51 protein-coding genes and 2 pseudogenes (1 of these 53 cut by a window edge) are annotated in these 56,917 nt (G+C 72.7%); 38 read left to right on the top strand and 15 right to left on the bottom strand.

Features of this window, described 5'->3' with window-relative positions; all coding sequences use genetic code 11:
- Positions 1–310: 310 nt before the first annotated feature.
- Together AB0917_RS07200 and AB0917_RS07205 are read right to left on the bottom strand one after the other, a co-directional pair.
- Positions 311–1,294, bottom strand: coding sequence for an oxidoreductase (locus tag AB0917_RS07200; RefSeq protein WP_366818487.1), 984 nt, complete (start codon positions 1,292–1,294; stop codon positions 311–313).
- 304 nt (positions 1,295–1,598) lie between these two features.
- The gene (locus AB0917_RS07205) at positions 1,599–2,801 is read right to left on the bottom strand and encodes an MFS transporter (RefSeq protein WP_366818488.1); all 1,203 of its coding nucleotides are present in this window, start codon (positions 2,799–2,801) and stop codon (positions 1,599–1,601) included.
- A 120-nt stretch (positions 2,802–2,921) separates the two neighbouring features.
- Between AB0917_RS07205 and AB0917_RS07210 the strand changes: the two genes are divergently transcribed.
- From AB0917_RS07210 to AB0917_RS07240, 7 genes are all read left to right on the top strand, one after another.
- Positions 2,922–3,821: a LysR family transcriptional regulator gene (locus tag AB0917_RS07210; RefSeq protein WP_366818489.1), complete on the top strand. Its 900-nt coding sequence runs from the start codon at positions 2,922–2,924 to the stop codon at positions 3,819–3,821.
- A 692-nt stretch (positions 3,822–4,513) separates the two neighbouring features.
- Positions 4,514–5,761, top strand: coding sequence for an ATP-binding protein (locus tag AB0917_RS07215; protein WP_366818490.1), 1,248 nt, complete (start codon positions 4,514–4,516; stop codon positions 5,759–5,761).
- Positions 5,758–6,162 (top strand): roadblock/LC7 domain-containing protein, encoded by a 405-nt coding sequence (locus tag AB0917_RS07220; protein ID WP_366818491.1) that lies wholly within the window; start codon positions 5,758–5,760, stop codon positions 6,160–6,162. The genes AB0917_RS07215 and AB0917_RS07220 overlap by 4 nt, the downstream gene beginning before the upstream one ends.
- Positions 6,159–6,533 (top strand): DUF742 domain-containing protein, encoded by a 375-nt coding sequence (locus tag AB0917_RS07225; protein ID WP_366818492.1) that lies wholly within the window; start codon positions 6,159–6,161, stop codon positions 6,531–6,533. The genes AB0917_RS07220 and AB0917_RS07225 overlap by 4 nt, the downstream gene beginning before the upstream one ends.
- The gene (locus AB0917_RS07230; protein ID WP_151513521.1) at positions 6,508–7,098 is read left to right on the top strand and encodes an ATP/GTP-binding protein; all 591 of its coding nucleotides are present in this window, start codon (positions 6,508–6,510) and stop codon (positions 7,096–7,098) included. The genes AB0917_RS07225 and AB0917_RS07230 overlap by 26 nt, the downstream gene beginning before the upstream one ends.
- Before the next feature lie 206 nt (positions 7,099–7,304).
- Entirely contained in the window at positions 7,305–8,714 is a 1,410-nt protein-coding gene (locus AB0917_RS07235) for a cytochrome P450 (protein ID WP_366818493.1), read from the top strand.
- Positions 8,715–9,004: 290 nt separating this feature from the next.
- Positions 9,005–10,135 carry a cytochrome P450 gene (locus AB0917_RS07240; RefSeq protein WP_366818540.1) on the top strand — a complete coding sequence of 377 codons (1,131 nt, stop codon included), beginning with the start codon at positions 9,005–9,007 and terminating at the stop codon, positions 10,133–10,135.
- On the opposite strand, the gene AB0917_RS07245 is transcribed toward AB0917_RS07240, so the two are convergent.
- Complete coding sequence (locus AB0917_RS07245) at positions 10,110–10,310, bottom strand: hypothetical protein (protein WP_366818545.1); 201 nt, start codon at positions 10,308–10,310, stop codon at positions 10,110–10,112. The two genes, AB0917_RS07240 and AB0917_RS07245, sit on opposite strands and share 26 nt — an antisense overlap.
- Before the next feature lie 19 nt (positions 10,311–10,329).
- On the opposite strand from AB0917_RS07245, the gene AB0917_RS07250 reads away from it, so the two are divergent.
- The 3 genes and pseudogenes from AB0917_RS07250 to AB0917_RS07260 all read left to right on the top strand — a co-directional run bounded on the left by AB0917_RS07250 (position 10,330) and on the right by AB0917_RS07260 (position 12,388).
- Positions 10,330–11,067 carry an enoyl-CoA hydratase/isomerase family protein gene (locus tag AB0917_RS07250; protein ID WP_366818541.1) on the top strand — a complete coding sequence of 246 codons (738 nt, stop codon included), beginning with the start codon at positions 10,330–10,332 and terminating at the stop codon, positions 11,065–11,067.
- A gap of 24 nt (positions 11,068–11,091) precedes the next feature.
- A pseudogene (locus AB0917_RS07255) lies at positions 11,092–12,114 on the top strand (TerC family protein); the annotation flags it as partial.
- Between the two features lie 73 nt (positions 12,115–12,187).
- Entirely contained in the window at positions 12,188–12,388 is a 201-nt protein-coding gene (locus AB0917_RS07260; RefSeq protein ID WP_366818494.1) for a hypothetical protein, read from the top strand.
- Between the two features lie 136 nt (positions 12,389–12,524).
- Here AB0917_RS07260 and AB0917_RS07265 read toward each other — a convergent pair whose 3' ends face one another.
- Positions 12,525–13,127 (bottom strand): GNAT family N-acetyltransferase, encoded by a 603-nt coding sequence (locus tag AB0917_RS07265; protein ID WP_366818495.1) that lies wholly within the window; start codon positions 13,125–13,127, stop codon positions 12,525–12,527.
- Between the two features lie 170 nt (positions 13,128–13,297).
- On the opposite strand from AB0917_RS07265, the gene AB0917_RS07270 reads away from it, so the two are divergent.
- The 4 genes from AB0917_RS07270 (at position 13,298) to AB0917_RS07285 (ending at position 17,958) form a co-directional block, all read left to right on the top strand.
- The gene (locus AB0917_RS07270) at positions 13,298–14,107 is read left to right on the top strand and encodes a VOC family protein (protein ID WP_366818496.1); all 810 of its coding nucleotides are present in this window, start codon (positions 13,298–13,300) and stop codon (positions 14,105–14,107) included.
- A 274-nt stretch (positions 14,108–14,381) separates the two neighbouring features.
- Positions 14,382–14,777 (top strand): helix-turn-helix transcriptional regulator, encoded by a 396-nt coding sequence (locus tag AB0917_RS07275; protein ID WP_366818497.1) that lies wholly within the window; start codon positions 14,382–14,384, stop codon positions 14,775–14,777.
- A gap of 232 nt (positions 14,778–15,009) precedes the next feature.
- The gene (gene modA / locus AB0917_RS07280; RefSeq protein ID WP_366818499.1) at positions 15,010–15,828 is read left to right on the top strand and encodes a molybdate ABC transporter substrate-binding protein; all 819 of its coding nucleotides are present in this window, start codon (positions 15,010–15,012) and stop codon (positions 15,826–15,828) included.
- A 165-nt stretch (positions 15,829–15,993) separates the two neighbouring features.
- On the top strand, positions 15,994–17,958 hold the full coding sequence (locus AB0917_RS07285; protein ID WP_366818500.1) for an ABC transporter permease: 1,965 nt from the start codon (positions 15,994–15,996) through the stop codon (positions 17,956–17,958).
- A gap of 211 nt (positions 17,959–18,169) precedes the next feature.
- Here AB0917_RS07285 and AB0917_RS07290 read toward each other — a convergent pair whose 3' ends face one another.
- The 5 genes from AB0917_RS07290 to AB0917_RS07310 form a co-directional block, all read right to left on the bottom strand.
- Positions 18,170–18,940: a peptidoglycan recognition protein gene (locus AB0917_RS07290; protein WP_366818501.1), complete on the bottom strand. Its 771-nt coding sequence runs from the start codon at positions 18,938–18,940 to the stop codon at positions 18,170–18,172.
- A gap of 208 nt (positions 18,941–19,148) precedes the next feature.
- The gene (locus AB0917_RS07295) at positions 19,149–19,568 is read right to left on the bottom strand and encodes an SCO5918 family protein (protein WP_366818502.1); all 420 of its coding nucleotides are present in this window, start codon (positions 19,566–19,568) and stop codon (positions 19,149–19,151) included.
- Between the two features lie 87 nt (positions 19,569–19,655).
- Positions 19,656–21,224 (bottom strand): DEAD/DEAH box helicase, encoded by a 1,569-nt coding sequence (locus AB0917_RS07300; protein WP_366818503.1) that lies wholly within the window; start codon positions 21,222–21,224, stop codon positions 19,656–19,658.
- 257 nt (positions 21,225–21,481) lie between these two features.
- A complete protein-coding gene (locus AB0917_RS07305) occupies positions 21,482–21,685 on the bottom strand; it encodes a cold-shock protein (RefSeq protein WP_015609674.1) in 204 nt (67 codons plus the stop codon).
- Between the two features lie 480 nt (positions 21,686–22,165).
- Complete coding sequence (locus tag AB0917_RS07310; RefSeq protein ID WP_366818504.1) at positions 22,166–22,492, bottom strand: MerR family transcriptional regulator; 327 nt, start codon at positions 22,490–22,492, stop codon at positions 22,166–22,168.
- 492 nt (positions 22,493–22,984) lie between these two features.
- Here AB0917_RS07310 and AB0917_RS07315 point away from each other — a divergent pair, with 492 nt between their 5' ends.
- From AB0917_RS07315 to AB0917_RS07335, 5 genes and pseudogenes are all read left to right on the top strand, one after another.
- Positions 22,985–23,575: a hypothetical protein gene (locus AB0917_RS07315; RefSeq protein WP_366818505.1), complete on the top strand. Its 591-nt coding sequence runs from the start codon at positions 22,985–22,987 to the stop codon at positions 23,573–23,575.
- 10 nt (positions 23,576–23,585) lie between these two features.
- Positions 23,586–24,173: a toxin gene (locus AB0917_RS07320; protein ID WP_366818506.1), complete on the top strand. Its 588-nt coding sequence runs from the start codon at positions 23,586–23,588 to the stop codon at positions 24,171–24,173.
- Between the two features lie 124 nt (positions 24,174–24,297).
- A complete protein-coding gene (locus AB0917_RS07325) occupies positions 24,298–25,611 on the top strand; it encodes an MAB_1171c family putative transporter (protein WP_366818507.1) in 1,314 nt (437 codons plus the stop codon).
- Positions 25,608–26,228, top strand: a complete 621-nt coding sequence (locus tag AB0917_RS07330; RefSeq protein ID WP_366818508.1) for a hypothetical protein — start codon at positions 25,608–25,610, stop codon at positions 26,226–26,228. The genes AB0917_RS07325 and AB0917_RS07330 overlap by 4 nt, the downstream gene beginning before the upstream one ends.
- Before the next feature lie 195 nt (positions 26,229–26,423).
- Positions 26,424–27,491: pseudogene (locus AB0917_RS07335) on the top strand (NAD-dependent epimerase/dehydratase family protein); the annotation flags it as partial.
- 233 nt (positions 27,492–27,724) lie between these two features.
- Here AB0917_RS07335 and AB0917_RS07340 read toward each other — a convergent pair.
- Positions 27,725–29,248, bottom strand: coding sequence for a ParB/Srx family N-terminal domain-containing protein (locus AB0917_RS07340; RefSeq protein ID WP_366818509.1), 1,524 nt, complete (start codon positions 29,246–29,248; stop codon positions 27,725–27,727).
- Positions 29,249–29,617: 369 nt separating this feature from the next.
- Between AB0917_RS07340 and AB0917_RS07345 the strand changes: the two genes are divergently transcribed.
- The 3 genes from AB0917_RS07345 (at position 29,618) to AB0917_RS07355 (ending at position 32,252) form a co-directional block, all read left to right on the top strand.
- Positions 29,618–30,400, top strand: a complete 783-nt coding sequence (locus tag AB0917_RS07345; protein WP_366818510.1) for a glycosyltransferase family 2 protein — start codon at positions 29,618–29,620, stop codon at positions 30,398–30,400.
- A gap of 146 nt (positions 30,401–30,546) precedes the next feature.
- Complete coding sequence (locus AB0917_RS07350; RefSeq protein WP_366818511.1) at positions 30,547–31,176, top strand: DUF2064 domain-containing protein; 630 nt, start codon at positions 30,547–30,549, stop codon at positions 31,174–31,176.
- Positions 31,177–31,460: 284 nt separating this feature from the next.
- A complete protein-coding gene (locus AB0917_RS07355) occupies positions 31,461–32,252 on the top strand; it encodes a class I SAM-dependent methyltransferase (protein ID WP_366818542.1) in 792 nt (263 codons plus the stop codon).
- A 448-nt stretch (positions 32,253–32,700) separates the two neighbouring features.
- On the opposite strand, the gene AB0917_RS07360 is transcribed toward AB0917_RS07355, so the two are convergent.
- Positions 32,701–34,023 (bottom strand): molybdopterin-dependent oxidoreductase, encoded by a 1,323-nt coding sequence (locus AB0917_RS07360; protein WP_366818512.1) that lies wholly within the window; start codon positions 34,021–34,023, stop codon positions 32,701–32,703.
- 141 nt (positions 34,024–34,164) lie between these two features.
- On the opposite strand from AB0917_RS07360, the gene AB0917_RS07365 reads away from it, so the two are divergent.
- The 4 genes from AB0917_RS07365 to AB0917_RS07380 all read left to right on the top strand — a co-directional run bounded on the left by AB0917_RS07365 (position 34,165) and on the right by AB0917_RS07380 (position 37,246).
- Complete coding sequence (locus tag AB0917_RS07365) at positions 34,165–35,814, top strand: hypothetical protein (RefSeq protein ID WP_366818513.1); 1,650 nt, start codon at positions 34,165–34,167, stop codon at positions 35,812–35,814.
- A gap of 103 nt (positions 35,815–35,917) precedes the next feature.
- Positions 35,918–36,166: a hypothetical protein gene (locus AB0917_RS07370; protein WP_366818514.1), complete on the top strand. Its 249-nt coding sequence runs from the start codon at positions 35,918–35,920 to the stop codon at positions 36,164–36,166.
- Positions 36,163–36,342 carry a hypothetical protein gene (locus AB0917_RS07375; protein ID WP_366818515.1) on the top strand — a complete coding sequence of 60 codons (180 nt, stop codon included), beginning with the start codon at positions 36,163–36,165 and terminating at the stop codon, positions 36,340–36,342. The genes AB0917_RS07370 and AB0917_RS07375 overlap by 4 nt, the downstream gene beginning before the upstream one ends.
- A gap of 43 nt (positions 36,343–36,385) precedes the next feature.
- Complete coding sequence (locus AB0917_RS07380; RefSeq protein ID WP_366818516.1) at positions 36,386–37,246, top strand: GNAT family N-acetyltransferase; 861 nt, start codon at positions 36,386–36,388, stop codon at positions 37,244–37,246.
- A gap of 86 nt (positions 37,247–37,332) precedes the next feature.
- Here the strand turns inward: AB0917_RS07380 and AB0917_RS07385 are convergent, their stop codons facing one another.
- Both AB0917_RS07385 and AB0917_RS07390 read right to left on the bottom strand, forming a co-directional pair.
- Positions 37,333–39,036, bottom strand: a complete 1,704-nt coding sequence (locus tag AB0917_RS07385) for a SpoIIE family protein phosphatase (RefSeq protein ID WP_366818543.1) — start codon at positions 39,034–39,036, stop codon at positions 37,333–37,335.
- 202 nt (positions 39,037–39,238) lie between these two features.
- A complete protein-coding gene (locus tag AB0917_RS07390; protein ID WP_366818517.1) occupies positions 39,239–39,973 on the bottom strand; it encodes an alpha/beta hydrolase in 735 nt (244 codons plus the stop codon).
- A 265-nt stretch (positions 39,974–40,238) separates the two neighbouring features.
- Between AB0917_RS07390 and AB0917_RS07395 the strand changes: the two genes are divergently transcribed.
- The 4 genes from AB0917_RS07395 to AB0917_RS07410 all read left to right on the top strand — a co-directional run bounded on the left by AB0917_RS07395 (position 40,239) and on the right by AB0917_RS07410 (position 43,721).
- On the top strand, positions 40,239–40,724 hold the full coding sequence (locus AB0917_RS07395) for a peroxiredoxin (protein WP_366818518.1): 486 nt from the start codon (positions 40,239–40,241) through the stop codon (positions 40,722–40,724).
- A 105-nt stretch (positions 40,725–40,829) separates the two neighbouring features.
- Positions 40,830–41,339, top strand: a complete 510-nt coding sequence (locus AB0917_RS07400; protein WP_366818519.1) for a hypothetical protein — start codon at positions 40,830–40,832, stop codon at positions 41,337–41,339.
- A gap of 215 nt (positions 41,340–41,554) precedes the next feature.
- Complete coding sequence (locus AB0917_RS07405) at positions 41,555–43,012, top strand: SPFH domain-containing protein (RefSeq protein ID WP_366818520.1); 1,458 nt, start codon at positions 41,555–41,557, stop codon at positions 43,010–43,012.
- 202 nt (positions 43,013–43,214) lie between these two features.
- A complete protein-coding gene (locus tag AB0917_RS07410; RefSeq protein ID WP_366818544.1) occupies positions 43,215–43,721 on the top strand; it encodes a DinB family protein in 507 nt (168 codons plus the stop codon).
- Between the two features lie 19 nt (positions 43,722–43,740).
- On the opposite strand, the gene AB0917_RS07415 is transcribed toward AB0917_RS07410, so the two are convergent.
- Positions 43,741–44,871, bottom strand: a complete 1,131-nt coding sequence (locus AB0917_RS07415; protein ID WP_366818521.1) for a hypothetical protein — start codon at positions 44,869–44,871, stop codon at positions 43,741–43,743.
- Between the two features lie 280 nt (positions 44,872–45,151).
- Between AB0917_RS07415 and AB0917_RS07420 the strand changes: the two genes are divergently transcribed.
- The 5 genes from AB0917_RS07420 (at position 45,152) to AB0917_RS07440 (ending at position 49,540) form a co-directional block, all read left to right on the top strand.
- The gene (locus AB0917_RS07420) at positions 45,152–45,586 is read left to right on the top strand and encodes a pentapeptide repeat-containing protein (protein ID WP_366818522.1); all 435 of its coding nucleotides are present in this window, start codon (positions 45,152–45,154) and stop codon (positions 45,584–45,586) included.
- Positions 45,587–46,337: 751 nt separating this feature from the next.
- Complete coding sequence (locus AB0917_RS07425) at positions 46,338–46,958, top strand: hypothetical protein (protein ID WP_366818523.1); 621 nt, start codon at positions 46,338–46,340, stop codon at positions 46,956–46,958.
- A gap of 145 nt (positions 46,959–47,103) precedes the next feature.
- The gene (locus AB0917_RS07430; RefSeq protein ID WP_366818524.1) at positions 47,104–47,574 is read left to right on the top strand and encodes a TrkA C-terminal domain-containing protein; all 471 of its coding nucleotides are present in this window, start codon (positions 47,104–47,106) and stop codon (positions 47,572–47,574) included.
- Positions 47,575–47,576: 2 nt separating this feature from the next.
- Positions 47,577–48,851 (top strand): cation:proton antiporter, encoded by a 1,275-nt coding sequence (locus AB0917_RS07435; protein WP_366818525.1) that lies wholly within the window; start codon positions 47,577–47,579, stop codon positions 48,849–48,851.
- Between the two features lie 233 nt (positions 48,852–49,084).
- Positions 49,085–49,540, top strand: a complete 456-nt coding sequence (locus AB0917_RS07440) for a TerB family tellurite resistance protein (protein ID WP_366818526.1) — start codon at positions 49,085–49,087, stop codon at positions 49,538–49,540.
- A gap of 33 nt (positions 49,541–49,573) precedes the next feature.
- Here the strand turns inward: AB0917_RS07440 and AB0917_RS07445 are convergent, their stop codons facing one another.
- Positions 49,574–50,647 carry a helix-turn-helix domain-containing protein gene (locus AB0917_RS07445; protein WP_366818527.1) on the bottom strand — a complete coding sequence of 358 codons (1,074 nt, stop codon included), beginning with the start codon at positions 50,645–50,647 and terminating at the stop codon, positions 49,574–49,576.
- A 494-nt stretch (positions 50,648–51,141) separates the two neighbouring features.
- On the opposite strand from AB0917_RS07445, the gene AB0917_RS07450 reads away from it, so the two are divergent.
- The 3 genes from AB0917_RS07450 to AB0917_RS07460 form a co-directional block, all read left to right on the top strand.
- Positions 51,142–51,816, top strand: a complete 675-nt coding sequence (locus AB0917_RS07450; RefSeq protein ID WP_366818528.1) for a hypothetical protein — start codon at positions 51,142–51,144, stop codon at positions 51,814–51,816.
- 377 nt (positions 51,817–52,193) lie between these two features.
- Complete coding sequence (locus AB0917_RS07455; protein ID WP_366818529.1) at positions 52,194–54,317, top strand: flotillin family protein; 2,124 nt, start codon at positions 52,194–52,196, stop codon at positions 54,315–54,317.
- 232 nt (positions 54,318–54,549) lie between these two features.
- A protein-coding gene (locus AB0917_RS07460; RefSeq protein ID WP_366818530.1) for a DNA repair ATPase crosses the window boundary here: on the top strand, positions 54,550–56,917 show its beginning. It continues 2,627 nt past the right edge of the window; 2,368 of the gene's 4,995 nt are visible here — the first part of the coding sequence; it begins with the start codon at positions 54,550–54,552; its stop codon lies beyond the right edge, outside the window.

Raw genomic sequence — 56,917 nt, forward strand, 5'->3', positions numbered from 1 at the left:
CGGGGGGGCGCGGGTGGGGCGGGGGGGGGGGGGGGCGGGGGCCCGGGGCCGGCTGGGGCCCCCCCCCCCGCCCCCCGGGGGGGGGCCCCCCCTCGGCCACTCCGGTCGCCGCGCACCGGTCTCGGCCGCTCCGGCCGTCCCGCCCCGGTCTCGGTCGCTCCGGTCACCGCGCACCGGTCTTGGTCGCTCCGGCCGTCCCGCGCTGCCTCGGCGGCTCCGGTCACCGCGCACTGGTCTCGGTCGCTCCAGTCGCCCCGCCCCGGTCTCGGTCGCTCCGGTCACCCCACCCCGGTCTCCGCGTCCGCCCCGGTCAGACGGCCGCCCCGCCCCGGTGCAGCCCCTCCAGAAGCTTCAGCTCGTCCTCGGACAGCCGCAGGGCTCCGGCCGCGACGTTGGCGGCGAGGTGGCCCAGGTCGCCGGTGCCGGGTATGGCCAGCACGTGCGGCCCCTGGTGCAGGGTCCACGCCAGCCGGACCTGCGCCGCGCTCGCCCCGTGCGCCTGCGCGACGGCGAGCACCTCGGCGGGCTCGGCCCCGGTCGCGCCGCGCTCCCCGCCGGCCGCGGCTATCGCGTAGAACGGCACGAACGCGATCCCCCGCTCCCCGCAGTCCCGCACGAACGCGTCGTCCTCGGGCCGCACCCCGATCCCGTACCGGTTCTGGACGCAGACCACCGGGGCGATGGCCTGGGCCTCGGCGAGGTGGGCGGGGGTGACGTTGGAGAGACCCAGGTGGCGGATGAGGCCGGCCTCGCGCAGCTCGGCCAGAGCGCCGAAACGCTCGGCGATCGAATCCGTACCGACGATCCGGAGGTTCACCACGTCGAGGTGGTCGCGGCCGAGCTGGCGCAGGTTCTCCTCGACCTGGCCGCGCAGCGCCTCGGGGGTGCGGGCGTGGGCCGCCCATTCCCCCGTCTCGTCCCGGGCCGGACCGACCTTGGTGGTGATCACCAGGTCGTCCGCGTAGGGCGCGAGGGCGCTGTTGATCAGCTCGTTGGCGGAGCGCAGCGGGGAGAAGTAGAACGCGGCGGTGTCTATGTGGTTCACGCCGAGATCCACGGCCCTGCGCAGCACGGCCATGGCGGCCTCACGGTCGCGCGGGACGGCGTCCGGCACGAGCGCCGCGCCGGTCTGCGGCAACCGCATCGTGCCGAAGCCGATGCGGTTGACCGGCAGATCGCCGAGGGTCCAACGTCCGGACGCGGCTGCGGTGATCGTGCCCGTGCCCGTGCCTGTGCCCGTGTCCGTGGCGCTCGTGGTTGTCTCTGGGCTGCTCGTGGGGGTCGCGGAAGTCATGCCTGAATGATCTCCGCTCGGCGGGCTCCCGGGCCATGGGGCTACCCCGCCGATCCGCCCGGAGGCCTGTCGGATACGTACCCGGAGGCCCACCCGACCCAGTCCCGGAGGCCTGCCCGACCCAGTCCCGGAGGTCGGACCGAGCTGGCCCCTGAGGCCTCCCCGAGCCGGACCCGGAAACCTGCCCGCCCCGGGCCCGGGAAACCTGCCCGACCCCGCCCCGGAAACCTGCCCACTCCCCACCGCCCCGCCCCCGCCCGACCGCACCTCGCCACTCCCCCGCTGCCCCGAGGCCCCACCTCACTCACGGACGGGCAGGAGCCGGCGCCCGCCCCACCACCGCGGTCACCAACGCCCCCGCCGCAAGCACGCCGCCCACCCCCATCACGGCGGTGGTGCCGACCCCGTCCGCCGCGACCCCTCCGAGCAACGCCCCCAGCGCGATGGCCCCGTTGAACACCCCCACGAAGAGCGAGGACGCGGCCTCCCGGGCCTGCGGGGCGGCGAGCAGGACCCAGGTCTGGGTGCTCACCGAGACACCGCCGTACGTGAGCCCCCAGACGGCCATCAGCACGGCCGCGACGGCCACGGAGCCGCCGAGCAGCGGGAGGACCGCCAGGGTGGCGGTCAGGGTCGCCGTGATGACCACCAGTGTCCGGCGCAGCGAGCGGGCCGCACCGGCGCCGGCCAGGAAGTTCCCGGCCACGCCCGCGACGCCGTACACCAGCAGCAGCGTGCCGATCAGGCCCGCGCCGACGCCCGAGACCTCCTCCAGCACCGGCCGGACGTAGGTGTACGCGGCGAAGTGGCCGGTCACCAGGCAGCCCACCAGGATCAGCCCCGTACGCACGCGGGGGTCGGCCGGCAGCCGCAGCACCCCGCCCAGCGGAACGGCCCGCTCGGCGGGCAGCCGGGGCAGGAGCACCGCGAGGGCGAGGAGCACCGCGCCCCCGAGCCCGGCCGCCGCCCAGAACGCGGCGCGCCACCCGGCGAGCGCACCGAGGTACGCCCCCGCCGGTACGCCGAGCACCGAGGCGACGGCGACGCCGCTGAAGACCAGCGAGGTGGCGGCGGGCACCGAGGCCGGGGGCACCAGCCGCACCGCGAGCCCCGCCGCGACGGCCCAGACCCCGCCCATGCCGATGCCGACGAGCACCCGGGCCACGACCATGGCCCCGAAGCCGGGGGCCCAGGCGGCGCCCAGGTTGCCGAGCACCAGCACGGCGATGAGCACGCAGAGGACCGAGCGGCGGTCGAACCGGCCCAGCAACGGGATCAGCAGGGGCGCCGAGACCGCGGCGACGAGCCCGGTGACGGTCAGTGTGAGGCCGGCGACGCCCTCGGAGACGTTCAGGGAACCGCCCATGGGGCTGAGGAGACCGACGGGCAGCATCTCGGAGGTGACGACGGTGAAGATCGCGAGGGCGAGGGTCACCACCCCCAACCACCCTTTTCTGCCTGCCAGTTGTACGTCGTTCGTCCGTGCCGGACCATCGGTCTGTGTCATGGGCCCAGCCAACCCACCACGGTCCACGGGAACAACGCCCGATCACTCATCCTTCTATGAGCCAGGCTCATGGAAGGCCGCAGCAGAACGTCACAGCAGCCGCAGCAGGAGGTCGGACCCGTGAGCAGCCTCGAAGTCCGGGAGCTGGAGGCGTTCCTCGCACTGGCCGACGAACTCCACTTCGGCCGGGCCGGGGAGCGGCTGTTCCTCTCCCAGAGCCGGATCAGCCAGCTGCTGCGGTCGCTGGAGAGCCGGGTCGGCGCCCGCCTGTTCGAACGGACCAGCCGCCGGGTCCGCCTGACCCCGCTGGGCGAGCAGCTGCTCACGGGGCTACGGCCCGCCTACGACGCGCTGCGCGGGGCGCTGGACGAGGTGCGGGAGGCGGCCAGGGGGATGGGCGGCCTGCTCCGCGTCGGCTTCCAGGGCACGGCCGACGAGCGGGTCGTGGACGCCGTGGCGCTCTTCCGGGACCGGTACCCGGACACGTCGACGGAGATCGTGGAGATCCCGTTCTCCGACCCGTTCGGGCCGGTGCACCGGCGGGAGGTGGACGCGGCGGTGGTCCTGATGCCGGTGGCGGAGCCGGGGCTGGTGGTCGGCCACGTCTTCTCCCGCCACCCGCAGACCCTGGCGGTCCCGGCCCGCCACCCGCTCGCCCGGCGGGCCGCCCTGGACGCGGAGGAGCTGACGTCCTGCCCGCTCATCGGCGTACGGGGCCCGGCCCCCGACTACTGGCGCCACGCCCAGGCCCCGCCCCGCACCCCCGGGGGCCGCACGATCCCCGCCGGCCCCACGGTGAGCACGCTCCAGGAGGGGCTGGCCCTGGTCCAGGCGGAGCGCGGGGCGCTGCTCGTGTGCCACCCCACGGCGGACTACTACGGCCGCCGGGCGCTGGCCTTCGTCCCGGTCACCGGCCTGCCGGACTCGGTCCTGGCCCTCGTCTGGCACCGCGACCAGGAGAACGCCCGGGTCCGCGCCTTCTCCCAGACGCTGGCGACGACCGCAGTACGCACCGAGTGACCGCCCCGGCCACAACGCAACGCCCGCACGCCTCCGAGCCACGACCTCGGTCACCGCCCTCAGCCGCCGCCCTCAATCACCGCCCTCAACCCCCTTGGCCCCGCCCGGCGATCCGGCCCGACCGGAACAGCGCACGCGCCTACCGCCACGGCCGTTCCCGTACCGCTGCCCGGCGACCGCCTGGAGGTGGCCCTCGTACCCACCGGGGCGCGCGCCCCTCCCCGTACGGGCCGACTCGCACGCGCACAGGCCTCCGCACAGGCCTCCGCACAGGCCTCCGTACAGGCCTACTCGCACGCGCACCGACCCCCGTACAAACCGGACTCGCGCCGCGCCGCACGCACCCGTGCCGATCCCCGTACGTACCCGCGCCGAACAGCCCGAACAGCCCATCCCCTGAAGGGAATCGGGCCGGAACGGCCTCCTCCACGTCACCGTAATGTGAACGTTCTGCGTCGAGTGGCAACTGGCGTGGCGAGCTTGACATTTCGTCGTGCGGCCGGTGATAAGATCATCTTACTTCCAGTGGGCTGATGGCGTATGGGGGCATTCCGGGAGGGATGAGTTCCTCGGCCCCACCTTCGGAGGGGCACCTCCCGAAGCGGCGCACGGTCGTGGCGAACAAGCCCTGGTCGCGTGCCGCATGACGGGGTGTCAAGCCGTTTCCAGCCATGGCACTTGAAGTGAGTCTCATGACATTTCCACAGGGCCCCGTCACGTGGGCGCTGGTTGTCGTAGCACTGGTCGCCGTGGGTGCCGTTCTGCGGGCTCGCGCGACCAACATCAGACTGCGCAGAAGCAACGCCGAGCTGAGCGCTGAGCGTGACACGCTCCTGCACCAGCGGGACGAGCTGCACGTCGTGCACAACGGGCTCCTCCAGCGGCAGGCCTCCGAGCTCGCCGAGGTCCGCAAGGACGCCGAGGAGGAGACCAAAGCGGTCCTCAAGGCGGCCGTCCGCACCCTCCAGGGCCTCGCCGACGAGCAGCAGGTCGTGATCGAGAAGGCCCAGCGCAAGTACGGCGACGATCCCGGGATCCTCGCCGACCTGATGGCCATGGACCATGCCAACAGCCAGTTCGGGCGGCGCGCCCAGGGCATCGCGGTGCTCTGCGGCGGCTGGCTCGGCCGGCGCGAGACCGTGGCCTCCGTCTTCGACGTGGCCCGCAGCGCCCAGGGCCGTATCCGCCACTTCGACCGGGTCCGGGTCAACGGCCAGGTGAACTTCTCGGTCGTCAGCCGGGCCGTCGAACCGGTCGCGGTGGTCCTCGCCGAGCTGCTCGCCAACGCCACCAACTACTCCGCCCCCGGCACCCCGGTGGAGATCAACATCCAGGCCGTACCGACAGGCGTCTGTCTCATCGTCGACGACGCCGGCCTCGGTATGGGCCAGGAGGAGAAGGACCGCGCGGCGGCCCTCCTCTCCCCCCAGGCGGCGATCAGCGTCTCCAGCCTGGGCATCCCGCCGCAGTTCGGGTTCGCCGTCTCCGGGATGCTCGCCGCCCGCTACGGGTTCCGGGTCTCGGTGGACTCCGTTTCCCCCTATGGAGGCGTACGCGCGGTGGTGCTGATCCCCGACGAACTGCTCACCACGGAGGTTCCGCAGCCCGCTCCGGCCGCCGAGACGCCCGAGGCGTTCGGGGACCGGCAGCAGCCGCAGGCCGCCCCGCAGCCGGAGCAGTGGCAGCAGGCCCCCGCTCCCACCCCGCTCTTCCCGCCGGCCCAGCGCCCGGACACCGCCACGCAGCAGCTCGCGCAGATCACCACCACCTCCGGCGGGCTGCCCAAGCGTCGTCGCAAGAGCCCGGTCTCCGCAGTGCCCCCGGCCGCACCTGAGCCGGTCCGCAGCAACGAGGAGACCGCCTCCCGCCTGGGTGCGTTCCAGCGCGGCACCCGCTCCGGGCGGTCAACGACGACCACGGAAGGATCCGAGATCCAGTGAACCCCGATCTGACCTGGGTACTCAACGATGTGCTCCAGGTACCCGGAGCCCGGCACGCGATCCTCGTGTCCGCCGACGGGCTGCTGCTCGCCAACTCCAGCGAGATCGGCCGGGACGACGCGGAGACCGTCGCCGCGGCCATGAGCTCCATGCAGTCCCTCAGCCGGGCCGTCGCCCCCTTCATCGGCACCCGCAACCCGGGCCGCTGGCGGCAGACGCTCCTGGAGTACGAGGACGGCTGGATCTTCCTCATCGCCGCGGGCACCGGCGCCTACCTCGCCGCCACCGCCGCCGCCGATGTGGACATGGAGGCGATGTCCTTCCGTATGCAGCAGCAGGTCACCGCGCTGGGGAAGGCGATGACCACCCCGCCCCGCCGACACGCGGACAGCGAGATATGAGCGCTCAGGGCGAGGAAGGCCGCGTCAGCAGCGGGTTCATCCGGTCCTACGTCATCACCGGGGGGCGGGGGCTGCCCGACGCGGACGAGCTCTCGCTCGTCACGCTGGTCACCCTCGCCCCCGACCGGCAGCCGCCGCCCAACCCGAGCCCCGAGATCAAGGCGATCTGGGAGCTGTGTTCCGGCGGCTACCTCTCGGTGGCCGAGGTCGCCGGCCACCTCGGCCTGCCGGTCGGGGTGGCCCGGCTGCTGCTCCAGGACTTAAACCAGCAGGGACATCTGCTGCGCCGCAAGGCGCCGCCGCCCGCCCAGCTCGTCGACAGAAAGATCCTCGAAGAGGTGTTGCATGGACTCCAAGTCCGGTTCGGCTGAGAGCATCTATGTGCCGGACGCGGTCCAGCGCGCGGCGAAGATCCTCGTCGTCGGGCACTTCGCCGTGGGCAAGACGACGCTGATCGGCACGCTCTCCGAGATCACCCCGCTGCGCACCGAGGAGCGGATGACCCAGGCGGCGGCCCAGGTCGACGATCTGCGCGGGGCGCCCGACAAGAAGACGACCACGGTCGCTCTGGACTTCGGGCGCCTGACCCTCAGCGACGAGCTGGTGCTGTACCTGTTCGGTACGCCGGGGCAGCAGCGGTTCGTGGAGCTGTGGGAGGACATGGCGCGCGGTTCGCTCGGCGCGCTGCTCCTGGTCGACCCGGCGCGGCTGGCCGACACCTTCCCGGTGATCGACCTGGTCGAGACGTACGGGCTGGAGTACGCGGTCGCCGTCAACAGCTTCGACCCGTACTCCCGGCACGCCGAGGACGAACTGCGCGAGGCGCTCGACCTGCTGCCGGACACCCCGGTCGTCTACTGCGACGCCCGGGACCAGAAGTCGTCCGCGCAGGCCCTGATCACGCTGGTCCGGCACCTCCTGAGCCACGCGGCCTGAGCCACGCGGCCCAAGGCCACCACGGCCCGAGCCACGCGGTCCAGGGCCACACGGAGCGGCCCGCGCGGCTGAAGCACATGGTCCGACGCACACGGCCCGCGGCAAGCGGCCTGACGCGTACCGGCCGGCGCACACGGGCCGGCGCACCCCACGTATCCCGAAGCCGGGGCCGACCGGGCCCCGCGATCACACCGAGGAAGCCGAACATGGACCCGTCGCCGGGAGCCACCCCGTACAGCGCCCCCGCCGGGTGCCCCATGCACCAGCCGCAGACGTCGCTGTACGGACCGGAGTTCGCCGCCGACCCGCACCGCGTGTACGACGCGTTCCGGGCGCACGGCCCCGCCGCGCCGATCGAGCTGGCGCCCGGGGTGGACGCCACGCTGATCGTGCAGCACGAGGCGGCGCTGCGGGTGCTCCAGAACCCGGCGCTGTTCGCCCGGGACTCGCGGCGCTGGGCGGCGCTGCGCGAGGGCGCCGTACCGATGGACAGCCCGGTGCTGCCGATGATGGTGTACCGGCCCAACTGCCTGTTCACCGACGGCGCCGAGCACCTGCGGCTGCGCAAGGCGGTCACCGAGTCGCTGGCGCGGCTCAACAGCAGCCGGCTCAGCAGGGACGTCGAGCGGATCGCGGACTACCTGATCGACCAGTTCATCGAGCGCGGCACCGCCGACCTGCTCAACGAGTACGCCAAGCTGCTGCCGCTGCTGCTGTTCAACCAGCTCTTCGGCTGCCCCGGCGACATCGGCGACCGGCTGACCCGCTCGATGTCCGCCATCTTCGACGGCGAGGACGTGCTGCGCGCCAACGCGGAGCTGACGGAGTGCCTGATGGAGCTGGTGGCCCTCAAGCGCCGCCAGCCCGGCGAGGACATCACCTCCTGGCTGATCCAGCACCCGGCGGGGCTGCGGGACGAGGAGCTGAAGGACCAGCTGGTGATGCTGATGGGCGCCGGCGTGGAGCCGGAGCGCAACCTCATCGGCAACGCGCTGCTGCTGATGCTCGCCGGCGACCAGCCGGGCGGGGCGGAGCGGCGCGGTTCGGGGATGCTCGTCGAGGACGCGCTCGACGACGTCCTGTGGAACAACCCGCCGATCGCCAACTACGCGACGCACTACCCGGTACGGGACATCGAGCTGGACGGGGTGGTGCTGAAGGCGGAGACGCCGGTCCTGATCAGCTTCGCCGCGGCCAACAGCGACCCGTCCCTCACCGACGCCCGCCAGACCCTGAGCAAGGGCGCCCACCTGGCCTGGGGCGCGGGCCCGCACGTCTGCCCGGCCAAGTCGCCCGCGACGCTCATCGCCCTGACCGCGATCGAGAAGATCCTCAACACCGTGCCCGACCTCTCGCTGGCCGTTCCGGCCTCGGGCGTCGGCTGGCGCCCCGGCCCCTTCCACCGGGCCCTGATCGCCCTGCCCGTACGGTTCACCCCGACCGCCGCCCGCCGCACCGCGAGCGGGTCCCAGCCGCCGGCGCAGACCTCGGCCCAGCTGCCCGACCCGTACCGGAGCGCGGCGCCCCAGCCGGGCGCCGCCCCCCGTCACGCTGCGGAGCCGGCCAAGAAGCCCAAGGGCTGGTGGAGTTCGTTCCTCGACGTCTTCCGCGTCTGACCGACCGTCTTCCGCGTATGACTCACAGGCCGACAATTCGCGTATGACAACGGGCATTTGTGACGATTGCATGTGACGGGGGCAACACAGTTCGATGCTTGGCGCAGCTATCCGGAGGGGTAGGTTCTGGTCGGTAACCATGGGCCTAGGTCAAGGAACTCTGCGTGAGCATCACTGGCGGTACAACCCGGACCCCCGACGGACGGCGCGCGGTCATCGGTCTGCTCCGGCGGCTCAATTCACCCGAAGGACAGGCCGAGCCGTGCGGAATACTCGCGGAGCTGCGGGCGATGGGTGACGTCGTCCGCGCTCCGTGGAACGGATACTTCGTCACCGGCTTCGACACCTGCAGCCAGGTGCTGCGCGGACGCAACTGGCTCGCCCCCGACTTCGCCTGGCAGGAGCGGCAGGACGACTCCAAACAGTGGGACGCCATCGCGACCCGGGAGATGACGGGAACGCTCGCCCGGCTGAACGCCCCCGAGCACACCTGCCAGCGCCGCTCGCTGGGCAACCTCTTCGACCGCTCCACCATCGAACGCCTCACCCCCGACGTCGAGCGCGACGCCGACCGGCTCCTGGACGAGCTGGCCGACAAGCTCCGCTGGGGTGAGGCGGACTTCGTCTCCACGGTCAGCGAGCAGCTGCCGATCCACACCGTCGGCTCCTGGCTGGGGCTTCCGCCCGAGGACCACCCCCACATCCTGGAGATCACGCACAACCAGGTGTACGCCCAGGAGCTGCTGCCCACCAAGAGCCAGCTGGCCGTCTCCGCCGAGGCCACCGTGCAGCTACGCGCGTATTTCACCGATCTGGTCGCCCGGCGCCGGGCCGAGCCCCGCCACGACGTGCTGACCGGCTGGATCCACACCTGGGACGCGATGGAGCCGGACCGGGAGCGGGCCGACGAGATCCTCTACCGGCTCACCATGTTCGTCACCATCGCCTCGCTGGAGACCACCGCGACGCTGCTGAGCTCGATGACCTCCCTGCTGCTGGCCGAGCCCGGCCGCTGGGAGTGGCTGCGGTCCTACCCCGAGCACATCGACGCGGCCGTCGACGAGGTGCTGCGCTACGACCCGCCCATCCAGATCAACACCCGGATCGCCGCCGAGGACACCGTCCTGGCCGGTGTCCCGATCAAGAAGGACAGCATGGTCCACGTCCTGTACGGCGCCGCCAACCACGACCCCCGGCGCAACCCCGACCCCGGCACGTTCGACATCCTGCGCGGCGGCAGCCACCTCACGTTCGGCGGCGGGGTGCACTACTGCCTGGGCGCGGCGCTCGCCAAACTGGAGGCGCGGACGCTGCTGGCCCGCATGCTGGATCGTTTCCCCACCCTGCGGATGGTCTCCCCGCCGGCGTACGCGACCCGGATGGTCTTCAGACGGGTCACCTCGCTGGGAGTGGCGCTGTGAAGCTCTCCCCGCCCGGCTTCCCGACCCCGTCCGCGGCCACCTCTGCGTCGGCGGCCGCCTCCACGGCCACCTCCACGTCTGCGTCCGCGTCCGTGCCCTCGTCCCTACCTCCGTCCTCGTCCTCGTCCTCGTCCTCGTCCTCGTCCTCGTACGAGCCTCCCGCGACGGTACGCACCCGGCGCGAGGGCCCTGTCCTGCACGTGGAGCTGCACGCCCCCGAGACGGGGAACGCGGTCACCGAGGCGATGCTCGACGAGCTGCTGGACATCCTCGCCGTACCCGACCCCGAGGTGCGGGTGCTGGTGCTCAGCGGGGCCGGGGACGACTTCTGCCTGGGCGGCGACCGTACCGAGTTCGCCGACTGGCTGGAGGAGGACCCCACCGGCCGGGGCATCCGGGTCGCCGGGGAGAAGGCCCGCCGGGTCTGCGAGGCGATCTCCGGCAACCGGGCCGTCACCATCGCCCGGGTCCAGGGCAAGGCGATCGGCGCGGGCCTGGCGCTCGCCCTCGCCTGCGATCTGCGGGTCGGCGCGGAGACCGCCGGCTTCCGGCTGCCGGAGCTGGCGCTCGGGCTGCCGACCGCCTGGGGCGGGCTGCTGCCCCGGCTGATCCACGAGGTCGGCGCGGCCCGGGTCCGCGAACTGATCCTGACCGGCCGGGCGTTCGACGCCGCCGAGGCCCACGGGCTCTCGGTCCTTCAGCGGGTGGTTCCCGAAAGGGAATTGGACCGGGCCGTGGACGCCTGGGCGAGGCCCGTCGTACGCCGCCCCGAAGCCGCCCTGCGGGTGACGAAAGCCCTGCTCAACTCCTATGCGGCGGCCACCCGGATGGCGGACCCCTCGTTCCTCGACGCGGAGCTGATGGCCTCGGTCGCGGCAGCCGGTCGGCGCACACCCCCTCGCACTCCTGGGCCCGACCCGTCACACTCGTAACAATCAACTGGGGAGGTCTCGGGCGTGGATGTACCGGTATGGCTATGGGTGGCGTTCGCCGTAACGGTGATCGTCTCCCTCACAGTCGACTTGCTTGCCCACCGCAAAGCACATGTCATCGGCTTCAAGGAAGCCGCCTGGTGGAGCGTGCTGTGGGTGAGCCTCGCGCTCATCTTCGGCGGCGTGGTCTTCTTCGTCCTCGGGACGACCGCGGGGACGGAATACACGACGGCCTGGCTGCTGGAGAAGAGCCTGTCGGTCGACAACCTCTTCGTCTTCGCGCTGATCTTCGCGTATTTCAAGGTTCCCCGGGAATATCAGCACCGGGTGCTGTTCTTCGGCGTCATCGGCGCTCTGGTGTTCCGCGCGATCTTCCTGACGGCCGGTGTCGCGGTGGTGAACCGCTTCACCTTCGTGCTGTTCCTCTTCGCCGCCATCCTTTTCTACAGCGCCTACAAAATCATCAAGGGCGAGGATGACAGCTTCGACCCGGGCAAGAGCTTCGCGGTCCGGCTGCTGCGGAAGATCATGCCCGTACGGAACGAGTACGCGGGCACGCACTTCGTCATCAAGGAGGAGGGAAAGCGGGTCGCCACACCGCTGCTCGCGGTGGTCGCCGCGATCGAGGCGGCCGACCTGCTCTTCGCCGTCGACAGCGTGCCCGCCGTCCTGGCGGTCAGCGACGACGCCTTCATCGTCTACACCAGCAACGCGTTCGCCATCCTGGGGCTGCGAGCCCTGTACTTCCTGCTGGCGGGGCTGCTGGACCGCTTCCACTACCTGAGCAACGGCCTGGCGATCATTCTCGGCTTCATCGGTGTCAAGCTCATTCTCCAGGCCTCGCACAAGATGATCAATTCCTCCATTCCGGAGATTCCCTCGCCGATCAGCCTGGCGGTGATCGTCGTCATCCTGACGGTCTCGGTCGTGCTCAGCATTCGGCGCCCACCGCCGGACGCCGACACCGGGGAGAGTGCGGGCGGTACGGGGAGTGCAGAGAGTACGGAGGGTGCGGAGAAGCCATCTGACGGTAAACCCTCCGAGTAATCGGGTGGGCAATGGCCGGGCAAAGCGAGCGGAAAAAGTTTCCCAAGCGCGATGCCCGGCCTATCGTGAGTAAATGGCCAGCAAAAAGCGAGAGACCCAGCAGCGGGCCGCTTTCATGTGCCCGGCCTGCAAGCACCCCGTCCGCTCCGAGATCCGGCGCCACAAGACCCTCGGCATCTTCGTCCCCGTCTGGCGCCCGGGGCCCTGCGAGAACCCCGACTGCGGGGAGTACGCCGCCGAGGAGCGGCCGTCCCGGCACCGGACCCGCCCATAGCCCCCCCGTAGCTCCCCCGTGGCACCCCCGTACGGCTCGTCCTGCGGCCCCGCGCCCAGCCCTCGGCGTCCAGCCAGCTCGCCCAGCCCCCGCGTGCCCAGTCCGGTCGCTCAGCCCGGTCGCCCAGCCCGCCGGCTCAGCCCGCCGCGAGGCGGGCGGTGAGCCGGGCCTTCGCCGCCGGCCACTCGTCGGCGAGCAGCGAGAAGTAGACGCTGTCCCGCCAGGTCCCGTCGGGCCGCAGCCGGTGGCGCCGGAGCACCCCTTCGCGTCGCGCGCCGAGCCGGGCGATGGCCGCCTGGGAGCGCTCGTTGCGGTGGTCGGTCTTGAGCTGCACGCGCCCCATGCCCAGCTCCTCGAAGGCGTGGCCGAGCAGCAGCAGCTTCGTCTCGGTGTTGACCGCGGAGCGCCAGTACGCCCGGCCGTACCAGGTCCAGCCGATCTCCAGCCGCTCGTCGCGCACCGAGATGTCCAGGTACGTGGTCCAGCCGATCGCCCGCCCGCTCGCGCGGTGGATCACGGCGAACGGGACGTACGTGCCCCGCTCGGCGTCGGCGAGCACGCCGCCCAGCCGGACCATCAGCTCCTCGCGGCTGCGCGGCGCCGGGCCGCCCTGCCAGCGCCACACCTCCTCGTCGTTGCCGCCCGCCGCGAAGAGGTCGTCGAGGTGGCCGGGGGTGAGCGGGACGAGGGTCACGTACTGCCCGGTCAGGGTCACGGGCCGAGGAGGAAGCGCAGGCATGACGGGACCCTAACCTCTTTACGTACTAGCACACAAGAATTATGTACTAGTGCATAATGTGCCCTCGTTCTCCCGGCGCGCGGACCGGCGGAGGGCTGACTAGCGTGACGGGTAGAGGACGCCGGTGGACGGCGCTGGTGAAGGACCAGGACCGGAAGAGGGTCAGTGCCATGGCTGTACAACCCGAAGGCACCCCGTGTTGGGCGGACGCCATGTTCGCCGACCTGGAGGGGGCCAAGAGCTTCTACGGTGACGTGCTCGGCTGGACGTTCGGCGAGAGCGCGTCGGAGTTCGGCGACTACACGACGGCGTACGCGAACGGCAAGGCGGCGGCCGCCATCGTCCCGCCCATGCCGGGCACGGACGCCCCCTCCGCGTGGTGCCTGTATCTGGCCTCGCCGGACGCGGCCGCCATCGGCGGGAAGATCCGGGCCAACGGCGGCGAGGTGCTCATGGAGCCCATGCAGGTCGGCGAGTTCGGCACCATGCTGCTGGCCCGCGACCCGGGCGGCGCGATCTTCGGCGTGTGGCAGGCCGCTGCCCACGAGGGGTTCGAGACGGAGACGGGCGCGCCCGGCGGGTACTGCTGGGGCGAGGTCTTCACCCGGGACCCGGCGGCGGCGGACACGTTCTACCCCGCCGTCTTCCCGTACACGCTGCGGAAGTTCGACGACGAGTCGATGGACTTCGCGATGTACGGCGTCCAGGGGGAGACGGTGCTGGGCCGGATGGCGATGGGTGAAGAATTCCCGCCCGAGGTGCCCGCGTTCGTGAGCGTGTACTTCGCCGTCCCGGACTGCGACGCGGCGGTGGCGAAGGCGACCGAGCGGGGCGGGGTGCTGCGGTACGGCCCGATGGACAGCCCCTTCGGCCGGTTCGCGGCGCTCACCGACCCGCAGGGCGCGGCGTTCTCCGTGGTCGACGTGACGAGGACGGAGGGCGAGATGCCGTCCACGAGCCCGGTGGGCCGGGCGAGTTGAGCGAGTTGGGTGGGCCGGGCGCGCTGAGTGGGCCGGGTGAGTTGAGCGGGCCGGCGAGCTGAGCGGCCCATGCCGCCCAAGCCACCCGTGCCACCCAAAGCGCCCGTGCCACCCGAGCCGCCCACGCCGCCCGCACCACCCACGCCCAGGGCTTCGCCGCACGGCATGAGCGGCGGGCAGCCGCTCCGTACGATTCTCCGAGAACCTCGCATCTGCGATGGGCAATCGTCTGGAGAATGGTAAATGCCAGCCGAATTGGCCTAGCGTGTCGCGCATGCAGTCCTACACAATCGGTCAGGCAGCACGACTTCTCGGTGTCAGCCCCGACACCGCCCGGCGGTGGGCGGACGCCGGCCGGGTCGCGACCCATCGCGACGAGGCCGGCCGGCGCCTGATCGAGGGCCGTGCGCTGGCCGCCTTCTCGATCGAGATCGGCCAGGGCGCCGCGGGCGAGGAGGAGACCCCGTACACCTCGGCGCGCAACGCCTTCCCGGGCATCGTCACCGCCGTGAAGCTCGGCGATGTCGCGGCCCAGGTCGAGATCCAGGCCGGTCCGCACCGGCTCGTCTCGCTCCTGACCCGGGAGGCGGTCGAGGAGCTGGGCCTCGAGGTCGGCATGCAGGCGACCGCCCGCGTGAAGTCGACCAACGTGCACATCGACCGCACCTGAGCCCGGCCGAAGCCACCCACGGCCGGGCGCCGAACGCTGCCCGCACCCGCTGCCATCGGACCGCCGTCGTTCCGTCAGGGCCGCACGCACCCCTGCCACCCGACCGCCGCCGTTCCGTCGACGCCGCATCCGAACCACCGCACCGCATCCCGTGTCCCGCGCCCCGCGCGCCCTCGTCCCCGCCCGGACGGCACCCGGCCGACCGGGCTCGCAGCCAAGGAGCCCCGCCCTCATGTCTCCGCTGATCACCCGCCGCCGTGCCGCGGCCGCCGTCCTGACGACCGCCCTCCTCGTCCCGCTCGCCGCCTGCGGCAACGACGACTCCGGCACGGACAAGGACAGCGCCGCCGGCGCGAAGCCGTCCGGCTCCGCCTCGGGCGCACCGGCCGCGGAGCTGACCGTGCTGGCCGCCGCATCGCTGACCGACGTCTTCAAGGAGGCGGGAGCGGCGTACGAGAAGGAGAACCCGGGCACGAAGGTCACGTTCTCCTTCGCGGGCTCCCAGGAGCTGGCCGCCCAGGTCAAGCAGGGCGCCCCCGCCGACGCCCTGGTCACCGCCGACACCAAGACGATGGACGGCCTCACCGGCGAGACCGGCACCCCGACCGTCATCGCCAAGAACCGTCTCGTCATCGCCGTCGGTGAGGGCAACCCGGAGAAGGTCGAGAACCTCAAGGACCTCGCCGACACCGGGCTGAAGGTCGTCCTGGCCGCCCCCGAGGTGCCGGTGGGCCGCTACAGCAAGGAGATCCTCGACGCGCAGAAGATCGAGGTGAAGCCGGTCTCCCAGGAGCCCAACGTCCGCGCGGTCCTCAGCAAGGTCGAGCTGGGCGAGGCGGACGCGGGGCTCGTCTACAAGACCGACGCCGAGACCGCCACCGACAAGGTCGACGCGATCGACATCCCGGACGAGCAGAACGCCGTCGCCTCCTACCCGGCCGCCACGCTGAAGGGGTCCAAGCACAGCGAGGCCGCCGCCGCGTTCGTCGCCTGGCTCTCCACGCCCGCCGCGCAGAAGATCCTCCAGGGCGCCGGTTTCCAGCAGCCGTAAGCCCCCGCACACCCCGGCGGGCCCGCACCGAACCGCAGCCCGCCCGGCAGATCCGTACCCTCCGGCAGGCCCGTACCGCCCGCCCGACCCGTACCGCCCGGCAGGCCCGTACCGTCCGACGGGCCTGCCGGGCACCGCACGTCCCGCCGCCCGACGAGGTCACCCATGAAACGACCGGCACCGCGCCGTACGCCCGGAGCCCGCGCCCCGCTCCTGCTGACGGTGCCCGCACTGGTGGCCGTGGCGTTCCTGATGCTGCCGCTCGTCGGCATCCTGGCCCGCACCTCCTGGGGCGACCTCGCCACACACCTCACCGCCGAGCCCACCACCCAGGCACTCCGGCTCTCCCTGCTGGTCTCGCTCTGGTCGCTGGGGCTCTCGCTGCTGTTCGGGGTGCCGCTGGCCTGGCTGCTGGCCCGGGTGCCCTTCCCGGGCAAGGCGTTCGTCCGCTCGCTGGTGCTGCTGCCGATGGTGCTGCCGCCCACGGTCGGCGGGGTCGCCCTGCTGCTGGCCTTCGGGCGGCGCGGGCTGCTCGGACCGTGGCTGGAGGACACCTTCGGCATCACGCTGCCCTTCCACACCTCGGGGGCGGTGCTGGCGGCGACGTTCGTGGCGATGCCGTTCCTGGTCATCTCGCTGGAGGGCGCGCTCGGCGGCCTGCGCCCCCGGTACGAGGAGACCGCCGCCTCACTCGGAGCCTCGCCGGTACGGGTGTTCCTCACCGTGACCCTGCCGATGGTCGCCCCCGGGCTGATCGCCGGAGCGGCCCTCACCTGGGCGCGGGCGCTCGGTGAGTTCGGCGCCACCATCACCTTCGCGGGGAACCTCCCCGGCACCACGCAGACCCTGCCGCTCCAGGTCTATCTGCTGCTCCAGGAGTCGCCGGAGGCCGCCACCTCCGTGTCGCTGCTGCTCCTGGCCATCGCCATGATCGTGCTCATCGCGCTGCGCGGCCGCTGGACCGGCACACCCGGCGACCACCGCGAGCGGTCCGCGCCGCGCCCGGAGGAGCCCGCGAGCACCACGCCGGACGTCGTCCCCCTGCCCGCGCCGCCCGAGCCGCCCGCGTACGTCCTGGAGAAGGCCCCCCAGGAGCGCTGGCCCCTGCACGCCGACGTCACCGGCTTCACCCGCCTCACCCTGGACGCGGAGCCCGGCACCACCATCGCGGTCGTCGGCCCCAACGGCGCCGGCAAGACCACCCTCCTGCGCGCCCTCCTCGGCCTCACCCCCCGCGCCCACGCCGCACTGCGCCTGGGCGGCACCGACGTCACCACCCTGGCCCCGCACCGCCGGGGCGTCGCCTGGGTCCCCCAGGACGGGGCGCTCTTCCCGCACCTGAGCGCCCTGACCAACACGGCGTACGGGCTCCGCGCCCACGGCGTCCCCCGCGCCGAGGCCCGGCGTGAGGCGCAGTCGTGGCTGGACCGGCTCGGCGTCGGCCACCTGGCCCACCGCAAGCCCGGCCAGCTCTCCGGCGGGCAGGCCGGGCGGGTCGCCCTGGCCCGCGCGCTGGCGGCCCGCCCGCGCCTCCTGCTGCTGGACGAACCGCTCGCCGCCCTCGACCAGACCACCCGGGCCCACGTCCGGCACACCCTGCGCCGGCACCTGGCGGAGTTCGGCGGGGTCTGCCTGATCGTCACGCACGACCCGGTCGAGGCGGTCTCCCTGGCCGACCGGGTCCTCGTGCTGGACGGCGGCCGGGTCCTCCAGGACGAGCCGCCCGCCGAGGTGACCCGCCACCCCCGCTCGCCCTGGGTGGCCCGGATGCTCGGCCGCAACGCCTGGCCCGGGACCGCCACCGCCGACGGCCTGACCCTGGAGGGCGGCGGCCACCTCGTGGTCGCCGAACCCCTCGCCCCGGGCACCGAGGCCCTCGCGGTCATCGCCCCCGAAGCCGTCTCCGTACACCGCGAGCGGCCCACCGGCTCCCCCCGCAACGTCTGGCCCGGCACCGTCCGCGAGATCACCTCGGGCGGCAGCCGGCTGCGGCTGCTCATCACCTCCGACCGGGCGCCCGACCTGGTCGCGGAGATCACCCCGCAGGCGGCGGCCGAACTGTCCGTCGCGGACGGCACGGACGTCTGGACGAGCGTCAAGGCGACCGAGGTGACGGTGGTCCCGCTCTGAGCCGGAGCACACCCCCGCAGCAGGGCGCGCGCCCCGGCGGGAACAGGGCGCCCGCCCCACGCGGGTCGGCACCGGGGTTGGTCGACCGGTGACTGGTCGACCGGTCGTTCGGCGACCGGGTACGGCGCCTGGCGGTTCGGCGCCCGGTGGTCCGTCGCCCGCAGTTCGGCGACCGGTGGTCCGTCGCCCGCAGGTTCGGCGGTCGCGGGGCTCAGAAGTACGGGCGCAGCCGCGCCGTCGCCGCGTGGCCCGGGGCGGCGGCGCGGAGCCGGGCCACGCGCTCCCGCAGCTCGGGCAGCAGCCCGTACAGCACATCACCCGGGCAGCGGGTCTCGTAGCTGTCGCGGTGGCCCGAGATGACGTTCAGCCGGGCCACCTGGCCCTCGTCGAAGCGGCTCTCGGCGTTCGTCGAGACCAGCTCGACCGTGGCGAACGGGTCGATTCCGGGCCGCAGCTTCCAGGCGGCGAGTTCCACCAGCGCGTCCAGCATCGGCCTGGGCACCTCGGTGCCCTCGCCGAAGGTGCCGATCGCGGCGATGCCGACCGTGTCGGCGTTGAACCCCTTGGTGTGGGCGCCGAGCACCGACCGCCCGACGCCGCCCGCCCGGCCCTCGTAGATGGTGCCGCAGCGGTCGACGAGGAAGTTGTAGCCGATGTCGTCCCAGCCGTCCTTCTCGACGTGGTCGGCCTGGACGGCCCGGATCAGCTCGGGGGCGTCCGCGCAGTCGTAGTCGTTGGGGTTGCCGGTGTGGTGGACGAAGACCGCTTTCGCCGCGCCCGTGTAGTGCGGGCCCTCCCGGACCAGCTCCTCGTCCGCCCGCCACTCCTGCCGGCTGACGACGGCGGGCTGCGGAAGTCCGCGCGGCGGCCTCGGTCCCGTGGCCATCTGCCGCTGCTGCTCGTGGAGCGCCGGGCCGTCCCGGAAGACCAGGAGGACCAGGGGCAGCAGCAGGGCTCCCATGACGATTCTGCGGGACCACATGGACTCCACCCTGCGCCCTGACCCCGGCCTCCGCAGGAGAGCTGGCCAACCGGGTGACGGGGCGGACGGCGGGCCGCCCGCAGCCCCTCGGCCCTCTCCGGCCGGGTCCGCCGGAGTGACCGCCCCGAACGCGCGAAAGGCCCCCGGGGCGGACCCCACCGTGAGGTGGCCGGTCCGCCCCGAGGGCCTGTGCCGTGGAGCGGGTCGCTCAGACGGTGCCGAGCCCCTGCGCGGGACCCGGTCCCGGAACAACGGGGGCCGGAGCCGCGGCGGGGGCCGGAGCCGAAGTCACGGCGGGAGCCGGGGCCGGGGCCGCGGCCGCCGGGGTCCCGAGCAGCGCGGACGCCGTCTCCAGCGGGGTGCGGGCGGCAGCGGCGGCCGGGGCGGGCGCGGCCTCGGCGGTACGGCAGGTGAAGCCGAGCTTGGAGAGCGCCCGGACGACCTCGGCGGAGCTGAAGTCGCGCCGGTCCTGCCGGGTGATGACTTCGCCGACCTGCTTGACCGGGTAGACACGGCGGCTGATGACCACCGCGTCACCGGTGACGGGTTCGGGCTTGATGCCCTTCATCGAGTCCTCCACCTCGTTCTTGAACAGATCGAAGGGGAAGCGGGCGATGACACAGCGCATGGTTCCTCAACAGGGGTCGAGTGGCTGGGGAGGCCGCACGGCGGAGCCGTACGGGGAGGGCGGCGGCGCACCGCCGCCCCGCGCGCCCTACGCGGCGCGGTTGGACCGGCGCAGCGCGGCGGCCGCACGCGCCTCGGGCGTCGGCACACCCGGGCGGCGGCCACGGGCCGGGGCCCCGCCGCCACGCTTGGTACCGCGGCCCATGAACGCGCCGCCGCCACTGCGGCCGGAGCGCTCCTTGGGCGGGGCGGTGATGACCACCGGGACGCCCGAGGGCGCCTGCGCACCGGTGATCCGGCTCAGCTCGGCCTCGCCGGAGCGGACCTGGGCGATCTGCGGGGTGATCCCGGCGTCCGACATCAGGCGGGTCATCTCGCGGCGCTGGTTGGGCAGCACCAGCGTGACGACGCTGCCGGACTCCCCGGCCCTGGCGGTACGGCCGCCGCGGTGCAGGTAGTCCTTGTGGTCGCTGGGCGGGTCGACGTTGACGACGAGGTCCAGGTTGTCGACGTGGATGCCGCGGGCCGCGACGTTCGTGGCGACGAGGACCGTGACGTGCCCGGTCTTGAACCGCTCCAGGGTGCGGGTGCGCTGCGGCTGGGACTTGCCGCCGTGCAGCGCGGCCGCCCGGACCCCGCTGTGCAGCAGGTGGTCGGTGAGCTTGTCCACCGCGTGCTTGGTGTCCAGGAACATGATCACGCGCCCGTCGCGGGCCGCGATCTCCGTGGTGGTGGCGTACTTGTCGGCGCCCTGGACGTAGAGCACGTGGTGCTCCATCGTCGTGACGGCACCGGCGGCCGGGTCGACGGAGTGGACGACCGGGTCGTTCAGGTAGCGCTTGACGAGCAGGTCGACGTTGCGGTCGAGCGTCGCCGAGAAGAGCATCCGCTGCCCCTCCGGGTTGACCTGGTCGAGCAACTCGGTGACCTGCGGCATGAAGCCCATGTCGGCCATCTGGTCGGCCTCGTCGAGGACGGTGATGGTGACCCGGTCCAGCCGGCAGTCGCCGCGCTCGATGAGGTCCTTGAGCCGGCCCGGCGTGGCGACGACGACTTCGGCGCCGCCGCGCAGCGCGCTGGCCTGGCGGCCGATGGACATGCCGCCCACGACGGTGGCGATGCGGAGCTTGAGCGACCGGGCGTACGGGGTGAGCGCGTCGGTCACCTGCTGGGCCAGTTCCCGGGTGGGGACGAGGACCAGGGCGAGCGGACGCTTGGCGTCGGCGCGGCGCCCCTCGGTACGGGCCAGCAGCGCCAGGCCGAAGGCGAGGGTCTTGCCCGAGCCGGTCCGGCCGCGGCCGAGGACGTCACGGCCGGCCAGCGAGTTCGGCAGGGTGGCCGCCTGGATCGGGAACGGGACGGTCATGCCCTCGGCGACGAGCGCCGCCTTGAGCGTGGCGGGCATCTCCAGCTCGCCGAAGGTCTCGGCGGCGGGCAGCGCCGGGGTGATGGTCACCGGCAGGGCGAACTCGCCCTTCAGCGCGGAGCCGCGGCGGCTGGAGCCGCCGGACCGCTTGGGGCCGCCACCGAAGCCGGCGGCACGGCGTTCGCCGCCACCGGAGTACCTCGGCGCGCCGCCGCTGCGGGAGCCGGAGGGGCCGCCGGAGCGGCTGCGGGCGAATCGGTCGTTCGAGCGGGGTGTGCGTTCGCGGTTCATGCAGAACCTTTCCTCGATGGGGCACGTATCGAGGGATTCTTTTGCGGGAAGCGGCCGTGAACGGCACCCAGAATCGCAAGAACGAGCCGATGAAAAGACAAAGGGGTGTGACAGGGGGAGCGAAGCCCGGCCGCCGGGAATCAGTACACCGGACGCGGCTTCGGCAAGGGGCGCGCTCTGCGGGCCCCGGAAACAGCAACGAGCTGGGGCCCGCACCCCAAGGTGCGGGCCCCAGCTGCGCAGAACTACCTGAGTGATCAGGCGGGGGTGATGTTCTCGGCCTGCGGGCCCTTCTGGCCCTGCGTGACGTCGAAGTTCACCTTCTGGCCTTCCTGCAGCTCACGGAAGCCGCTGGCGGCGATGTTGGAGTAGTGGGCGAAGACGTCGGCGCCGCCGCCGTCCTGCTCGATGAAGCCGAAGCCCTTTTCCGCGTTGAACCACTTCACGGTGCCAGTAGCCATGTCATATCTCCTTAGGGGAGGGGCAGTGCCCGTGGGCCCACACTGTGCGGACCCCACGTCGCCGCGATGATTACCCCGTCCGGAAGAACACCGGAAATACAAAAGTGCATCCACCGACATCCAGCCGGCTGATGCACTTGAAGTTTTTGGGAACCACAACTGCAACTGAGATCAACAGTAGCACGGCAGCGCCGGGAGAGGCAGAACCAAATATCACTCGGCATGGCGGAACAAAACAGCGGAAGAAAAGCCTCATCGCGCATTGCGTGAAATTCTGTGCCGGCGAAAGCAGATATGTTCCCGGCCGGGCAGGCCCTGCGGGCCGGGCGGGGCCGAGCGGGGCAGGCCACGGCCACGCGGGCGCGAAGCCGGGCGGGGCAGGGTCGCGCGGGCGCGGAGCCGGGCGGGGCAGGGTCACGCGTGGGGGGCGCGGGTCAGCGCTCAAGGGTGCGTGGGGCACATCGCACCCGGGGGCGTGCGTCAGCGTCCGGTGTCGCCGCGCAGCTCCTCGTTGAGGCGGAGCGCCTCCTCGAGCTGGTCCTCCAGGATGACGATCCGGCAGGCGGCCTCGATCGGTGTGCCGGAGTCGACCAGCTCGCGGGCGCGGGCGGCGATGCGCAGCTGGTAGCGGGAGTAGCGGCGGTGGCCGCCCTCGGAGCGCAGCGGCGTGATCAGGCGGGCGTCACCGATCGCCCGCAGGAAACCCGGCGTCGCTCCGATCATCTCGGCGGCGCGCCCCATGGTGTAGGCGGGGTAGTCGTCGTCGTCGAGCCGATCGATGGCGTGCGAGGGGGTCTCCGGGGGCATCTGCACCTCTTCTGTCACGCACGACCGAGGGCCCGGGGGCGCCGTACGCCTGCGGGGTGTCCCTCTGCCGCGTACCGCCGTTTTACCTGTTTCACCTGACTGCACGAGAAACCCTAATCGCCCGGCAAGGACATGTCTATCGCGACCGGGACAGGTTTCGGCCACCGGCGGCGGGGCCGTGGCCGAGACGCCGACAGAACTGACCGACTGGTCAGTTGTCGTCGGGCCGACCGCGGGGCCATAATGCACGCGTAGCCCTTCACGCATCCCCCGTCGTGAAGGGCTACACCCCTGTCCGGAACCGGTTCCGAGCCGATGCGAACCCCGGCCCAGGGCCGATACGGACCCCGGTTCGGGGCCGATACGGACCCCGGTTCGGGGCGGATTCGGACGCCCTGGGCGTTACGGGCATCGCCGGAGCATTCACGGGCAAGGGACTCCCCTCGTGGTCCCCTGCCCGTGTTTTTTCGAGTTAACAGTGACGTAGAGTGTTTGCGCAAGCTCAGTTCCGAGTCCGAAGTGAGCGTGGAGGCCCGGATGGCCATGGTCGACGGTGACGAACCCGGTGCGGAACGGAACGAACCACCCGAGCAGGCCGGTCCGCCCCCGCTGAACTCCCTCCGGGAAAAAGTCGAGTACATGGTCGAGAAGACCTTCCCCGGCCGGAAGATCTCGGGCCGGGTCTTCGCGGATCTGGTGCGGGAGCGCGGCGGGTCCCTCTCGCACAGCTACTTCTCCAACATCCTCGCCGGCAAGGTCACCCAGCCCTCGGAGGAGATCCTCAAGGCCCTCGGGCTGGGGTTCGGCGTCGACTGGCGCTTCTTCAAGGAGGAGTCCGAGGTCGTCGACGACGTCGTCGCGGGGCTCCAGTTCCTGGCCAAGCGGCGGACCGGGGAGATCAGCGGGGTGGCGGGCCGGGGGCTGGACGACGAGGGGCTTCCGCCGGAGCTGTTGCAGTTCGCGCTGTCGTTGCTGGAGGACGCCGCGCGCGACAACTCACCGGGGCCCTCGCGAGGAACCTGGGACAAGCCGAGTGGGGCCCAGGACGGCGTGCATCACCGCCAGGCCGGTCCGGAAGCGTAGCGTCGGTGTCATGTCCCTGCGGAAGCTGCGCAAAGAGTGCGAGGCACAGCTCGCCGACCTGCCCATCCCGGCCCCCTTCTCACTGACCGGTCTGGTCGCCAACATGGAGGCGGCGCGCGGCCGCACCATCCGGCTGCACGAGATGCCGGACCGGCTCGCCCGCGTCAACGCCGCCTGCGGACTGCGCCTGAAGACCGGCTCCACCAGCCTCGTCCTCTACCGCCGCAGGCCGACCGCGTACCAGACCGAGCACGTCATCCTGCACGAGCTGTGCCACGAGTGGTTCGACCACGGGACGACCCTCGACGCCGAGCAACTGCGCACGCTGCTCCCGGTCTTCGACACCTCGCTGATCGCCCGGATGCTCTCCCCCGAGGCCGCCGAGTCCTTCGCCGCCGGCGGCTCCACCGTGCAGGCCCGCGCGCAGTACGCCACCCATGACGAACGCATGGCCGAATTCGGTGCCTCCCTGATCCCCCGGATGGCGCGGGACCTGACCACCGATGACATGGTGGGGCGGCTGACCGACTCCCTGTCCCGCCCGGTGGCCCACCGTCGGCGCGGACTGCTCCCCCGGAGACGGCCGGACGACGCGTGAGACAGCGTGCGGGAGGACGACTGACACGTGCCAGCGCCCCCGACCGCGGGCCCCACACCCGCGCCCGCTCCCACCACCGCCCCGACACCGACACCGCCCCTGACACCCGAGGACGAAGACCGCTGTGACCCCCCTCGATCTGGCCGGTTACCTGATAGCCGGCCTGATGACAGCCGTTGCCCTGTGGCGTATGCCCGCTGCCCTGTGGGGCGATGAGGAGGACCGCAGACGGCGGGCCCTGTGGGGCTGCTACGCCGGATTCGCGCTCGCCCTGTGGACCAAGACCGCGGCCGTGCGCACCGGACTCAACAACAGTGCCGTCACCGACCTCGCCGTACTCATCAAGCACTACACCGCGACGGTGGCGATTCTGGCCATCCTCAGCTACATCGTCGCGATCTACGGCAGCTACCCCGAAGCGGGCGCCGTCCCCCGCCACGTACGGTTCGCCCGGCTCGTCCAGCAGGTCGCGGCGAAGGCCTCGGTGGCGACGCTGATCCTGCTGACCGTCCTCTTCTTCACCGTGGTCGACCGCTCCGTCCCCTCGGACCGCTTCGTCTCCGACCACGCCGGCGAGTGGGGCGCGACGCTCTACATGAGCGTCTTCTACCTCTACCTCGGCGCCGCCTCCGCCGTCTGCGCCTTCCAGTGGGCCCTGGCCACCGCCGACGCGCGGCGGCGCCAGCTGCGCATCGGGCTCGGCATGATGACCTTCGCGATGTTCATCGGCGTCGGCTACACCGTCAGCCGGACCCTGTTCCTCTGGGTCAGCGTGGTGGACGAGCCGAGCGAGGAGTTCGCCCTCCGCTTCGACCAGGTGACCGAGGCGGCGCAGCTGGTCCTCTTCGCGTTCTTCGCCCTCGGCGCGTCCGTCCCCGCCTTCAGCACCGGCGCACGCCGGGTGAGGCTGTGGCGGGCCCAGGTCCGGCTGCACGCCCTCTGGTACGAGCTGATGGCGTCCTTCCCCGACCAGCCCTTCGACCCGCCCGCCTCCCTGCCCCGGGAGCTCACCCGCTTCAACGCCCCGGCCGACCTGCGGGTCGACCGCTGGGCCGCCGACATCGCGGACGCGGTGGAGAAGCTGCGTCATTACGTCCCCGACGAGCTGGTCGCCGCCTGTGAGCAGGCCGCCGCCCTGGACACCGCCGATGCCCGCCGGGCGGCGGCGCTCGGCGACGCGTACTGGATCAGGGCCGCCCTGCTGGCCAAGGAGTCCGGCGCCCCCGCCGGCCCGGCCGCCGCGGTGGCCGCCCAGCAGGCCGCCGACCAGGACGGCGAGGTGGCCCGGCTGGAGCGGGTCGCCGCCGCGTACCGGACCGTCACCCCGGAGCGCGCCCGCACGGTGCTCACCGCGGCGACCACCAAGGCGACCGCTGCGGCCACCACCGCGAGGCCGGCAGAGACCACGGCAGCAGAAACGACGGAGCAGACCTCATGAGCAACGCCGCCACCGACCACTCCCCCACCGGCGACGCCCCCACCGCCCGCATATCGCTCGCGCGCACGGTCACCGACGTGCTCCAGCCCCGCAACGTCCTGCTGGCGGGGATGCTCGGCATCGGACTGGCCGCCGCGGGCGACTGGACCGGGCTGCTCTGGGGGTTCCTCGGGGCGCTCTGCGCCGGGCTGATCCCGGCGGGGTACATCGAGTGGGAGCGCGGGCGCGGCACCTGGGGCGACCGCCATGTCGTGGACCGTACGAAGCGGGCCCCGATCTTCTTCGTCATCCTCGGCTCCATCGGAGCGGGTTCGGTGGCGATGGTCCTCGGGAACGCGCCGCGCGGCATCCTCGTCGCGATGCTCGCGCTCTGGGTCATGACGATCGGGCTGCTGGCCGTCAACACGGTGTGGAAGATCTCGGTCGACTCGGCGGTGGCCTCGGCGGTGGTCGCCCTGCTCGCGGCCGTGCACTCCCCCTGGTGGCTGGCCGCGTACGCGCTGACCATGGCCGTCTGCTGGTCGCGGGTGGCCCTCGGCTACCACACGGTCGCCCAGACCGTGGCGGGCGCGGCGCTGGGCGCGGCGACGACGGTGGCGTACGCGTTCGGGGGCTGACGAGGGCGTTTCGGCGGCGCTCGGCGACTGACACTTCGCCACAACGGCACGCACGCGTTCGAGGGCTGACGAGGGCGCGTCGGCGTGCGGCGCCTGGCGCTTCGCCACGACGGCACGTACTCGTTCGAGCGGCCTCGCCCCCGGCCGGTGCGCCGCGCCCCCGCCGCCCCGGCCCCCGCCCCTAGCGTGGCCGTCATGCGCGTACTGGTCACCGGCGGAGCCGGGTTCATCGGGTCACATGTCGTCGCCGCGCTCACCGCGGCCGGGCACGAGAGCGTGGTGCTCGACGCCCTGCTCCCCTCGGCCCACCCCGGCGCCGCGGCCCCCGAAGTCCCCGGCGGGCGGGTCGTCGTCGGGGACGTCCGGGACCGGGAGGCGGTGGCGGGGGCGCTCGCCGGGGTGGACGCGGTCTGCCACCAGGCGGCGATGGTGGGCCTGGGCAAGGAGTTCGCGGACGCGCCGCTGTACGTGGGGTGCAACAACCTGGGTACGGCGGTGCTGCTGGCGGAGATGGCCGCCGCCGGGGTGCGGAACCTGGTGCTGGCCGGGTCGATGGTGGTCTACGGCGAGGGCCGCTACGACTGCCCGCGCCACGGCACGGTCCGCCCCGGCCCCCGCCCGGAGACCGCGCTGCGGGCGGGCAGCTTCGAGCCCCACTGCCCCGAGTGCGGTGCGGAGTTGGCGCCGGGCCTGGTCGGCGAGGACGCGCCCGCCGACCCGCGCAACGTGTACGCGGCCACCAAGCTCGCCCAGGAGCACCTCGCCGCCGCGTGGGCACGGGCGACGGGGGGCAGGGCGGTGTCGCTGCGCTACCACAACGTGTACGGGCCGGGGATGCCGCGCGACACCCCGTACGCCGGTGTCGCCTCGTTCTTCCGCTCGGCCCTGGCGCGCGGCGAGGCGCCCCGGGTCTACGAGGACGGCCGCCAGCGCCGCGACTTCGTCCACGTCCACGATGTCGCGGCGGCGAACGCGGTGGCCCTGGAGGCGGTCCGGGAGCGCCGGCCCGCCTCCTTCGCCACGTACAACACCGGCAGCGGCGAGCCGCACACCATCGGCGAGATGGCCACCGCGCTGGCCGCCGCGCACGGCGGGCCGGACCCGGTGGTGACCGGGGAGTACCGCCTCGGCGACGTACGCCATGTCACGGCGGACTCGCGGCGGCTGCGGGAGGAGCTGGGGTGGCGGCCCCGGGTCGCGTTCGCGGAGGGGATGGCGGAGTTCGCGACGGCGGAGCTGAGGGGAGCGGAGGCGGAAGCCGGAGCGGCTCGGGTTGCGGGGGCGCCCCGACACATGGGGGGCACCCCGGCCCGTGAGCGCACCCAGCCCGTGAACGCACCCCGGCCCGCGCCTGCGCCCCAGCCCGTGCGTGCGCCCCAGCCCGTGAGGACTGAGGCGCCGCGAACCTCGGCTGAGGCGCCGTAAACCTAGGCTGAGTGCCGTGCGCGCGCTGACGCGGGCTCGCACCCCGGCGTACGGGGATTCACCGCGCGGGCTCACACTCCCGCGCACTGGCCCGTGCGCGGGCCGTGGACCTCATTGCTCCTCCCCGTGTTGTCCGGGGCCGGGAGGTTGGCGGAGCACACCACGGGGCCGGTGACCGTGTTGGCGGCGAGCTGGACGCCTCCGGTGTTGCCGGTGAGGACGACGGCCCCGGTCACCGAGTTGGCGGTGCAGCCCGGTCCGCCCAGCCGGACGGGCCCGGCGGTGCCGCTGATGGCCAGCGGCCCGCTGAGGCTCGACCCGCACACGTGGATCGCGGCGGCGCGGTCGGACTGGAGCGGGCCCTCCAGCGTGGAGCCGGTCAGGACGAGCGCCGCTCCGGCGCGGACGGTGACCGGGCCGCGCAGGGCGGCGCGGTCGGCGCAGGTGACACCGTCCGTGACGGTCAGCGGGCCGGTGCGCGGTCCGGTGATCGTGGTGGTGCAGGCGGGGGCGGGCAGCACCCGCGACTTGTAGTCGAGCGATTCGGCGAGCTTGCCCGGCTTGGCGTCCGTCAGCGGCTTGCTCAGCTTGGCGAACTCCCCGCCGGTCTCCTTCTTCCCGCCGTTCCACTCCGCGATCCGCCCCAGCTGGGCGGCGGTCTTCCCGTCGTCGACGACCGCGTCGGCGTCGAGCGCGGCCATGGACGTGGAGGCGCGCTTGACCAGGTCGAGGTACGGGCCCGGCGCGGTCAGGTCGTACGCGGCCGTGTCGTGCTCCCCGCGCAGCCAGGAGCCCCAGGAGAACTCCAGGAACTCCGTCGCCCCGTCCGGGACTTCGTAACCGATGTCCCGGGTGAAGTAGACGAGGCTGCGGTACGGGTCGTCGCGGAAGTTCGTGATCCCCAGGCGGTCCGGCAACTGGTCGACGCCCAACGGCTTGTCGTTCTCGTCGCGCAGCCACACCTTCTTCTCGGCCGTCATGCGCTGCCAGAACGCGGCGGTGGAGAGCGAGCTGAAGTTGTCGGTGACGCGGAGCCGGACCGGCAGCCGGGTGGAGCCGTCGGGGCCCTCCAGGAACGACGTCAGCGTGTGGTGCCCGTCGGTGAGGTACAGCTTCCCGCCCGGCCCGATCACGGCCGTCTTCATCGGGGCGATCGACTTCGCGGTCTCCTGGCCGAGCGGCACGGTGCAGGTGAAGCTCGACGGGTCGTCCAGCCGGGCGCCGGGGCCCACCGAGGCCGCCTCGCCCTGGCCGTTGGTCTCGCACCAGTCGTCGAAGCGCTTGTTGAAGCCGCCCGCCGCCTCGTCCCGGGCGCTGCCGTACCGGCCCAGCTTGTAGAAGACCTGGTCGAAGCCGAGTACGGCCTGGGTCGGGTGGAGTTCGCCGAGCGTGACGTCGATCAGATCCCCCGGCCGCGCGCAGCTGCGCGGCAGCGGCCCGCTCCCGGCGCACGCCTCCGCGCTGCCCGTACCGGCGCCGCCCGGACCCGCGGCGACCGCCCCGGTGGAGGCGCCGACGACGACCGCGCCCGCGGCCAGTACCCCGGCCAGCAGCCGGGCCCCGCGCCGCGGCGGGCCGGTGTGCGATCTGTTCATGGACGTCCTCTCCGTACGCGCGATTTCGATCCATGCGGTCTCGATACGCGCGGTCTCGTACGCGTGACCTCGGTACGCGTGACCTCGGTACGCGTGACCTCGGTACGCGTGATTCCCGTGCACGCGGATTCCGCCCACGCGGTTTCCGTACACGGACACGCGGTTTCCGTACACGCGTTCTTCCGCCGTGACGATCGCAAGGCGTGGCGACGCCCGTACGGACGTGGTGTGAACGGGCGATGACGCTGTCATGCCGCGGTGGGACCGGCCGCGCGTGGCGTGTGGCGCGGGTGTACCCCACCGCCATCCGGCCGACGCTGATGCCCCGGATGAACCCATAGGCCGAAATGCCGGAGTTGTCTCCGTAGGGTGAGGCGGGTGACCGATTCCTCTGCCGCCCTCCCTGATGCCACTGCCCCGCACACCGCTCCCCGGAGAGCCGTACCGAGGGCCGATATCGTCCTGCCCTGCCTGGACGAGGCGGCCGCACTGCCCTGGGTGCTCGACCGCGTGCCCGCCGGCTGGCGCGCGATCGTCGTCGACAACGGCTCGACCGACGGTTCGGCCGAGCTGGCCCGCTCCCTCGGCGCGTACGTCGTCACGGAGGAGCGGCGCGGGTTCGGTGCCGCCTGCCATGCCGGACTGCTCGCCGCCGAGGCCGAGTTCGTCTGCTTCTGCGACTGCGACGGTTCGCTGGACCCCGCGCTGCTGGCCGGGTTCGTCCGGCGGATCGCGGACGGCGAGTGCGATCTGCTGCTGGGCCGCCGCCGTCCTGAGGGCCGGGGCGCGTGGCCGCCGCACGCGCGCGCCGGCAACGTCGCCCTCGCCCGGATGCTGCGCCGCCGCACCGGTCTGCGCCTGCACGACCTCGGCCCGCTCCGGGCGGCCCGGCGCGCCGACCTGCTGGCCCTGGACCTCACCGACCGGCGCAGCGGCTACCCGCTCCAGATGGTGGTCCGGGCCTCGGACGCCGGCCTGCGGGTCGCCGAGAGCGACGTCCCGTACCGGCCGCGCACGGGCAGGTCCAAGGTGACCGGCACCTGGCGCGGGACCTGGCACGCGGTACGCGACATGCGCGGGGTCCTGCGGGAGCCACCGGCACACCTCTCACTGCCGTCAGCCGAGCCGACCGGAACGGGGGCCGCCCGATGAGGCCGTACGACTCCGCCGGGTCCCCCACACTCACGGGACCTGCCACACCCACGGGTCCTGCCACGCCCCCCGAACCCACGGGACCCGCCACACCCACCGCTCCCACAGAGCCCAACAGTCCCACCGGAGCCACCGGACCCACGGAGTTGCTGGTCATCGCGAAGGAGCCGGTCCCCGGCCGGGTCAAGACCCGCCTCTGCCCGCCCTTCTCGCCCGCCGAGGCCGCCGAGCTCGCCGCCGCCGCCCTCGCGGACACGCTGCGGACCGTGCTCGCCCTCCCCGCCCGGCGGCGCGTCCTCGTCCTCGACGGGCGGCCGGGCCCGTGGGTGCCGCCGGGCGTCGAGGTGGCCCCGCAGAGCGCGGGCGGGCTGGACGAGCGGCTCGCGGCGGCCTTCGGGAGGTGTACCGGGCCGGCCCTCCTGGTCGGCATGGACACCCCGCAGATCACCCCGGCCCTGCTCGCCCCCGCGCTCGCCCCGGACGCCTGGGAGCGCTGCGACGCCTGGTTCGGCCCCGCCGAGGACGGCGGCTTCTGGGCCCTGGGCCTCGCGCAACCCGATCCCGCCCTGCTGCGCGGGGTGCCCATGTCCGTACCGGAGACCGGTGCGGTGCAGCAGCGCCGGCTGGTGGAGGCCGGCCTCGCGGTACGGGACCTTCCGGTCCTGCTCGACGTGGACACCGCGGCCGACGCCCACCGGGTCGCGGCCGACGCCCCCGACGGCCGCTTCGCCGAGGTGCTCGGCCGGCTGACCGGGGCGCGGACGGGGGTGCGATGAGTACGACGCTTCCCCCGTCGTCCGGGACGGCCACGCAGGAGCCCCAGGCGTCCACGGACACCGCGCCCGAGCCCCAGAAGACCAGCGGCACCACACAGAAGCCCCCGGAGGCCAGGGAGCCCCGGGAGACCAGGGAGAGCAGAGAGAGCCGGGAGCCCCCCGAGGCCCCCAAGCCCCCCGCCACCGCGGATGCCCACCCCGAGACCGGCCCCAGGCCCCACCCCGAGACCGGCGGCGGGACCGACGGGACCGCCCCCGGACCCCGCCCCGGGCCCCGCCCCGAGATCGGCGGCGGGCCCGGCCCCGAGGCCACCCGTACGGCCGCCCCCTGGGGCACCGACCCGTACGCCAACGCCCTGCGCAACGGCCGCGGCCCGCTCTTCCTCCGCCGCAGCGACGGCTGGCTGCTGCCCCTGGAGGTCGAGCGCTGGTGCTCCGATCCGGGCGCCGCCGACCTCTCCGCCCTGCACCGGTGCGAGGGCCCGGTGCTGGACATCGGCTGCGGCCCGGGGCGGCTGGTCGCGGAGCTGATCGGGCTCGGCCACCGGGCGCTCGGCATCGACGTCAGCGAGGCGGCGGTGGCCCGCACCCGCCGCATCGGCGGCTCCGCCCTGCTCCGCAGCGTCTTCGATCCGCTGCCGGGGGAGGGCCGTTGGGGCACCCTCCTCCTCGTCGACGGCAACATCGGCATCGGCGGCGACCCGGCCGCCCTGCTGGGCCGGGCGGCCGATCTGCTCGGCACGGGCGGGCTGCTGATCGCGGAGACCTCGCCGCTCGACATCGACGAACGCGTCCAGGTCCGCCTGGACGACGGCCGGGGCGCACCGGCGAGGGAGTGCGCCCCCGACCCGGCGGACCGACCGTTCCCGTGGGCCCGGATCGGCACTCCGGCGCTGCTGCGGTACGCCGACGCGTGCGGCTGGCGGCCCGCCGATCAGTGGAGCGCGGACGGCCGGGCCTTCGTCTCGCTGCGCCGCCCCCGCCACCCCGTACGGGAGCGGAGCGCGCGGACCAGCAGCCAGAGCGCGGAGAGGGCGGACAACCCGCCGGTGATCAGCAGCCAGTTGGAGAGGTAGACGTCCGGGGTGGTGCCGGAGGCGGCCTCGTACCGCTGTGCGGTCCGCCGGGTGATGAGCGGGAACCAGACCAGCAGGAGCAGCCCGGAGAGGAAGGCCGGTACGCGGACGAAGTTGACCAGGGCTCGCCGCGGTCCGAGGGCCGCGCGCAGGGCCCGGTCGGCCCCCGCGTACACGGGGAGCAGCACCAGGTCGTGCAGCAGCGCCGAGCCGGCGAACCAGAGCAGTACGCCGAGGGGGTCGCCGCCCAGGAGGCGTACGCCGGCGTATCCGGCCAGGCAGAAGGTGGCGGCCAGCAGGAGGAGGTGGAGAGGGCCCTCGCCGTACCACCGGCGCACGGAAAGACGCCCGGAGAGACGTACGGGAAGGCGCCCGGAAGGACCTGCGGGGAGACGTACGGGAAGGCGAACGGGAAAGCGTCGGCGCCGGGGCCCGGAAGGCGTCGCCATCACCACCCCTCCCCGAACGTCAGCGACCCGACCCACTTGGTGTTCAGCACCCCAGGGGCCGCCGGCACGATGATCCGGGCCGGGTGGCCGTGATCGGCCGACAGCGGCGCCCCGTTGACCTCCAGCGCGAGGAGCGAGCGCCCGTCGCGGACCTGGTTGTCGCGCAGGGCGGCCTTGCGGAACGGCCCGCTGCGCTGCACGGACTCCACGAACACGCTCGGCGGCCGGTCCGGATATCCGGCGATCACCGCCAGGTCCCGCAGCCGCACCCCGCGCCAGAGCTGGTCGGAGGTGGACCAGCCCTCCACGCAGGCGATCGGGAGCGCGGCGCTGTGCAGCTCCATGGCCAGCAACTCCGCGCGTGAGAACCGGAATTCACCGGCCGGCCCGCGCACCCTCAGCCGCCAGGCCTCGCCCCGGTCCGCCGCGTCGATCCGTACGGCGGCGGCGGTCTTGTTGATCTGGAAGCCGCCCGGACCCGCTTCCGTACCGCCGCGCGGGGTGAGCAGCGCGGTCCGGCGCCACACCCCGTCGAAGCTCCGCCCGGCCGTGGTGAGCAGCAGGAGCAGCGACCCCGCCCCGACCAGGGCGAAGGCCCCGCGCCGGGACAGCGTCGGCGGCAGCGGGTCGGGGGAGGCGAGTTCGTCACGCTCACCGGCCGCACCGCCAGCCCCACCACCGGACCCACCACGAGCCCCACCACCGGCCCCACCATCGGCCCCGTAGGCAGCACCGCTCCGGGCGCCGCCGCGCAACACCCGTACGGCCCTGGGCAGTTTGAGGGCGGTGTGGGCGACGAACCCGGCGAGGAACACCCACGCCCCGTAGAAGTGCAGGGGGTAGAACGACCCCGGGAACAGATAGTCGAGCTGGATGTTGAGCAGCCCTGTGAGGAACTGGAACAGCGCCCCGCCCACCAGGAGCAGCAACGAGATCCGCTCCAGGGCGTGGGCCACCGACCGTACGGGCGGCAGCGCGAAGAACTTCGGGATCACCGACCAGAGCTTGGCCAGCAGGACGGGGACGAGCACGATGCCGACGGTGACGTGGAGCCCCTGCGTCAGCCGGTAGAGCCAGCGCGGCCCGGTCGGCCAGGCGAACAGGTAGAAGCCGAGCCACCCCTTGTCCGGCGTGGAGTCGTTGGCCGCGTTCAGGTCCGGGTTGCAGGCCGCGTACGAGAGCAGCCCGGTGACGGTCACGACGGTGAGCCCGGCGAGCAGGACGAGCCCCAGCACCGCCGTGAACCGCACCCCGCGCACCGGGCTGCGCCAGAAGGCGGGGTCGGTGGGGATGCGCGGGCGGCGGAGGTCGGGCAGGGGCATGGGGCCGACGCTAGGCGCCGGAGGCCGTACGGAGGCGGTCGCGGCTCCGGCACCGTCCACGCGCCGCTCGTACGGCCCAGTGGCCGGGCGCGGGCCCTGTCGTACCGCCGGAACGCGGTCCGGCGTGCATAGCGTGCCAGCGTGAAGACCGAGGACAGCGAGGGCACCGAGGACATGGACCAGGCGAGCCGCACGGACCGCACGGACCGCACGGACCAAGCGAGCCGCACGGACCACACCGGCCACACCGGCCACACCGGCCGCACCGGCCACACGAACCAGGCGAGCCGAACAGATCAGGCGAACCAGGTGACCGAGGCAGACCACGCAGAGCACGCGGACCACGCAGAGCACGCAGACCACGCGGAACGCACGAGGACAACAGGCGGCCCACCACCCCTGGCACCCCCGCCCCCACTCCCTCCCCCCACCAGGAGCGAACCCGCCCGGCGCCAAGGCCGTCACGACCTCACCGCCGCCGTCCTGGCCGCCCTGCTCGTCGCCGCCGCCATCCTCGTCGGCCGGTCCGTCCAGAACCGGACCGGCACCCTCCACGTCCAGTGGCCGCCCCTCCTGGCCTCCTGGGACCCCCACCTGGGCCCCGGCACCCCCGCCGCGCTGACCCTGGCCGTGCTCCTGGTCGCGTACGGCCCGCCCCTCGCCGCCCGGCTGCCCTGGCGGCGGCTCCTCGCGGCGGCCTGGGCCGGGTCGACGGCCTGGGTCTTCTCGATGGCGCTGATCGACGGCTGGCACCGGGGCGTCGAGCGGCGGCTCACCACCAAGCACGAGTACCTGCGGGTCATCGACCGCTTCGAGGACATCCCCGCCACCCTGCGCGACTTCGCGAACCACATCGTGATCGGCGAGCCCGGCAACTGGCCCGCCCATGTCGCCGGGCACCCGCCGGGCGCCACGCTGACCTTCGTCTGGCTGGACCGCGTCGGGCTCGGCGGCGGCGCGTGGGCCGCCGTCTGGTGCGTCGTCGTGGGCAGTTCGGCGGTGCTGGCCGCGCTGGTCACCGTGCGCGTCCTGGCCGACGAGAACCTGGCCCGGCGCGCGGCCCCCTTCCTCGTCCTCGCCCCGGCCGCCGTCTGGGCGGGCGTCTCCGCCGACGGGTACTTCACCGCCGTCGCCGCCTGGTCGGTGGCGCTGCTCGCCCTGGCCGCGACGCGCCGGGTCCGCTTCCCGGCCGCGGCGGCGGTGGGCGGGGGTCTGCTGTTCGGGTGGACCTGCTACCTCAGTTACGGGCTGGGGCTGATGGCCGCGGTCCTGCTCGCGGTGCTGGTGCTGGCCCGCACGGCCCGCCCGGTGGTCCCGTTCCTGCTCGGCGCGCTGGTGGTCCCGGCCGCCTTCACCCTGGCCGGGTTCAACTGGTGGACCGCGTACCACCTGCTGGTCGAGCGCTACTACCAGGGCGCGGGCGGCGTCCGCCCGTACGCCTACTGGGTCTGGGCCAACCTCGCGTGTGCCGTCCTCGCGGCGGGCCTGGCCGCCGTGGCCGGGGTGCGCCGGAGCGCGGCGTACGCCCCCGGGGCCGTACGGGCGCTCCGTACGGGAACCACAGCGCCCGCCCACCGGCTGGCGCTGCTCGTCCTGGCCGCGCTGGTGGCCCTGCTCGCCGCCGACCTCTCCGGGATGAGCAAGGCGGAGACCGAGCGCATCTGGCAGCCGTTCCTGCTGTGGCTGCTGCCCGCCGCCGCGCTGCTGCCCGCCCGGACCGCACGGTACTGGCTGGTCGCGTCGGTGGTCCCGGCGCTGCTGATCAACCACCTGCTCTGGACGGGGTGGTGAACGACCTGGTGAACGTGTGCGTTTGCGGGGGCGGGGCGGACCCGGTTACGTGGAACGGGCGAGTCCGGAACACCCCGCACCGCACCACGTGGAGGTACCTCCGATGGCGAAGAAGAACCGTTCCGCGCCCGCCAAGGGCCTGCGCGGCAGCAAGGTGGGGCTCGCACTGAGCCTGGGCAGCAGCGCGCTCGCCGTCATCAGGGCCTCCAAGCAGGTGCGCCGGGCCAAGGGCTCGCACGACAAGCTGAACACCGCCGACGCGGTGGCGGGGATGCTGCCGCTGATCACCTCGGCCGCCCTGATCCTGCGGCAACTGCGCGGCCGGCGGCGGGAGAACCCGGAGACGGCGTGATCACCGACCGCGTGATCGCCGACCGCTGGAATCGCCGGCCTCGCGATGGCAGACCTCGCGATGGCAGACCGGCAGGTCGTCACCCGAACCGCGTGATCGCCGGCCTCATGACGGCCGACCGGCAGGGCGTCACCGTCACCGGAACCATGCGGGCCTCGATCACCCGTACGGCGTAACCGCCGGTCGCTGAACCGCCCCCGCCCGGGGTACGACTGTGCCGTGCCGAACCCTGTTGACGACTTCCGGATCGCCGCGGCCAGTGCCGAGGACATCGTGACGCTGGGCGAATGGGCCCACGAGGAGAGCTGGAACCCCGGCCTCGACGACGGCGGGGTCTTCTTCCCGACCGACCCCGGCGGCTTCCTGATCGGCCGCCTCGACGGCGTACCGGTCACCTCCGTCTCCGTCGTGCGCTACGGCCCCGACCACGGCTTCCTGGGCTTCTACCTGACCCGCCCCCACCTGCGCGGCCGGGGCTACGGGCTGCGCACCTGGCAGGCCGGGACGGCCCGGCTCCCCGGCCGGAACATCGGGCTGGACGGGGTGCCCGCGCAGCAGGACAACTACCGCCGCTCCGGCTTCCGCACCTGCTGGAGCAACGCGCGCTACGAGGGCACACCGCCGGCGGACATCGCACCGCCCCCGGGCACCGCCCTCGTCGACGCCCGCAGCGTGCCCTTCGGGCAACTCGCCACGTACGACCGGCGGTTCTTCCCGGCCGCCCGGCACGGCTTCCTGGCGACCTGGATCGCGGCCCCCCGGCGCACCGCGCTGGCGGCGGTGCGCGACGGGGAGCTCCAGGGCCTCGCGGTGCTGCGCGCCTGCCGGGCCGCATCCCGCATCGGCCCGCTCTACGCCACGTCCCCGCAGGTGGCGGCGGCGCTGGTGAGCGCGCTCGCGGCGACGGCGCCGGACGCGCCGGTGGCGATCGACGTCCCGGACATCAACCCGGCGGCCGTACGGCTCGCGGGCGAGCTGGGCCTGTCGCCGTCGTTCGACACGGCCCGGATGTACACGGGCCCCGAGCCGGTGATCGACCGGAGCGGGTACTACGGCATCACCAGCCTGGAGCTGGGCTGAGGGGCGGGTTCTGCGCGTGGGGGTGTCCTGCGCGGGGTCCCCTCTGCGGGGTTGCCCTGCGCGGGGCTGCCCTGCACTGGGTCCCCCTACGCACCACCGCCCCCCGGCCTCCGCAGCACCGGCGGCCCCTCCCGGATGCGCGAGGCCAGCACCGCGATGTCGTCCTCCGCCTCCCCGCCGAACCGGTCCAGCACCCGGTCGAGCAGGTCCTCCAGCCGCCCGCTGGGCGGCAGGGTCAGCGAGGTCAGCCGCTGGACGGACACGTCGATGTCCTCGCCCCGGCGCTCGACCAGGCCGTCGGTGTACATGAACAGCACCGTCCCCGGGCCGCACGGCACGGAGGTGGTCCGGTAGCCGCCGAACCCCATGCCCAGCGGCGGCCCGGACTCCACCTGGACGATGCGGGCCCCGGCCTCCCCCGGGTCGATGAACACCGGCGGCAGATGCCCCGCACTGGCCACCTCGCACACCCCGCCGAACCGGTCCACGACGGCCAGCAGACAGGTCGCCGCCCGGTCCAGGCCCGACCGCTCCACCATGGTGTCGAGCTGCTCCAGGATCTGGTGCGGCGGCAGGTCGTCGCCCGCCAGCAGCCGCAGCAGCGAGCGGTAGTGGCTCATCGCCACGGCCGCCTCCACACCGTGGCCCATCACGTCGCCCATGGCCTTGAGGTGGCGGCCGTCCGGGAGCGGTACGACGTCGAACCAGTCGCCGCCCACCAGGACGCCCCGCTCGGCCGGCAGGTACCGGGTGGCGATCTCCACGTGCGGGTGGGGGCCGCGGGGCTCGGAGAGCAGGGAGCCCTGGAGCTCCCGGGCGATGCTGTGCTCGCGGTCGTAGCGGCGGGCGTGGTCGAGGTCGACGGCGGCCCGGCCGGCGAGTTCCCGGGCGACGACCGTGTCCTGGTCGGTGAAGGCGGGGGAGCCCTCGGCCCGGACCAGGCTGAGCACGCCCAGCGGGCGGCCCCGGGCGGTGAGCGGGACGATGAGCGCCTCGCGCAGGCCGAGGGCCTGGGAGGCGGCGATCCGCTCCGAGGTGAAGGCGGACCGGGTGCTGCGGTGCTCGGACCAGTCGTCGAGGACCGGCTCGTTCCCGGCCAGGCAGCGGGTCACCGCGGAGTCCGCCGCGAAGTCGACGTACTCCTCCGGATGGCCGAACCGCCGCATCTGCTCGTCCAGCTCGCCCACGCCCCGCAGCGCGGCGCGCCACAACCGCAGGACGCCGGGTCCGGCGCGGCGTACGGCGTGCCCCACCTCGGGCGGGAAGACGTCGACGACCGCCGCGTCGGCGAAGGCGGGCACGACGTAGTCGGCCAGCTCCCGGCAGGTGGTGCCCATGTCGAGCGTGGTGCCGATCCGGACGGCGGCCGTGGAGAGCAGGGCGACATGGCCGCGGGCCCGTTCGAGCTCGGCCCGCTGCCGGGCGATGTCGCTGATCTCAACGACGATCACCATCAGCCCGCACACCGCCCCGCCCGTCTCCAGCCGGTGGTAGGTGGCGCGCCAGAACCTCGAGGCGTCGGAGGCCGCGGCCCAGGTGCGGCCGCTGATCGTCTGCTCGCGGGGTTCCCCGTCGCGCAGGACGCCGCGCAAAACGGCGGCCTGGCCCCGGAGTTCGGGGAGCACCTCCGAGAAGGCCCGGCCCAGGTGGGATCCGGCGGGGAGGCCGTTGAGCCGTTCGAGCGCCGGGTTGACGTACGTGTAGCGGAGGTTCACGTCGAGTACGGCCACTCCGGCGGGGTTCCCGTCGAGCAGGGCAGCCACGGTCGGGGGGTCGAAGGACGACGGCATGCCGTCGCCGCACGCTTCGGCCTGCAAGGGGTTCTCCTCCGCCGTCGCCGGGCCTTTCGGATCCCCATCGTGGACGGCCGCCCCCGGCACCGCATCCGCAGGGCGGCGGGCGCGCTCGGCCGGAGACGGCCCGGGGCGGCGCGCAGGGGCGGCGCCCGGGGACACGCCGAAGGCCGCACCGTAAGGCGGCGCCCGGAGACGGTCAGGAACTGGGCAGGAGCCCGGCCCCCCGCTCGGCGCGCAGCCGGTCGAGGTCGAGGGTGCCCTCGGTGGGCTCGGCGGTCGGCGGCAGGCCGAGGGCCGCGGTGACGGGCCCCGGCAGTCCGCCGGTCCCCAGCAGGCCGGTGACCAGGGTGGTCGTGAGGCGGTGCCAGGCCGCGGCGCGGCGGATCATCGCGTGGTCACCGCCCCGGACGGTGACCATGCAGGTACGGGCGCCGGCCCGGCGGGCCCGGGTGGTGAGGGACTGAGTGGCCTGGGGGCTGGTGACCCGGTCCCGGCTGCTGTGCACCAGAACGACGTCGCGCCCGGCGAGCTGGGTGACGGGGTCGCCCGGCGGGCACCAGGGGGCGAGGCCGACGACACCGCGTACGAGGGGGTGCCCGGCGGCGCGCAGGGCGGCGCGGGCACCCATGGAGTGGCCGAGGAGGACCACCGGCAGCTCCCCGGCCTCCTCACCGAGGGCGTCGAGCGCGGCCAGGGCGTCGCGGAGGGCGTCGGCGCGGGACCCGTTCCAGCCGCGGTGGACGTAGCGCACCTGCCGTACGAGGACCTCGCGACCGTCCTCGGGGGCGCGGGTGGCCCGGGTCAGGGCCCGGACGAAGGGGCGCATGCGGACGCCGGGGAGGTTCAGGAGACCGGGAGGCGGCGGTTCCGTACCGTTCTCGTGGCCCCCGTGCAGGACGAGTACCGCTGCCGACGGCGGTCGTTGGGCCACACGTACCTCCAGATCCGGGTGCGGAGGACGACGCCGCCGCTCCCTCCGTATTCGGTGCGGACCCCGTTCCGGATGGGCCGAACGTGTCAACGGACGGAAAGTGCCGTTCACTGTACGGGCTCGGACCCGGACCATGTACGGGCGCGGACCCGGCCCGTGCACGAGCACGGACCCGGACCATGTACGAGCACGAGCCCCGCCCGTGTACGGGTACGTGCCCCCGCCCCCGCATCCACGCGCCACGAACGCACAAGAAGGAGCCCTCATGGCCGCAGGACCTCCCCTCGGCAGCCCGGCACCGGACTTCACCCTCCCCGGCGGTGTCCTGTCCGGGGACACCTTCGAACGCGGTGACTACGCGCTCTCCGCCGCCCGGGGCCGTTCCCTGGTCCTCGCCTTCTACCCCGGGGACAACACCAGCGTCTGCACGAAGCAGCTGTGCTCGTACTCCTCGGGCATGGAGACCTTCGAGGGGCTCGACGCGGAGGTCTGGGGAATCAGTCCACAGGGTGTGGACAGCCATGAGTCGTTCGCCCGCGCCCAAGGGCTCCGTATGCCGCTGCTGGCCGACGAGGGCCGGGAGACCGCCCGGACGTACGGGGTCGCCGCACCCGGCATCGGCGTACGGCGGGCGGTCTTCCTCATCGGCCCCGACGGCGTCCTACGCTGGAAGCACGTTGCGCTGCTGGGAGCGACCTTCCAGTCACTTTCCACCCTTGCTGATCAGTTGTCCGGCATCAAAACCGCGTAAAGACTGCCGGGATCCGGCAGTGCTACGAACCGGTCATGTATGGGATCATCCAGCCAGTTCAACGGAAAATACCCGGAGGAAGTCGAAAAGCAGGGGAGTGATCACGTGACCTTCTTTCTCGGTCTCGGCATTGCGGGGATCGTCCTGCTGGCCCTTTCCCTCATTTTCGGCGGCGTCCTCGAAGGGATGTTCGACGGCGCGCTCGACGGGCTCTTCGACGGACTGCTCTCGCTCCCGGTGATCGCCGGCTTCACCTCGATGCTCGGCTTCGGCGGGGCGATCGTGCTCGGCGCCACGGGTGCCGGGCCGTTCGTGGCCACCGTCGTCGGCGTCACGGCCGGTGTGGTCGCGGGCTGGCTGACCTGGAAACTCAGCAAGGCCCTGATGCGGGACCAGACCTCCTCCACGCCGCGCGGCGGCGACCTCGTCGGCACGTCCGGGACGGTTGTCACGGCCATCCCGGCCGAGGGCTACGGTGAGGTGATGCTGCGGCTGGCGGGTCAGCCCGTCAAATACGCGGCCAAGTCCCCGGCACCTGTCGTCCGGGGCACCGAGATCTGGGTGGAGGCGGAGCTGTCGACCACCTCGGTCGCCGTCCGCCCGGTCGAGCGCTGACCCTGCGGACCGGCCGCTCCGCCACCGCCTGACTCCACCACCGCCTGACTCCACCACCGACTGACTCCGCCACCGACTGACTCCCTCACCAGCAGACGTCAGAACGCCGAACCCACCCTTACCGTCACCGTCACCCTCACCCCACCGACCCCACCAGCACCCCGCACCACAACAATCTGCCGTCCCCCAACCGGGAGGCAGGGGGGACACCTTTCATGAGTCCAGTTGTCATCGCCGTCATCGGCATCGTCGTACTCCTCGTCCTGCTCGGCCTGGTCGTCATCACGCGATACAAGGTCGCCGGGCCCAGCGAGGCCTTCATCATCACCGGCCGCCGCGGCAAGAAGTCGACCGATCCGGTCACCGGCCTCACCAGCGTCGACAACAGCGGCCAGAAGGTCGTCGTCGGTGGCGGCGTCTTCGTCGTGCCGTTCGTCCAGCAGAAGTTCACCCTGGACCTCTCCAGCCGGCACATCCCGATCGCCGTCCGCGGCGCGGTCACCCTGCGCGGCGTGAAGTCCAACCTCGAAGGCGTCGCGATCGTCAAGGTCGGTGGCGGCGAGGACGCCATCCGTGCCGCCGCCCAGCGCTTCCTCCAGCAGCAGGACGGCATCGTCGGCTTCACCCAGGAAGTGCTCTCCGGAGCGCTCCGCGCCATCGTCGGCCGCATGTCGGTCGAGGACATCATCCGCGACCGGGCGGCGTTCGCCGGGCAGGTCGCGGAGGAGGCCGAGACCAGCCTCTCCGGCCAGGGCCTGATCCTGGACGCCTTCCAGATCCAGGACATCACCACCGAGGGCTCCTACCTGGAGGACCTCGGCCGCCCGGAGGCCGCCCGCGCCAAGCAGGAGGCGGACATCGCCGAGGCGATCTCCAAGCGCGCCTCGGAGCAGGCCCGGCTGAAGGCGGCCGAGGAGATCGCCATCGCCGAGCGGACGTACTACCTGAAGCAGGCCGAGATCAAGGCCGAGACCGAGGCCGCGGCCGCCCAGGCCAACGCCGCCGGTCCGCTCGCCGAGGCCGCGCGCCAGCAGGAAGTCCTCCAGGAGCAGGAGAAGGTCGCCGAGCGCCAGGCCGCGCTGACCGACCGCGAGCTGGACACGAAGGTCCGTAAGCCCGCCGACGCCGCCCGTTACCAGGCCGAGCAGGAGGCGGAGGCCCGCCGTATCGCCCAGGTCAAGGAGGCCGAGGCGGACGCGGAGCGCTCGCGCCTGACCGGTCAGGGTGAGAAGCTCCACCGTTCGGCGCTGGCCGACGCGGTGCGCATCGAGGGTGAGGCCGAGGCCGCCTCGATCGCCGCCAAGGGTGCGGCCGAGGCCGAGGCCATGCAGAAGAAGGCCGACGCGTTCGCTCAGTACGGTGACGCGGCCATCCTCCAGATGCTGGTCGAGGTCCTCCCGGAGGTCGTCGCGAAGGCTTCCGAGCCGCTCAGCGCGATCGACAAGCTGACGGTCATCTCGACGGACGGCGCCGGTCAGCTGGCCCGTACGGTCACCGACAACGTCGCCCAGGGCATGGAGCTGCTCAGCTCCACGACGGGCGTGGACGTGGCGTCCCTCCTGGAGAACCTGAAGAACCGCACGGCCGGCCCGGCTTCGTCGTCGGCGTCCGACACGTCCTCCTCGCCGCAGAAGAGCGACCAGAACAAGGACAAGATCGAGATCACGGACTGACGCCCTCCCGCATCAGCTCCACCGCCTGTGCCCGGCAACGTACGTACGTCGGTACGTCGCCGGGCACAGGCGCGTCCGCCGCCGCACAAACCGCTTCTCATCGCCCCCGCCACTGTGCGAAGTTCGTACGGTGACCACCTCCGCACCCCGGCCCTCCGCCGCCGCCTCCCCCACCTCCACCTCCACCTCCACCACGATCGACCTGCTGCGCTGGCAGTTCGACCTGACGTGGTCGCTGTTCGAGTACCACTTGGAGCGGATCGAGCCCGAGGACTTCCTGTGGGAGCCCGCCGCGAACTGCTGGACGGTACGCCGCTCCGCCGACGGGACGTGGAAGCCGGACTGGGCCGACACCGAGCCCGACCCCGTGCCCGTCCCCACCATCGGCTGGCTGAGCTGGCACATGGGCTGGTGGTGGAGCGTGGCCGTGGACCACGCCGAGGGGAGAACGCCCCGGGACCGGGAGGCCATCGCCTGGCCCGGCGAGGGCGCCCCGACCGTCGAGTGGCTGCGCGGCCTGCGGACGGACTGGCTGGCGGCTCTGGACGGCCTCACCACCGCCGACCTGGACGCGACGGCCCCGTTCCCGTGGCAGGAGGACCCGCAGCACACCATCGCCCACATGATCGCCTGGGTGAACGCCGAACTCATGAAGAACGTTGCGGAAATCGGCCAACTCCGCCTACAGCGAGCCGTCGCCCAGCCCTGACGCCCCGGTCGGCCTCGCGCTATAGCCCGGCTGAGCCCTCGGAGGCAGCAGCGGCGGCAGCGGCGAGTCGAGACCGCCACCCGTCCGGGTCCCGCCCGGCCTCCACGGCAGCCGCGGCGTCTTCGGCAAGATCGATCCCCAGATCGGCGGCCCGCCGCTCGGCCCACCGGGCCCAGGCGGCGGCCTGCTGGCAGTCGGGGCACTCGGTCTCCTCGCCCAAGGGCCGGAAGACATGCTCGCTCCCGGGCCCCTGACAGGTCACGAGCGGCACAACGTACCGGGTCGCAGCAGACACAGGAAGCACAGGCGGCAACGCCTCCACTTCCCCGCCCTCCGCAACAGCAGGCGCCCCCCGCTCCGGCACCGACACCGACACGGGCACCGGCGCAGGGACTGGCGCGAGAGCGGGCTCAGGCGCGGGCGCTTCGGGCATCTTCTGCACAAGCCGATGCCCCAGGAACCCCACAGCCGACCGCACCCCGTCCGACGGCAGACCACTGCTCAGCACACGCCGAAGCTCACCACCCGACACCCCACGCCGCAACCACTCGGCAGCCTGCCCGACGAGGGACCGTGCCTCGGCAACCCCCAGATGCAACTGCCGATGAGAGTGCCGCAGGGACAACAACACCCGCTCAGCCTCAGCCTCCTGAGGCGGCATCAGCTCGACAACCGGCTCCACACCGGGCTCTTCGGTGGGTGGGTGGGATGAGTTCTTCCCCAGTTCTTCGTCTACCGGTAGTTGATGACCGACGGTCCGAGGACCCGGCTCACCGACGGTCGGAAAGTGCACACTCGGAGACGACTCCTCCCCCACACCGGCCTCCCGCCACACGACAAGAGCATCGGCATCACTCAACGGCACATTGGAGGACAACTGATGGGTGACCCACAACCCCCGCTCCGCAGGAGCCTTCCGCTCATGCACAAACCCGTTCAGGACCAACTGCTCCTTGGCCCGCTGAAACGCACGCCCCTTGATCCCCAGCTTCCGACCATGCTCCGACAACGCCAAGTGGGTCTGGTCATCGGGCAACCCCTGCACGTACAACAGCAAGATCTTCGCGTCACTGCACAGACGCGGATGACGCACGACATCGTGCGAGGCCTTCGTGTAGCGCCGAACCGGCGCGATAGCATGCCAAAGCATCCCGGTGGACTCTCTTCCACTAGTTGGGTGAAGGCCCTCGGCTAGGTGCTGTAACACCACCGGGGGCCGCCCCATGCGCGCATGACGTACACGCACACACAGAGCGTGATGACCTGATCACCGTACAGCAGGCGCGGGGGCGTTCGCGCCCAAACCGGCCCGAGAGGGCCCCAAGTCCCCCTACAGAGGCGCGCGATCGTCGCCGACACGACCATCTGTTGAATCCTCAAATTGTCGAAATCTCGACTCCGACCTCCACCCCGACTGAGACGCTGGTCCCATGACCACGCCACTGACCGCGCGCCAACGCCTGTCCGAGCTCCACCGCTACGCGGCCGTAAGCGGCGAGGACTTCACCCACCAGAACCTCGCGTCGACCCGCACGAACCAACTGCGCTTCGCGCGCTGCTCGTTCGCGGGCGCGGACCTCCGCTACGCGACTCTGGAAGGCTGTTGGTTCAAGTTCTGCGACTTCAGCGGCGCAGACCTGCGCGGAGCCTCCCTACGCGGCGCGGTCCTGGCCGGCTGCGACCTACGGGATGCCGACCTGCGCGACACCGACCTGACAGGCGCAAGGCTCAGCAGCGTCAACACAGGCATCCCCCGCCTGGGCCCCACGGACATCACCGGCGCCCGCTTCGAAGGCACAACCCTGCGCAACGTCCAGGCAGACGCCGTCATCGGCTGGCCCCCTGGACCGGTGCGCATCGAGTAGCCCTGACACAGACCAATCCCCCCATGCCAAGCCGGTAACAACGCCCATTCCTCCCCCCCCTGGACGTCAACGGCGTACTGCCCCGCTCCGCCGCCCCCAACTCCCCGGCCGACAACTCCCCCAGCCCGTCGCCCGCCCGGTGGATCAGCAGGAACCGACCGCCCTCGCGCGCCACCACCCCCACCCGCGTACACGCTGTACATGCGCCACAGGGATGTAGACCGGGCCCAGTTGACCAACCAGCCGGGCCGCCCCATAGCTCGTCAACCTGTGCGCCGCGCCACCAGTGCCGGGATCGCGCCGATCTCTCGGGGCTGACGAGGCCTGCCTCGCTGAGCGGGGCGAACCCGATGCCGGAGCAGCCGACCCCCTTCCCGGGACGGGCTCCGTCTCGGTCGACCACCATGCCGCTGTCATCAGGCCGAGAAGCCGGTCAAGAGCCTCGGCTACGGGTGGTTCCTGTCCCCAGGGGCGCAGTTCGCGGGCGGCTCCGAAGACGGTGTTCATTCTTCTTCTTCACGTTCTTCGCGCCATCCGCGTCCCTTTCTGCGGCACCGCGGACCGACTGACAATGCGGATGTCGCAGACGACCCGGCCTTTCCGGCCCGCCCGGCCCGCCGTCCCCTCCCGCTGCGCGGTCGGCCGGCTTCGTAGCTTCCACCGCGCTCGGGGATCCCTTAGCCTCACACCCTGTTCACATTCGACAATGGGTGGCTTCTAAACGGGAGTCAGGTGCGGGGGTAGTGAAAATATGCGTGAAAACTGGCGCATAAAGGTGAGCGTCTTCGCCGGCGTGTCAGCACTTGCCTCAGCACTGGCGTCCGCGCTCGCGTTCTCGGCCCTTACGGCCGCGCCCGCCGTGGCCGACGAATCGGCGGCGAGCCTTCAGGAAGTGCGGCTGCCCGCGGATGTGAAGGTCGTCGACGGCCTCGCTCCGGGCGCCGGGGCCGGTTCTCCCTCCCTGGAGCCCGGGGCCGTGACCCGGGCCGTGGCCCCCTCCCTCGAACCCGGCGCCGGCGTTCCCGTCTCGGCAACGGCAGCCGCCAAGGCCGCTCCGGCGTCCGATATCTGCCTCGGTACCACCGCCGCCTACGGCGCCACCGGATGCTTCCAGCACAACGGCGACGTCGTCTGGGCGGGCGACACGGAGAAGGACGGCATGTCCGCCGCCGTCGGCGTCTACACCGACTACGGGCGCGCCGCCGAGGTCTGCATCAACAAGCTCGGCGTGAACACCTGGGCGACCTGCGCCAAGGACTACCGCGAGAGCGGGAACGTACGCCTGCGGGTGCTGCGCTACGACGGTGACACCGGGAAGTTCTACCAGCCCGAGTCCTGGTCCGGCTGGATTCCGGTCGACGGGAAGTACTGATCCGCCGCCCTTCAGGCGCGGTGGACCAGGGTGCCGGGCCACCACCAGCGCCCCTGGGCCGCTTCGGGCCGGTCGATAAAGTAAGGGCCGGATAAAGACATCGTCCTGTGCGCCGAGACACCGACGCACGTCTCGGGAGGAAGCCATGGGAACCCGTCGCACGTCACTGCCCGGAGTAGGCGCTCAGTACGACTTCACCACCGACACGGGGCAGCACATCTCCGTCGTCGTCCACCACGACGGGCGGCGGTTCATCGGGTTCTACGAACAGGACGACCCTGATTCGTGCCGGCTGTCGGTGCCCCTGACGACGGCCGAGGCCACCGCGCTGGCCCACCTCATCGACCCCGCGCCCATCGACGCCGTACGCACCGAGGGCATCGACCTCGTCACCGAGCACATCCCGCTCGGGTCCCGTTCGCCTTACGGGGGGCGGCTGTTGGGGGAGACGCGGGCGCGGACGCGGACCGGGGCGTCCATCGTGGCGGTGCTGCGTACGCACAGCGCGCACCCGTCGCCGGAACCGAACTTTCGACTCGCCATCGGGGACACGCTCGTCGCCGTGGGTACGCGTGAGGGCGTCGACGCGCTCTCCGAGATCATTGCGGAGGGCTGACCGTGCATGACACGACCGCACTGCTGGTGGAGCTGGGGGCCGTCATCCTCGGGCTCGGGCTGATCGGGCGGGCCGCCGGGCGGATCGGGCTCTCCCCCATTCCCCTCTACCTGCTCGCAGGGCTGGCTTTCGGCCACGGCGGGATCATCCCGCTCGACGCCAGCGAAGAGTTCACCATGGTCGGCGCCGAGATCGGTGTCATCCTGCTGCTGCTCCTGCTGGGGCTGGAGTACAGCGCCTCCGAGCTGGTGACCAGTCTCAAGACGCAGTACCCGTCCGGGGCCGTCGACTTCGTGCTGAACGCGACGCCCGGTGCCGTCGCCGCCCTGGTCCTCGGCTGGGGCCCCGTCGGCGCCGTCGCGCTCGCCGGGGTCACCTGGATCTCGTCGTCGGGCGTGATCGCGAAGGTGATGACCGACCTCGGGCGGCTCGGCAACCGCGAAACCCCGGTCATCCTCGGCGTCCTCGTCATGGAGGACCTGGCGATGGCGGTCTACCTGCCGCTGCTCACCGCCATGCTCGCCGGGGTCAGCCTGGCGGGCGGCAGCCTCGCGCTCGTGATCGCGCTCGGCACCGTCGGCTTCGTGCTGTACCTGGCCCTGCGCCACGGCCGCCTCATCAGCCGCGCGGTCTCCTCCGACAACCCGGAAATGCTGCTCCTGGTCGTCCTCGGCCTCACCGTCCTCGTCGCCGGGGTCGCCCAGCAGCTCCAGGTCTCGGCGGCCGTCGGCGCGTTCCTCGTCGGCATCGCCCTCTCCGGCGAGGTCGCCGAGGGTGCCCGCAAGCTCCTCACGCCGCTGCGCGACCTGTTCGCCGCCGTGTTCTTCGTCTTCTTCGGGCTCTCCACCAACCCGGCCGACATCCCCCCGGTGCTGCTGCCCGCCGCCGTCCTGGCCGTCGTCACGGTCCTCACCAAGATCGCCACGGGCTGGTACGCGGCCCGTCGCGCCGGAGTCGGTTCGCGCGGGCGCTGGCGGGCGGGCGGCACGCTCGTGGCACGCGGTGAGTTCTCCATCGTCATCGCCGGTCTGGCCGTGGCCACCGAGCCGCGCATCGGGCCGCTGGCCACCGCGTACGTTCTGATCCTCGTCATCGTCGGCCCGCTCACCGCCCGGTGGACGCAGCCCCTCGCCGCGAAGATCGAGGCCCTGCGCGGCGGCAGCGGGACGGGCCGGGGAGGCATGGTGCACGACGTGCCCCGGTCCGCGCCCGAGCGCCGGCTCGCCGCCCACGACGACCTCACCCCCGAACCCGCGGGCGAGGCGCGCGGCGACTGACCCCGCGTACCCCGCGGTTCCTCCCCCGGCCGGTTCGGGCCGCCGTCGACGCGGCAGCCCGGACCGGCCGTTGGGCTGCCCGGGGCCCGTCCGCCGCCGGCCTGGCGGAACCGGTCGTACGGGCCTGGCAGAGACCGCGAACCCGGGGCGGGGGGCCACCGTCCCTGCTAGCTTCTACACGTCTGTAGAGTTTTCTTTTGTTCCGGCATTGCACCGCAACGTATGGAGATGTCATGGCCCTGTGGGATCGGATCAAGGAATCCGCTTCGTCTATGCAGACGCAGCTGGAAGCGAAGAAGAACGACCTGAAGTCAGGGGCGTTCCGGGACGCGAGCATGGCCATGTGTGCGCTGGTCGCCGCCGCCGACGGCTCCATCGACGCGTCCGAGCGTCAGCGCGTCGCCGCGCTCATCGCCAACAACGACGTCCTGAAGAACTTCCCCGCGGACGACCTCCAGCGGCGCTTCAACGACTACCTGAACAAGCTCACCGCCGACTTCGACTTCGGCAAGGTCAGCATTCTCCAGGAGATCGCCAAGGCGAAGAAGAAGCCCGCCGAGGCGCGTGCCGTCATCCAGATCGGCATCATCATCGGCGGCGCCGACGGTGACTTCGACAAGACGGAGCAGGCCGTCGTGCGCGAGGCGTGCTTCGCCCTGGACCTGCCGCCGCACGAGTTCGACCTCTGAGAGCACGCGCGTAACAGCGGCCGGCCGGGGACGTCACAGCTCCTTGGCCGGCCAGTCCAGCAGACGGGCGCCGATCACCGCCGTCTGCAGGCTGTAGCGGTGCATCGGGTCCGCCGGGTCCGAGCCGGTGAGCTGGTGGATGCGCTCCAGGCGGTACGTCAACGCCCGTACGCTCAGCGCCAGTCGGCGGGCCGTCTCGGCCGCCACACAGCCCGCGTCGAAGTAGACCGACAACGTCCTCAGCAGCGGCTCCGCGCCACCCCGCGCCTTCTGGAGCGGGCCCAGCTCGCTGCGCACCAGGTCCGCCATCGCCTGCCTGTCCCGCGTCAGCACCGGGTAGACCAGGAGGTCCGAGGCGTAGAGCACCGGGTCCTCCATCCCCATCCGCTCCGCCAGGTCGAGCGCTTCGAGCGCCTCGTCGTACGAGTGGACCACCCCGCCAGGGCCTTTGTGCGGGCGGCCGATCGCGACCTGGCCGCCGTCCGTCGCCGCGTGCGACTGCTTGGCGAAGTAGCGCAGGACGTCGGGCTGGCTGCCGGGCGCGATGCAGACGATCCGCCCGTCCTTCGTCGTCAGCAGGATCTTGCGGCCGCTGAACCGGGTCAGCAGCGCCGCCTCCACACTGCGCGGCACCGCGTCCGTCTCCGTGTACGCCTCCGGGCCCGTCGCCACCCCGACCGCGTGTGCCCGGGAAAGCCGCAGGCCGAAGCGGGTGGCCCGCTCCGCGAGATGGACCAGATCGCTGCGCCCGTACAGCAGGTCGTCGATGAATTCGCGGCGCGCCGCCTCCTCCCGCCGCACCGTCAGCCGCTGTGCCCGCTCGAACCCTTCGGCGAACGCGTCGACCGCCTGCTCCACCGCCGCCAGCACAGCGTCCGTCACAGCGGGGCTGTTTCCGGCAGCGGCACGTGGCCAGGCCTCCCGGGTCTGTGCCAGATGCATCGTCACCAGCGCGCGCAGTTGATGCCCCGCATCGGCCGCCTCCCGGCCCAGCGCGCGGCGCATCTCCAATTCGTTACGTGTCAGACGCCGTCCCGTTGTGGCGACTTCACCCAGAATCTGGGCATAATTTCCCAGCATTTCGTCGGGGATCCTCGGCTCAGCCACACACTCTCCTTCAGCCTTGCAACAGTCTTGTCATTTCACCAATGCTCGCCGGGCGGTGCCGGTGCCCGGCATCAGGAAAGCGTAAAGATTGCCGGAATCCGGCAATGCGGCGGGGGCGGTTCGGATGACAGGATCAGGTCAGCAACACAACGGGGGAACACACGGGGGAGCACGGGGGATACGGGGGAGAACAGGCGCCCGTCCGGACGATCCACGGGGGATCCACGGGGGATTCGGGATTCGACGGAAGCGCCTCAGGGGAGCGACCCGGTCGCTGCGGCACCGTTCGCAGTGCCGCAGCGCCGGGCCCCGCCACCGCAGGACCGCGATCTCCGGGACGGCCCGTAGCCACCGGGACGGACCGTACGACCGCCACCACCGGGACGTACGACCGCCGGCACCGGCCGGGCGGCCCGAACGGAACTCCCCCGTACCGGTAGAAGTCCGCGCCCGCCACCGGGCAGGCGCGCAGAACAGCAGAGGGGGTGGGACCGATGGGTGAGTTCCTGGACGCGGCACTCGGCTTCCCCGCCGTCATCTTCGGCGCGGCGCTCGTGGTCGTCGTCTTCTTCTGGCTGCTGGTGCTCGCCGGCGCCGCCGACCAGCACTCCTTCGACTCGGACCTCGACTCCGGCGCGGCCGGCCTCGGCGGGGTACCGGTCACGGTCTCCGTATCGCTGCTCGTCGTCGTCGCCTGGTTCGGCAGCCTGAGCGGTACGGTCCTGCTGCACCACATCCCGGCCACCGGCGCCACCCGCTCGGTGCTCGCCGTCGTCGTACTCGCCGGATCGCTCTTCCTCGCCTGGGGGACCGTCCGCCTTCTCGCACACCTCTTCCGCCGGTACTTCCCGGCGGAACCTCCGCCATCGCGCAAGGACTTCGTCGGGCGCGTGTGCACGATCCGCACCGGCTCCGTCACCGCCGCCTTCGGTCAGGCCGAAGTCGCCGCGGCCGACGGTTCGACGGCCATCGTCCAGGTCCGCCAGGCCCCCCGGGCCGCACACCTGGCCGAGCTGCGCGCCGAGGCGCTCCTCGGCTCGGGCAGCACGGGTCTCCTCTACGCGTACGACGAAGAGGGCGAGTTCTTCTGGGTGTCGCCGTACGACGCGGCCCTCGACCCGGGCCCGAAGGCGAGACCGGGCGGGCTGCCGGAGGACGCGAACGGCTGACCCCGGCGGGACGCACGCCCAGCGGGGTGCGCGTCCGGGGGGCGGGTCCGGTGGGCGGGTGTCCGGCCGGGCCTGTGCCCCGGTGGGGCGCGCGGCCGGGCACAGGGCGGCCACTGCCGAGGCCTTGAGCCCGCTTCCGCGGGCTTGAACCTGTGGATGCGGGGCGGTGGTTGCGGGTCTGTGCCTGCGGACCTGTAGTCGCGGGTCCGTGGCTGCGGGTCTGTGCCGGTGACTGCCGCCCGTCGCCTGTCGCCTGCTGCCGGTCCGCCTTACGCACCGTTTCCCGTACGTCCCTCCGCCGTCCGCCCTTTCGCCCTCCCTCTTCTTCGTTCCTCACCTCTCCTCACTTCCGTACCCTCCAGCCGCCAAGGACTCTTATGGATGCCATCTCCTGGGGCATCGGCGTGATCATCGCCGTTGTCCTGCTCATCGTCATCGCCATCGCCTTCGTCATCACCCGGCTGTTCCGCAAGGTCGAGCAGGGCAAGGCGCTGATCATCTCCAAGACCAAGAAGGTCGACGTGACCTTCACCGGTGCCGTCGTCCTGCCCGTGCTCCACAAGGCCGAGACGATGGACATCTCGGTGAAGACGATCGAGATCCGCCGCGCCGGGCGCGAAGGGCTCATCTGCCAGGACAACATCCGCGCCGACATCCAGATCACCTTCTTCGTCCGGGTCAACAAGACCGTCGAGGACGTCATCAAGGTCGCCCAGGCCATCGGTACGGGACGGGCCAGCGACAAGGACGCCATCCAGCAGTTCTTCTCCGCGAAGTTCTCCGAGGCGCTGAAGACCGTCGGCAAGCAGCTCGACTTCGTCGACCTGTACACCAAGCGTGAGGAGTTCCGGGACCGGATCATCCAGGTCATCGGGACCGACCTGAACGGCTACCACCTCGACGACGCCGCGATCGACTTCCTCGAGCAGACCCCGATGTCCCAGCTCGACGGCGCCAACATCCTCGACGCCCAGGGCATCCGGAAGATCACCGAACTGACGGCGATCGAGCACGTGCGCACCAACGAGTTCCAGCGCACCGAGCAGAAGGAGATCACCCGGCAGGACGTCGACGCCCGCGAGACCATCCTGGAGCTGGAGCGCCGGCAGGCCGAGGCCGAGATCAAGCAGCGCCGCGAGGTCGAGACCCTGCGCGCCCGCGAGGAGGCGGCCACCGCACGGGTGCAGGAGGAGGAGCGGCTCGGTTCGCAGAGCGCGTTCATCAAGACCGAGGAGCAGCTCGGCATCCAGCGGGAGAACCAGGCCCGGGAGATCGCCGTCGCGCAGAAGAACCGCGAGCGCGTCATCGCCGTCGAGAGCGAGCGCATCGAGAAGGACCGGATGCTGGAGGTCATCGGGCGCGAGCGCGAGACCGAGCTGAACCGGATCGCCGCCACCAAGGAGGTCGAGGCCGAGCGCCGCGAGGTCGCCGACGTCATCCGGGAGCGGATCGCGGTGGACCGTACGGTCGCCGAGCAGGAGGAGTCGATCCTGACCCTGCGCGCCGTCGAGGACGCGGAGCGGGCCCGCAAGTCGGTCATCATCGCCGCCGAGGCGGAGGCCCAGGAGAAGCTGGTCAAGGACATCAAGGCGGCCGAGGCTGCCGAGGCTGCCTCCACGCACCTGGCGGCCGAGCAGCTCACGCTCGCCGAGGCGCGGCTCAAGACCGCCGACCTGGACGCGCAGGCCAAGCTGCGGCTCGCGGAGGGCATCCAGGCCGAGACGGCCGCGCCCGGCCTCGCCGCCGTGCAGGTCCGGGAAGCCGAGGCGGACGTCACCGAGAAGGCCGGTCTCGCGGAGGCCGAGGCCACGTCGGCGCGGCTCAGGGCCGAGGCCGAGGGCGCGCGGCTCAAGGCGCTCGCCACGGCGGAGGGCACGCAGGCCCAGGCCACCGCGGACGCGGCGGTCATCGGCGAGAAGCTGAAGGCGGAGGCCGAGGGGCTCACGGAGAAGGCGGCCGCGATGGCGGCGCTGGACGACGCCTCGCGCGGGCACGAGGAGTACCGCCTGCGGCTCGACGCGGAGAAGGAGATCCGGCTCGCCGGCCTGGACGTGCAGCGGCAGGTCGCCGAGGCGCAGGCGACGGTCCTGGCGACCGGGCTGGAGAACGCCGACATCGACATCGTCGGCGGCGACTCGGTCTTCTTCGACCGGCTCGTGTCGTCGGTCTCGCTCGGCAAGGCCGTCGACGGCTTCGTCGACAACTCGCAGACCGCGCAGGCGCTGGCGGGGCCGTGGCTGGACGGTTCGTCCTCGTTCACGGACGACATCAGCCGGGTGCTGGGTTCGGTCTCCACGGGTGATGTGCAGAATCTGACGGTGTCGGCGCTGCTGATGCGGCTGATGGGGTCCTCCGGTGCGGCCTCCGGCCAGGTGGAGCAGTTGCTGGCGGCGGCGAAGGAGCTGGGGCTGGCGGATCTGCCGGTCTCCTCGGTGGCCGGTACGAAGGTGGCTCCCGCCGCTTCGGTGGCGGCCCGGAACGGGGCCGGGCCGGTCGGGTAGTTCCGCCATCTCCCGCCCGTCCGGTGTTCAAGGGCGGAACCTTCGGCCCAAGGGGCCCGGACGGGCCGGTCGTGCGCCCCACGGGGGTGGACGCACACCAGGACCCGCCCCCGCACATCCGGGGCGGGCCCGCCGGCCGGAGGTTCCGTCCTCGAACACCGGACGGGCGGGCAGGGCGCCGGACACGGCGCCCGACGGGCTGATCAGGAAGAACACGTAGGGAGCCGTACGCATGGACAGCGACATCACCGCCACCGCCACCGCGCCTCAGGGCGGGGAGGGCGATGTGGACGCCGGTGCCTACGAGGTGCTGCGGCGGCGGCTCTCCGCGCAGGCCGGCGAGCTCGTGCGGCGGGCCGAGGCGCTCAACGTACGGCGGACCGAGGAGTTCGGCTCGACCGAGCTGCGGCTGCTGGCCACCGAGCAGGTGCGCACCGAGCACGCCTCCGTGCCCCGCGACCTCATCGCCGTGGGCGGGCAGCTGCTCTTCGGCTTCGAGCGGGGGCCGGGGGCCCGGGGTGAGGCCGGGGTCGACGACGTACTCCTCGTGCGGGGTGCCGAAGCGGACGGCGACGCGCCCGAGCCGGGCGCCACCCTCCTCGACGACGAGGGCTTCCGGCGCGAGTTCTCCTCGCTCCACCGCTACTTCCGCGACGCCCGCCTGCTGCGTCTGCGCCGCGTCAACGGCAAGCTCCTCGCCGTCTTCCGTACGGGCGAGAACGCCGAGGACATCCGGGTCCTGCGGTGGGCGCTGGGGGCGGACGGGTCGCCCGGGGCGTTCCTGGACGCACAGGGCGAGCGCGACCACGTCTTCCCGCCCTCGCACGACTTCGAGTGGACCGTGGCCGGGCGCGACGCGCACGTCCCCGGGCGCCACCCGCACATCGCCATCGGCAAGGGCGGCGGCCTCTTCGTCGACACGCTCGGCGGGACGCTCACCGTCAAGGTCACCGACGACACCGAGTCGCCGGACGGGATCTACGAGGAGCCCGTCGACGAGCCGTTGCAGTCGCTGGCCGACGCCGACGTCGAGTACGCCGAGGTCGGGCCGCTGGTGCTGCTGCGGGTGCGGCCGTACAAGGAGAAGGCCTGGCGCCACCTGGTCTTCAACTCGCTGCTCTCCACCGTGCAGCGGCTCGACGCGATCGGCCCGTCCTGCCACCGGCTCCCCGAGGACCAGGGGATCATCTTCCCCGGCGGCTACTACCTCACCACCGGCACCGCGAAGACCTTCGACACCGCCGAGGAGCTGACCGAGCCGGTCTTCGAGGGCGCGGTGCGCTCGCCCAACGGCGAGGACGTGCTGTACGCCTTCCGCTCCCGCGACGGCGTCCGCAGCCTCCTCCTCCCCTACAACCTGATCCGCCAGGAGGTCGCCACCCCGCTCACCGGGCGCGGCCACGCCCTCCTGGACGACGGGACGCTCATCCTGCTCCGGGACAACCCGGACGGTCCGGCGCGCGTGCACCCGTTGCAGCGCTGGCAGACGCCGTACGTCTCCGACACCTACGCCGCCTCCCGCCCGGCCGGGTCCGGGCCGCTCGCCCGGACCGGCAACGCCGACCTGGTGCGCGGGATCTCCGACTGCCTGGCACTCGCGCACGGCGTGCGGGACATGACGCCGACGACCGCCGTGTACGGGCAGCTCGCCGCCGACTGCGCGCGCGCCCAGGACCGGTACCACTGGCTCTCCGACCCTGAACTGGGCCTTCTGGCCGAGCCGTTGGGGGAGCTGCGGACCACCGCCCAGCAGGTGCTGGCCGAGTTCACCGCCGTACAGGAGCTGACCCGGCGGGCCGCCGACGCGCTGGAGGAGACCACCACCCGCATCACCGCGCTGGTCCGGCGGGTGCGCGGCGAGGTGCCGGGGTCGGCCTCCGCGTGGGTGGAGCGGCTGACCGAACTGCGGCAGGCGCACGGGCACTTGGCGACCATCAGCGAGATGCGGTACGCCGATGCCGAGCAGATCGCCCAGCTGTCGGCCCGGACCGAGGACGACATCGCCTCCGCCGCCCAGCGGGCCGTGTCGTTCCTCGCCCGCGAGGACGCCTTCGACGGGTACCACGAGGACATCGCCGGGCTCGTCGCCGACGCGGGCGCGCTCGCGACCGTACGGGACGCGTCCGCCGTGACCGACCGGCTGGCCGCGATGACGGACGGGCTGGCCACCGTCACGGACGTGGTGGCCGGGCTGGAGATCGGTGACGCGACCGTGCGTACGTCGATCCTGGAGCGGATCGCGGAGGTGCTGGGCGGGGCCAACCGCGCCCGCGCCACGCTGGACGCGCGCCGCCGGGAGCTGCTGTCGAAGGAGGGGCGGGCCGAGTTCGCCGCCGAGTTCGCGCTGCTCGGACAGGCGGTCACGGGCGCGCTGGCCGCCGCCGACTCGCCGGAGGCCTGTGACGACCAACTCGCGCGGCTGCTGCTCCAGTTGGAGAACCTGGAGTCGCGGTTCGCGGAGTTCGACGACTTCCTCGCCGAGCTGGCCGAGCGCCGGAGCGAGGTGTACGACGCGTTCTCGGCCCGCAAGCAGACGCTCCAGGACGAGCGGGCGCGGCGGGCCGAGCGGCTGGCCGGGTCGGCGCAGCGGGTGCTGGAGA

The organism is Streptomyces sp. NPDC007346 (assembly GCF_040703535.1).
In the GTDB taxonomy this organism is placed as follows: Bacteria; Actinomycetota; Actinomycetes; order Streptomycetales; family Streptomycetaceae; genus Streptomyces.

Excerpts from the sequence above, each read along its gene's own strand:
- AB0917_RS07305 (WP_015609674.1), bottom strand. The coding sequence starts at position 21,685 with ATGGCTACTGGCACCGTGAAGTGGTTCAACGCGGAAAAGGGCTTCGGC.
- AB0917_RS07420 (WP_366818522.1), top strand. The coding sequence starts at position 45,152 with ATGACCACGCCACTGACCGCGCGCCAACGCCTGTCCGAGCTCCACCGC.
- AB0917_RS07290 (WP_366818501.1), bottom strand. The coding sequence starts at position 18,940 with ATGTGGTCCCGCAGAATCGTCATGGGAGCCCTGCTGCTGCCCCTGGTC.
- AB0917_RS07360 (WP_366818512.1), bottom strand. The coding sequence starts at position 34,023 with ATGCCCCTGCCCGACCTCCGCCGCCCGCGCATCCCCACCGACCCCGCC.
- AB0917_RS07300 (WP_366818503.1), bottom strand. The coding sequence starts at position 21,224 with ATGAACCGCGAACGCACACCCCGCTCGAACGACCGATTCGCCCGCAGC.
- AB0917_RS07385 (WP_366818543.1), bottom strand. The coding sequence starts at position 39,036 with ATGCCGTCGTCCTTCGACCCCCCGACCGTGGCTGCCCTGCTCGACGGG.
- AB0917_RS07295 (WP_366818502.1), bottom strand. The coding sequence starts at position 19,568 with ATGCGCTGTGTCATCGCCCGCTTCCCCTTCGATCTGTTCAAGAACGAG.
- AB0917_RS07330 (WP_366818508.1), top strand. The coding sequence starts at position 25,608 with ATGAGCAACGCCGCCACCGACCACTCCCCCACCGGCGACGCCCCCACC.
- AB0917_RS07215 (WP_366818490.1), top strand. The coding sequence starts at position 4,514 with ATGACATTTCCACAGGGCCCCGTCACGTGGGCGCTGGTTGTCGTAGCA.
- AB0917_RS07270 (WP_366818496.1), top strand. The coding sequence starts at position 13,298 with ATGGCTGTACAACCCGAAGGCACCCCGTGTTGGGCGGACGCCATGTTC.
- AB0917_RS07395 (WP_366818518.1), top strand. The coding sequence starts at position 40,239 with ATGGCCGCAGGACCTCCCCTCGGCAGCCCGGCACCGGACTTCACCCTC.
- AB0917_RS07320 (WP_366818506.1), top strand. The coding sequence starts at position 23,586 with ATGTCCCTGCGGAAGCTGCGCAAAGAGTGCGAGGCACAGCTCGCCGAC.
- AB0917_RS07430 (WP_366818524.1), top strand. The coding sequence starts at position 47,104 with ATGGGAACCCGTCGCACGTCACTGCCCGGAGTAGGCGCTCAGTACGAC.
- AB0917_RS07415 (WP_366818521.1), bottom strand. The coding sequence starts at position 44,871 with ATGCTTTGGCATGCTATCGCGCCGGTTCGGCGCTACACGAAGGCCTCG.
- AB0917_RS07450 (WP_366818528.1), top strand. The coding sequence starts at position 51,142 with ATGGGTGAGTTCCTGGACGCGGCACTCGGCTTCCCCGCCGTCATCTTC.
- AB0917_RS07440 (WP_366818526.1), top strand. The coding sequence starts at position 49,085 with ATGGCCCTGTGGGATCGGATCAAGGAATCCGCTTCGTCTATGCAGACG.
- modA (WP_366818499.1), top strand. The coding sequence starts at position 15,010 with ATGTCTCCGCTGATCACCCGCCGCCGTGCCGCGGCCGCCGTCCTGACG.
- AB0917_RS07275 (WP_366818497.1), top strand. The coding sequence starts at position 14,382 with ATGCAGTCCTACACAATCGGTCAGGCAGCACGACTTCTCGGTGTCAGC.
- AB0917_RS07235 (WP_366818493.1), top strand. The coding sequence starts at position 7,305 with ATGGACCCGTCGCCGGGAGCCACCCCGTACAGCGCCCCCGCCGGGTGC.
- AB0917_RS07230 (WP_151513521.1), top strand. The coding sequence starts at position 6,508 with ATGGACTCCAAGTCCGGTTCGGCTGAGAGCATCTATGTGCCGGACGCG.
- AB0917_RS07405 (WP_366818520.1), top strand. The coding sequence starts at position 41,555 with ATGAGTCCAGTTGTCATCGCCGTCATCGGCATCGTCGTACTCCTCGTC.
- AB0917_RS07455 (WP_366818529.1), top strand. The coding sequence starts at position 52,194 with ATGGATGCCATCTCCTGGGGCATCGGCGTGATCATCGCCGTTGTCCTG.
- AB0917_RS07200 (WP_366818487.1), bottom strand. The coding sequence starts at position 1,294 with ATGACTTCCGCGACCCCCACGAGCAGCCCAGAGACAACCACGAGCGCC.
- AB0917_RS07340 (WP_366818509.1), bottom strand. The coding sequence starts at position 29,248 with ATGAACAGATCGCACACCGGCCCGCCGCGGCGCGGGGCCCGGCTGCTG.
- AB0917_RS07260 (WP_366818494.1), top strand. The coding sequence starts at position 12,188 with ATGGCCAGCAAAAAGCGAGAGACCCAGCAGCGGGCCGCTTTCATGTGC.
- AB0917_RS07205 (WP_366818488.1), bottom strand. The coding sequence starts at position 2,801 with ATGACACAGACCGATGGTCCGGCACGGACGAACGACGTACAACTGGCA.
- AB0917_RS07310 (WP_366818504.1), bottom strand. The coding sequence starts at position 22,492 with ATGCCCCCGGAGACCCCCTCGCACGCCATCGATCGGCTCGACGACGAC.
- AB0917_RS07370 (WP_366818514.1), top strand. The coding sequence starts at position 35,918 with ATGGCGAAGAAGAACCGTTCCGCGCCCGCCAAGGGCCTGCGCGGCAGC.
- AB0917_RS07285 (WP_366818500.1), top strand. The coding sequence starts at position 15,994 with ATGAAACGACCGGCACCGCGCCGTACGCCCGGAGCCCGCGCCCCGCTC.
- AB0917_RS07225 (WP_366818492.1), top strand. The coding sequence starts at position 6,159 with ATGAGCGCTCAGGGCGAGGAAGGCCGCGTCAGCAGCGGGTTCATCCGG.
- AB0917_RS07265 (WP_366818495.1), bottom strand. The coding sequence starts at position 13,127 with ATGCCTGCGCTTCCTCCTCGGCCCGTGACCCTGACCGGGCAGTACGTG.
- AB0917_RS07425 (WP_366818523.1), top strand. The coding sequence starts at position 46,338 with ATGCGTGAAAACTGGCGCATAAAGGTGAGCGTCTTCGCCGGCGTGTCA.
- AB0917_RS07240 (WP_366818540.1), top strand. The coding sequence starts at position 9,005 with ATGGGTGACGTCGTCCGCGCTCCGTGGAACGGATACTTCGTCACCGGC.